The organism is Pseudomonas sp. GM30, assembly GCF_000282275.2.
Taxonomy (GTDB): domain Bacteria; phylum Pseudomonadota; class Gammaproteobacteria; order Pseudomonadales; family Pseudomonadaceae; genus Aquipseudomonas.
Genome location: NZ_AKJP02000007.1, coordinates 1 through 54,133, shown reverse-complemented (window position 1 = coordinate 54,133; position 54,133 = coordinate 1). Strand labels below are relative to the sequence as shown.

60 protein-coding genes and 2 tRNA genes (1 of these 62 cut by a window edge) are annotated in these 54,133 nt (G+C 60.4%); 26 read left to right on the top strand and 36 right to left on the bottom strand.

The annotated features are described in order from the left end of the window. The 3 genes in view from PMI25_RS05705 to PMI25_RS05695 are tightly spaced (at most 16 nt apart) and all read right to left on the bottom strand, a layout consistent with a single transcriptional unit that may run on beyond the window. Window positions 1-508: the 5' portion of a DUF2937 family protein gene (locus PMI25_RS05705; protein ID WP_007969600.1), read on the bottom strand. The gene continues 35 nt to the left of window position 1, outside the view; only the first 508 of its 543 coding nucleotides appear in the window; the start codon lies at window positions 506-508; its stop codon lies beyond the left edge, outside the window. 14 nt (window positions 509-522) lie between these two features. Further along, complete coding sequence (locus PMI25_RS05700) at window positions 523-1,299, bottom strand: class II glutamine amidotransferase (RefSeq protein ID WP_007969599.1); 777 nt, start codon at window positions 1,297-1,299, stop codon at window positions 523-525. A 16-nt stretch (window positions 1,300-1,315) separates the two neighbouring features. Continuing rightward, complete coding sequence (locus PMI25_RS05695) at window positions 1,316-1,813, bottom strand: hypothetical protein (RefSeq protein ID WP_007969598.1); 498 nt, start codon at window positions 1,811-1,813, stop codon at window positions 1,316-1,318. A gap of 236 nt (window positions 1,814-2,049) precedes the next feature. On the opposite strand from PMI25_RS05695, the gene PMI25_RS05690 reads away from it, so the two are divergent. After that, on the top strand, window positions 2,050-4,104 hold the full coding sequence (locus tag PMI25_RS05690; RefSeq protein ID WP_007969597.1) for a S9 family peptidase: 2,055 nt from the start codon (window positions 2,050-2,052) through the stop codon (window positions 4,102-4,104). Between the two features lie 275 nt (window positions 4,105-4,379). Next, on the top strand, window positions 4,380-4,853 hold the full coding sequence (locus PMI25_RS05685; RefSeq protein ID WP_007969596.1) for a cyclic nucleotide-binding domain-containing protein: 474 nt from the start codon (window positions 4,380-4,382) through the stop codon (window positions 4,851-4,853). On the opposite strand, the gene PMI25_RS05680 is transcribed toward PMI25_RS05685, so the two are convergent. Then, window positions 4,850-5,134 carry a hypothetical protein gene (locus PMI25_RS05680; protein ID WP_024164429.1) on the bottom strand — a complete coding sequence of 95 codons (285 nt, stop codon included), beginning with the start codon at window positions 5,132-5,134 and terminating at the stop codon, window positions 4,850-4,852. The genes PMI25_RS05685 and PMI25_RS05680 overlap by 4 nt on opposite strands. Before the next feature lie 80 nt (window positions 5,135-5,214). On the opposite strand from PMI25_RS05680, the gene PMI25_RS05675 reads away from it, so the two are divergent. From PMI25_RS05675 to PMI25_RS05660, 4 genes are all read left to right on the top strand, one after another. Then, window positions 5,215-5,901 (top strand): spermidine synthase, encoded by a 687-nt coding sequence (locus PMI25_RS05675; RefSeq protein WP_007963319.1) that lies wholly within the window; start codon window positions 5,215-5,217, stop codon window positions 5,899-5,901. A gap of 48 nt (window positions 5,902-5,949) precedes the next feature. Next, complete coding sequence (locus PMI25_RS05670) at window positions 5,950-6,321, top strand: YajD family HNH nuclease (protein ID WP_003222612.1); 372 nt, start codon at window positions 5,950-5,952, stop codon at window positions 6,319-6,321. 192 nt (window positions 6,322-6,513) lie between these two features. After that, window positions 6,514-6,984, top strand: a complete 471-nt coding sequence (locus PMI25_RS05665) for an RNA methyltransferase (RefSeq protein ID WP_007911337.1) — start codon at window positions 6,514-6,516, stop codon at window positions 6,982-6,984. An 82-nt stretch (window positions 6,985-7,066) separates the two neighbouring features. Next, window positions 7,067-7,444, top strand: a complete 378-nt coding sequence (locus PMI25_RS05660) for a YgaP family membrane protein (protein ID WP_007963314.1) — start codon at window positions 7,067-7,069, stop codon at window positions 7,442-7,444. A gap of 77 nt (window positions 7,445-7,521) precedes the next feature. On the opposite strand, the gene PMI25_RS05655 is transcribed toward PMI25_RS05660, so the two are convergent. Next, window positions 7,522-8,751 carry a hypothetical protein gene (locus tag PMI25_RS05655; RefSeq protein WP_007963312.1) on the bottom strand — a complete coding sequence of 410 codons (1,230 nt, stop codon included), beginning with the start codon at window positions 8,749-8,751 and terminating at the stop codon, window positions 7,522-7,524. Between the two features lie 36 nt (window positions 8,752-8,787). Continuing rightward, window positions 8,788-9,237 carry a YcgN family cysteine cluster protein gene (locus PMI25_RS05650; RefSeq protein WP_007963311.1) on the bottom strand — a complete coding sequence of 150 codons (450 nt, stop codon included), beginning with the start codon at window positions 9,235-9,237 and terminating at the stop codon, window positions 8,788-8,790. A 165-nt stretch (window positions 9,238-9,402) separates the two neighbouring features. Here PMI25_RS05650 and PMI25_RS05645 point away from each other — a divergent pair, with 165 nt between their 5' ends. After that, a complete protein-coding gene (locus PMI25_RS05645) occupies window positions 9,403-9,996 on the top strand; it encodes a nitroreductase family protein (protein ID WP_007963310.1) in 594 nt (197 codons plus the stop codon). Window positions 9,997-10,077: 81 nt separating this feature from the next. On the opposite strand, the gene PMI25_RS05640 is transcribed toward PMI25_RS05645, so the two are convergent. From PMI25_RS05640 to rnd, 3 genes are all read right to left on the bottom strand, one after another. Continuing rightward, complete coding sequence (locus PMI25_RS05640; RefSeq protein ID WP_007963309.1) at window positions 10,078-11,010, bottom strand: D-2-hydroxyacid dehydrogenase; 933 nt, start codon at window positions 11,008-11,010, stop codon at window positions 10,078-10,080. 118 nt (window positions 11,011-11,128) lie between these two features. Then, window positions 11,129-11,422, bottom strand: coding sequence for a YcgL domain-containing protein (locus PMI25_RS05635; protein WP_007963308.1), 294 nt, complete (start codon window positions 11,420-11,422; stop codon window positions 11,129-11,131). After that, the gene (rnd, locus tag PMI25_RS05630; RefSeq protein ID WP_007963307.1) at window positions 11,419-12,552 is read right to left on the bottom strand and encodes a ribonuclease D; all 1,134 of its coding nucleotides are present in this window, start codon (window positions 12,550-12,552) and stop codon (window positions 11,419-11,421) included. The genes PMI25_RS05635 and rnd overlap by 4 nt, the downstream gene beginning before the upstream one ends. Window positions 12,553-12,892: 340 nt before the next feature. Between rnd and PMI25_RS05625 the strand changes: the two genes are divergently transcribed. Both PMI25_RS05625 and PMI25_RS05620 read left to right on the top strand, forming a co-directional pair. After that, a complete protein-coding gene (locus PMI25_RS05625; RefSeq protein ID WP_007963306.1) occupies window positions 12,893-14,074 on the top strand; it encodes a cyanate transporter in 1,182 nt (393 codons plus the stop codon). 200 nt (window positions 14,075-14,274) lie between these two features. After that, complete coding sequence (locus PMI25_RS05620; RefSeq protein ID WP_007963305.1) at window positions 14,275-15,210, top strand: LysR family transcriptional regulator; 936 nt, start codon at window positions 14,275-14,277, stop codon at window positions 15,208-15,210. Between the two features lie 3 nt (window positions 15,211-15,213). Here the strand turns inward: PMI25_RS05620 and PMI25_RS05615 are convergent, their stop codons facing one another. The 7 genes from PMI25_RS05615 to PMI25_RS05585 form a co-directional block, all read right to left on the bottom strand. After that, complete coding sequence (locus tag PMI25_RS05615; RefSeq protein WP_007963304.1) at window positions 15,214-15,579, bottom strand: 5-carboxymethyl-2-hydroxymuconate Delta-isomerase; 366 nt, start codon at window positions 15,577-15,579, stop codon at window positions 15,214-15,216. Between the two features lie 52 nt (window positions 15,580-15,631). Next, a complete protein-coding gene (locus tag PMI25_RS05610) occupies window positions 15,632-16,840 on the bottom strand; it encodes a low temperature requirement protein A (protein WP_007963303.1) in 1,209 nt (402 codons plus the stop codon). A gap of 174 nt (window positions 16,841-17,014) precedes the next feature. Then, window positions 17,015-17,935, bottom strand: coding sequence for a LysR substrate-binding domain-containing protein (locus tag PMI25_RS05605; protein ID WP_007963299.1), 921 nt, complete (start codon window positions 17,933-17,935; stop codon window positions 17,015-17,017). An 88-nt stretch (window positions 17,936-18,023) separates the two neighbouring features. Then, the gene (locus tag PMI25_RS05600) at window positions 18,024-20,108 is read right to left on the bottom strand and encodes a DUF6311 domain-containing protein (RefSeq protein ID WP_007963295.1); all 2,085 of its coding nucleotides are present in this window, start codon (window positions 20,106-20,108) and stop codon (window positions 18,024-18,026) included. Beyond that, complete coding sequence (locus PMI25_RS05595) at window positions 20,105-20,491, bottom strand: GtrA family protein (protein ID WP_007963294.1); 387 nt, start codon at window positions 20,489-20,491, stop codon at window positions 20,105-20,107. Before PMI25_RS05595 ends, PMI25_RS05600 begins: the two co-directional genes overlap by 4 nt. Further along, on the bottom strand, window positions 20,488-21,198 hold the full coding sequence (locus PMI25_RS05590; RefSeq protein WP_007963293.1) for a class I SAM-dependent methyltransferase: 711 nt from the start codon (window positions 21,196-21,198) through the stop codon (window positions 20,488-20,490). The genes PMI25_RS05595 and PMI25_RS05590 overlap by 4 nt, the downstream gene beginning before the upstream one ends. A gap of 3 nt (window positions 21,199-21,201) precedes the next feature. Continuing rightward, a complete protein-coding gene (locus tag PMI25_RS05585; protein ID WP_007963292.1) occupies window positions 21,202-22,167 on the bottom strand; it encodes a glycosyltransferase family 2 protein in 966 nt (321 codons plus the stop codon). Between the two features lie 276 nt (window positions 22,168-22,443). Between PMI25_RS05585 and PMI25_RS05580 the strand changes: the two genes are divergently transcribed. Then, entirely contained in the window at window positions 22,444-22,635 is a 192-nt protein-coding gene (locus PMI25_RS05580) for a YegP family protein (RefSeq protein ID WP_007963291.1), read from the top strand. 133 nt (window positions 22,636-22,768) lie between these two features. Here PMI25_RS05580 and PMI25_RS05575 read toward each other — a convergent pair whose 3' ends face one another. The 7 genes from PMI25_RS05575 to dapA all read right to left on the bottom strand — a co-directional run bounded on the left by PMI25_RS05575 (window position 22,769) and on the right by dapA (window position 27,576). Next, window positions 22,769-22,951 (bottom strand): hypothetical protein, encoded by a 183-nt coding sequence (locus tag PMI25_RS05575; RefSeq protein ID WP_007963290.1) that lies wholly within the window; start codon window positions 22,949-22,951, stop codon window positions 22,769-22,771. Next, entirely contained in the window at window positions 22,948-23,679 is a 732-nt protein-coding gene (locus PMI25_RS05570; RefSeq protein ID WP_007963289.1) for a zeta toxin family protein, read from the bottom strand. Before PMI25_RS05570 ends, PMI25_RS05575 begins: the two co-directional genes overlap by 4 nt. A 203-nt stretch (window positions 23,680-23,882) precedes the next feature. Continuing rightward, window positions 23,883-23,972 (bottom strand) — tRNA-Ser (locus PMI25_RS05565). A gap of 84 nt (window positions 23,973-24,056) precedes the next feature. Then, window positions 24,057-24,770, bottom strand: a complete 714-nt coding sequence (gene purC / locus PMI25_RS05560; protein ID WP_007963288.1) for a phosphoribosylaminoimidazolesuccinocarboxamide synthase — start codon at window positions 24,768-24,770, stop codon at window positions 24,057-24,059. A gap of 28 nt (window positions 24,771-24,798) precedes the next feature. Next, the gene (locus PMI25_RS05555; protein WP_007963287.1) at window positions 24,799-25,560 is read right to left on the bottom strand and encodes an MBL fold metallo-hydrolase; all 762 of its coding nucleotides are present in this window, start codon (window positions 25,558-25,560) and stop codon (window positions 24,799-24,801) included. A 4-nt stretch (window positions 25,561-25,564) separates the two neighbouring features. Further along, window positions 25,565-26,680, bottom strand: coding sequence for an outer membrane protein assembly factor BamC (gene bamC, locus PMI25_RS05550; protein WP_007963286.1), 1,116 nt, complete (start codon window positions 26,678-26,680; stop codon window positions 25,565-25,567). Window positions 26,681-26,697: 17 nt separating this feature from the next. Next, on the bottom strand, window positions 26,698-27,576 hold the full coding sequence (gene dapA, locus PMI25_RS05545) for a 4-hydroxy-tetrahydrodipicolinate synthase (protein WP_007963285.1): 879 nt from the start codon (window positions 27,574-27,576) through the stop codon (window positions 26,698-26,700). Between the two features lie 324 nt (window positions 27,577-27,900). Here dapA and PMI25_RS05540 point away from each other — a divergent pair, with 324 nt between their 5' ends. Next, entirely contained in the window at window positions 27,901-28,461 is a 561-nt protein-coding gene (locus PMI25_RS05540; protein WP_007963284.1) for a glycine cleavage system protein R, read from the top strand. Between the two features lie 10 nt (window positions 28,462-28,471). After that, a complete protein-coding gene (locus PMI25_RS05535; RefSeq protein WP_007963283.1) occupies window positions 28,472-28,945 on the top strand; it encodes a peroxiredoxin in 474 nt (157 codons plus the stop codon). 124 nt (window positions 28,946-29,069) lie between these two features. On the opposite strand, the gene PMI25_RS05530 is transcribed toward PMI25_RS05535, so the two are convergent. Next, window positions 29,070-30,140 carry an AI-2E family transporter gene (locus PMI25_RS05530; protein WP_007963281.1) on the bottom strand — a complete coding sequence of 357 codons (1,071 nt, stop codon included), beginning with the start codon at window positions 30,138-30,140 and terminating at the stop codon, window positions 29,070-29,072. Between the two features lie 32 nt (window positions 30,141-30,172). After that, window positions 30,173-30,412 carry a sulfurtransferase TusA family protein gene (locus PMI25_RS05525; RefSeq protein WP_007963279.1) on the bottom strand — a complete coding sequence of 80 codons (240 nt, stop codon included), beginning with the start codon at window positions 30,410-30,412 and terminating at the stop codon, window positions 30,173-30,175. Between the two features lie 98 nt (window positions 30,413-30,510). Here PMI25_RS05525 and PMI25_RS05520 point away from each other — a divergent pair, with 98 nt between their 5' ends. After that, window positions 30,511-31,944 carry a M48 family metalloprotease gene (locus PMI25_RS05520; RefSeq protein ID WP_007963277.1) on the top strand — a complete coding sequence of 478 codons (1,434 nt, stop codon included), beginning with the start codon at window positions 30,511-30,513 and terminating at the stop codon, window positions 31,942-31,944. 75 nt (window positions 31,945-32,019) lie between these two features. Here the strand turns inward: PMI25_RS05520 and PMI25_RS05515 are convergent, their stop codons facing one another. The 4 genes from PMI25_RS05515 to rpoE form a co-directional block, all read right to left on the bottom strand. After that, a complete protein-coding gene (locus tag PMI25_RS05515) occupies window positions 32,020-33,450 on the bottom strand; it encodes a DegQ family serine endoprotease (protein WP_007963275.1) in 1,431 nt (476 codons plus the stop codon). Window positions 33,451-33,660: 210 nt separating this feature from the next. Further along, window positions 33,661-34,623: a MucB/RseB C-terminal domain-containing protein gene (locus PMI25_RS05510; RefSeq protein ID WP_007963271.1), complete on the bottom strand. Its 963-nt coding sequence runs from the start codon at window positions 34,621-34,623 to the stop codon at window positions 33,661-33,663. An 8-nt stretch (window positions 34,624-34,631) separates the two neighbouring features. Next, window positions 34,632-35,219: a sigma-E factor negative regulatory protein gene (locus tag PMI25_RS05505; RefSeq protein ID WP_007963269.1), complete on the bottom strand. Its 588-nt coding sequence runs from the start codon at window positions 35,217-35,219 to the stop codon at window positions 34,632-34,634. Between the two features lie 30 nt (window positions 35,220-35,249). Beyond that, entirely contained in the window at window positions 35,250-35,831 is a 582-nt protein-coding gene (gene rpoE, locus PMI25_RS05500; RefSeq protein ID WP_003172477.1) for an RNA polymerase sigma factor RpoE, read from the bottom strand. Between the two features lie 558 nt (window positions 35,832-36,389). Here rpoE and nadB point away from each other — a divergent pair. Further along, complete coding sequence (gene nadB / locus PMI25_RS05495) at window positions 36,390-38,006, top strand: L-aspartate oxidase (RefSeq protein WP_007963268.1); 1,617 nt, start codon at window positions 36,390-36,392, stop codon at window positions 38,004-38,006. On the opposite strand, the gene PMI25_RS05490 is transcribed toward nadB, so the two are convergent. Continuing rightward, the gene (locus tag PMI25_RS05490; protein ID WP_007963267.1) at window positions 37,975-38,427 is read right to left on the bottom strand and encodes a protein YgfX; all 453 of its coding nucleotides are present in this window, start codon (window positions 38,425-38,427) and stop codon (window positions 37,975-37,977) included. The two genes, nadB and PMI25_RS05490, sit on opposite strands and share 32 nt — an antisense overlap. Continuing rightward, complete coding sequence (locus PMI25_RS05485) at window positions 38,411-38,665, bottom strand: FAD assembly factor SdhE (RefSeq protein ID WP_007963266.1); 255 nt, start codon at window positions 38,663-38,665, stop codon at window positions 38,411-38,413. Before PMI25_RS05485 ends, PMI25_RS05490 begins: the two co-directional genes overlap by 17 nt. A gap of 149 nt (window positions 38,666-38,814) precedes the next feature. Here PMI25_RS05485 and ygfZ point away from each other — a divergent pair, with 149 nt between their 5' ends. Together ygfZ and PMI25_RS05475 are read left to right on the top strand one after the other, a co-directional pair. After that, a complete protein-coding gene (gene ygfZ / locus PMI25_RS05480) occupies window positions 38,815-39,756 on the top strand; it encodes a CAF17-like 4Fe-4S cluster assembly/insertion protein YgfZ (protein ID WP_007963265.1) in 942 nt (313 codons plus the stop codon). A gap of 35 nt (window positions 39,757-39,791) precedes the next feature. Continuing rightward, a complete protein-coding gene (locus tag PMI25_RS05475) occupies window positions 39,792-40,613 on the top strand; it encodes an HDOD domain-containing protein (protein WP_007963264.1) in 822 nt (273 codons plus the stop codon). 152 nt (window positions 40,614-40,765) lie between these two features. Here PMI25_RS05475 and PMI25_RS05470 read toward each other — a convergent pair whose 3' ends face one another. Together PMI25_RS05470 and PMI25_RS05465 are read right to left on the bottom strand one after the other, a co-directional pair. Beyond that, complete coding sequence (locus PMI25_RS05470) at window positions 40,766-42,151, bottom strand: sensor histidine kinase (protein ID WP_007963263.1); 1,386 nt, start codon at window positions 42,149-42,151, stop codon at window positions 40,766-40,768. Then, entirely contained in the window at window positions 42,144-42,815 is a 672-nt protein-coding gene (locus PMI25_RS05465) for a response regulator (RefSeq protein WP_003222545.1), read from the bottom strand. Before PMI25_RS05465 ends, PMI25_RS05470 begins: the two co-directional genes overlap by 8 nt. Window positions 42,816-43,051: 236 nt before the next feature. Between PMI25_RS05465 and PMI25_RS05460 the strand changes: the two genes are divergently transcribed. Genes PMI25_RS05460 through PMI25_RS05440 form a run of 5 tightly spaced genes read left to right on the top strand, consistent with a single transcriptional unit; the run spans window position 43,052 to window position 48,421 of the window. Then, window positions 43,052-44,344, top strand: coding sequence for an OprD family porin (locus PMI25_RS05460; RefSeq protein WP_007963262.1), 1,293 nt, complete (start codon window positions 43,052-43,054; stop codon window positions 44,342-44,344). Between the two features lie 39 nt (window positions 44,345-44,383). Continuing rightward, window positions 44,384-45,361 carry a Bug family tripartite tricarboxylate transporter substrate binding protein gene (locus PMI25_RS05455; protein ID WP_007963261.1) on the top strand — a complete coding sequence of 326 codons (978 nt, stop codon included), beginning with the start codon at window positions 44,384-44,386 and terminating at the stop codon, window positions 45,359-45,361. A 58-nt stretch (window positions 45,362-45,419) separates the two neighbouring features. After that, entirely contained in the window at window positions 45,420-45,878 is a 459-nt protein-coding gene (locus tag PMI25_RS05450; RefSeq protein ID WP_007963260.1) for a tripartite tricarboxylate transporter TctB family protein, read from the top strand. A gap of 1 nt (window position 45,879) precedes the next feature. Further along, complete coding sequence (locus tag PMI25_RS05445) at window positions 45,880-47,394, top strand: tripartite tricarboxylate transporter permease (protein ID WP_007963259.1); 1,515 nt, start codon at window positions 45,880-45,882, stop codon at window positions 47,392-47,394. Beyond that, window positions 47,387-48,421 carry an AbrB family transcriptional regulator gene (locus tag PMI25_RS05440; protein ID WP_007963258.1) on the top strand — a complete coding sequence of 345 codons (1,035 nt, stop codon included), beginning with the start codon at window positions 47,387-47,389 and terminating at the stop codon, window positions 48,419-48,421. Before PMI25_RS05445 ends, PMI25_RS05440 begins: the two co-directional genes overlap by 8 nt. A 159-nt stretch (window positions 48,422-48,580) precedes the next feature. On the opposite strand, the gene ung is transcribed toward PMI25_RS05440, so the two are convergent. Continuing rightward, window positions 48,581-49,273: a uracil-DNA glycosylase gene (gene ung, locus PMI25_RS05435; protein WP_007963257.1), complete on the bottom strand. Its 693-nt coding sequence runs from the start codon at window positions 49,271-49,273 to the stop codon at window positions 48,581-48,583. A 132-nt stretch (window positions 49,274-49,405) separates the two neighbouring features. Here ung and PMI25_RS05430 point away from each other — a divergent pair, with 132 nt between their 5' ends. Beyond that, window positions 49,406-50,518, top strand: a complete 1,113-nt coding sequence (locus PMI25_RS05430; protein WP_007963256.1) for an enoyl-CoA hydratase/isomerase family protein — start codon at window positions 49,406-49,408, stop codon at window positions 50,516-50,518. 66 nt (window positions 50,519-50,584) lie between these two features. Here PMI25_RS05430 and PMI25_RS05425 read toward each other — a convergent pair whose 3' ends face one another. Both PMI25_RS05425 and PMI25_RS05420 read right to left on the bottom strand, forming a co-directional pair. Beyond that, window positions 50,585-50,983, bottom strand: a complete 399-nt coding sequence (locus PMI25_RS05425; protein WP_007963255.1) for a hypothetical protein — start codon at window positions 50,981-50,983, stop codon at window positions 50,585-50,587. Between the two features lie 179 nt (window positions 50,984-51,162). Then, on the bottom strand, window positions 51,163-51,426 hold the full coding sequence (locus PMI25_RS05420) for a hypothetical protein (protein ID WP_007963254.1): 264 nt from the start codon (window positions 51,424-51,426) through the stop codon (window positions 51,163-51,165). A 264-nt stretch (window positions 51,427-51,690) separates the two neighbouring features. On the opposite strand from PMI25_RS05420, the gene PMI25_RS05415 reads away from it, so the two are divergent. The 4 genes from PMI25_RS05415 to PMI25_RS05400 all read left to right on the top strand — a co-directional run bounded on the left by PMI25_RS05415 (window position 51,691) and on the right by PMI25_RS05400 (window position 54,080). After that, window positions 51,691-51,921, top strand: coding sequence for a cysteine-rich CWC family protein (locus tag PMI25_RS05415; RefSeq protein ID WP_045121993.1), 231 nt, complete (start codon window positions 51,691-51,693; stop codon window positions 51,919-51,921). Between the two features lie 33 nt (window positions 51,922-51,954). Then, window positions 51,955-52,647, top strand: coding sequence for a pseudouridine synthase (locus tag PMI25_RS05410; RefSeq protein WP_007963253.1), 693 nt, complete (start codon window positions 51,955-51,957; stop codon window positions 52,645-52,647). Between the two features lie 315 nt (window positions 52,648-52,962). Further along, entirely contained in the window at window positions 52,963-53,847 is an 885-nt protein-coding gene (locus PMI25_RS05405) for an alpha/beta fold hydrolase (RefSeq protein WP_007963252.1), read from the top strand. A 159-nt stretch (window positions 53,848-54,006) separates the two neighbouring features. Further along, a tRNA-Gly gene (locus PMI25_RS05400) sits at window positions 54,007-54,080 on the top strand. Window positions 54,081-54,133 lie beyond the last annotated feature (53 nt).

The following is a 54,133-nucleotide window of genomic DNA, read 5'->3' as shown; positions in this document are numbered from 1 at the left end:
GGCTCTGGCGCAACCGCCGGCCGCCCAGCACTACCCAGTCGATCAGACGAATCAGGCACTCGATGCCGAACGACAGCAGCAACGCGCCGCTCATGCCCCAGATCATCGCTTCCGGGGTCAGCAGGATCTGGTAGCTGTAGCCGTTCCAGGTTTCTTTGCGGATGTCCGGGTCGGCGGCCAGCACCACTTGCAGGAAACGGATGTACCACGGGCCCTGCATCGCCTGGAACTGTTTATCCAGCGCTGTCTGGCGGTTGAGCAAGGTGCTCAGGCTGTCGGCATCGCTGCGAAATACCGGATCGTCACTGGCGCGGTAATGCGCGACCAGCGCCTGCAAATCGCCCTTGAAGAACTGCTCGGCAGTACCCTGAAAACCACGCAGACCGGTCTGCGCTTCGATCAGATGGGCTTCGACGCGTTTGGCGTAATCGTTGATGAAACCCGGCACCTGGACACCGATCAACAGGCCCGCCGCAAACAACACCAGCCGTAGATAACTGAGCAACATCGAGGAGAGATCCTTTATTCGGTCGTGCCCTGGCTGACGCATTCGCCGCGTCGCCACAGGCTCCATTGGCCCGGTTGGTAACGGGTCCAGGTTTCATTTTCGGTCAAAGGCTCGGTGGCGATCACCGTGACCACGTCGTTGGGCGTGGTTTCCGCCTGGAAATCGACGATCACATCGACATCCTTGAGCCGCGCCGGGCCGAACGGTGCGCGCCGGGTGATCTGTGCCAGTTTGGTCGAGCAATAGCAGAACAGCCAGTCGCCGTCGCTGAGCAGGCAGTTGAACACACCTTTGCTGCGATATTCGGCGCAGGCAGCGACCAGATCCGGCAGCAGCACTTCTATATCGACCGGTTCGGGGAAGGCTGCACGCACCCGATTGAGCAGATCGCAGAACGCTGCTTCGCTGTCGGTGTCGCCCACCGGGCGGTAGAAACTCTTGATCGGGGTGAAGTCGGCGAGCTGGCCGTTGTGCGCGAAACACCAGTTGCGCCCCCACAGTTCGCGGACGAACGGGTGGGTGTTGGACAGGCAGACCTTGCCGACGTTGGCCTGACGGATGTGGCCGATGACCACTTCGCTCTTGATCGGATAGCGCTGGACCAGGTTGGCGACTTCCGATTCGCTGCTCGCGGCCGGGTCCTGAAACAGACGCAAGCCGCGACCTTCATAGAAGGCGATACCCCAGCCGTCGCGGTGCGGGCCGGTACGCCCGCCGCGCTGCATCAGGCCGGTGAAGCTGAACACGATATCGGTCGGCACGTTGGCACTCATGCCCAGTAGTTCACACATGTGCGGACTCTCGTGGTTACAGACGCGGCTCGACGCGCATGCGCTGCGGATTGTTCGGCAAGGGCGGGCGACCGTAACGGTCATCACCGGCACCGCCAAACGGCTGATCGTCGTCGCGATCATCGGCACGCGCCGCAGCCTTGGCGGCTTCGGCCTGCTCGCGACGGGCGCGGGAGGCGCGTTCGATCGGGAAGCGGATCAAGACGAAAATCAGGTAGATGCCGAACGCAATCATGCCGTACATGAACAGATCGGAAATCGCCCGCCAGGCGTTATTGCCGACCTTGAAGGCCAAGTCCAGCGCGGTGATGGCGATCGACGGCGCAACCTTGGCTTTCACCGGGTCAATGATGGTCGGGCTGAACAGCAACACTGCCATCAGCACCCGCAGCGGCTCGCGCAGCCAGCGCCACATCCAGCGGGTCAGGCGCATCCATACCAACAGGCAGCCCACAGCAGCAAAGGCGTAGAGGCCCCAGGCGATCAGATAGTCGTTCTCGGTCATGGTGTCCATGGCAAGGCAGGCAAAGAGGCGCTTATAGTAACGACTTTTCGCCTGTCAGGCTTGTCCCAATGCCAGACGGCCAACAGCAAACCCTGTGGGAGCGAGCCTGCTCGCGAAAGCGTCGGGTCAGTGAAACAAATGTCATCTGACAGGACGCCTTCGCGAGCAAGCTCGCTCCCACAGGGAAGTACGATGGTTTAAAGCGCTGCGAAACCCCTATTCCGTATTTTGTCCGAGAGCCTTCCATGCCCGAATCCGCCCACGTCATCCGCGCCCCGATCGCCCGCAAGGCTGCCGGTGCCGACCCGTATGCCTGGCTGCAGGAACGCGACACCGACGCGGTGCTCGACTACCTCAAGGCTGAAAACGCCTATCAGGAAGCACAGACCGCCGATCAGGCCGGCCTGCGCGAAAGCCTGTTCGAGGAGATCAAGGGCCGGATCCTCGAAACCGACCTGTCCCTGCCCTCGCCCTGGGGCCCTTATCTGTATTACACCCGCACCACCGCTGGCGACGAATACGCTCGGCATTACCGCTGCCCGCGCCCGGCCGACGACAGCCTGACCCTCGACGAAAGCCGCGAGCAATTGCTGCTCGATCCCAACGTGCTGGCCAATGGCGGCTTCTTCTCGCTCGGCGCGTTCAGCATCAGCCCCGACCACCAGCGTTTGGCCTACAGCGTCGATGCCTCGGGCGACGAGATTTACACGCTGTTCGTCAAGGAACTGGCCAATGACAAGGTCAGCGAACTGGAGTTTCAGGACTGCGACGGCAGCATGACCTGGGCCAACGACAGCCTGACGCTGTTCTTTGGCGTGCTCGACGACACCCATCGCCCGCACAAACTGTATCGCTATCGCCTCGACGGCACCGCCGCCGAAGAGGTGTTCCACGAGCCGGACGGACGTTTCTTCCTGCATTGCTACCGTTCCAGTTCCGAGCAGCAATTGCTGCTGACCCTGGGCAGCAAGACCACCAGTGAAGTCTGGGCGCTGGACGCGCATCAGCCGCACCTGCCCTTCACTTGCATGGCGCCACGGGTCGAGGATCACGAATACGATGTCGATCACGGTGCGCTGGATGGCGTGTGGACCTGGTTCATCCGCACCAATCGCGACGGCATCAACTTCGCCCTGTATCAGGCGCAGGACACCGGTGTCGTGCCGAGCGAGGCCGACTGGCAGAACCTGATCCCGCACAGCGATACGGTGATGCTCGACGGCGTGACGCTGAACACCGCGGCCATGACCCTGAGCCTGCGCGAAGGCGGCTTGCCGGTCATCGAAGTTCACCCGCAAGGCCAGACGCCGTATCGCGTGCAACTGCCGGACGCGGCCTACAGCCTCTATGTGCAAAACAGCCTGGAGTTCGAGAGCGACCGCATCCGTCTGCGTTACGAGGCGCTGAATCGTCCGGCACAGGTGCGCCAATTGCTGCTGGCCAGCGGCGAACAAACCGTGCTGAAAGAAACTCCGGTGCTCGGCCCGTTCGACGCCGACGCTTATGTCAGCCAACGCCTGTGGGCCACGGCGCCGGACGGTACGCAGGTGCCGATCAGCCTGGTGATCAAACGCGAAATGGTCGGCAAACCGGTGCCGCTGTATCTGTACGGTTATGGCGCCTACGGTTCCAGCCTCGATCCGTGGTTCTCCCACGCGCGCCTGAGCCTGCTGGATCGCGGCATGGCCTTCGCCATCGCCCATGTGCGTGGGGGCGGTGAGCTGGGCGAGGCGTGGTATCGCGCTGGAAAACAGGAACACAAACACAACACCTTCAGCGACTTCATTGCCTGCGCCGAATTCCTGATCCTCAACGGCATCACCACCGCCGAGAAACTGGCGATCAGCGGCGGCAGTGCTGGCGGCTTGTTAATTGGTGCGGTGCTGAACCAGCGTCCGGATCTGTTCGGCGTGGCGATTGCCGAAGTACCGTTCGTCGACGTGCTCAACACCATGCTCGACCCGGACTTGCCGCTGACCGTCACCGAATACGACGAGTGGGGTAACCCTGAAGAGCCGGAGGTCTACGAGCGGATCAAGGCGTACGCGCCGTACGAAAACGTCACCGCGCAGAATTATCCGGCAACCCTGGTCATCGCCGGCTACAACGACAGTCGCGTGCAGTACTGGGAAGCGGCCAAGTGGGTGGCGAAACTGCGCGCGACCAAGACCGACGACAACCTGCTGCTGCTCAAGACCGAACTCGGTGCCGGACATGGCGGCATGAGCGGGCGTTATCAGGGATTACGTGACGTAGCACTCGAATATGCATTTGTGTTCAAGGTTTTGGGCCTGGCCTGAGGAACTCCGTCGGTCACTTGGGTCTTAACTCCAGACCCAAGAGGCCGATACACCACAGATCCCTGTAGGAGTGAGCCTGTGTGGTGAGGGGATTTATCCCCGATGGGTGGCAAAGCCGCCCCAGATCTGCAATGCGATTCTTTCAGGCAGACCGCATTGGCTGATTTGCGACTGCTGCACAGCCGATCGGGGATAAATCCCCTCACCACAGGCTCACTCCTATAAGGATCCGTGTAGTGCCTTGAAAATGTGAAAACAATAAAGACCGCAACGACATGTCAGAACCGACCTTACTGAACAACGAAATTCGCGACTGGCTGATGGACTGTGGCCTGTTCGATCAATTGCAACTGGCGGACTTCGCCGCGGCCTCGGGCTACTTCAGCATCAGCACCGTGGCTGAGGGCGAAGCGATCTTCCGTGAGGGTGATGCCGGCAGTTTCATGTGCATTCTCCACACCGGCCAGGTCGCGGTGCAGAAAACTGGCCCCGACGGCCAGGTCATCACCATGGCCACCCTGCGCAGCGGTCGGGCGTTCGGGGAAATGGCGGTGCTCGATGGTGAGCGCCGTTCGGCCACCTGCATCGCCGCGAGCAACTGCCAACTGCTGAACCTGGGCAAGGACTCGCTGGAAAAAATGCTCAACGACGCGCCGAAGATCGCCGCCAAGATCATCCGCGCCCTCGCCGTGTCCCTCTCCAAACGTCTGCGCATGGCCGACGGCCAACTGGCGGCGCAACAGGTTTAACCGCCGGGAGATTTGGTCTTGGTGCTGCCCGGTTCGATGCCCGGCACTGGTTGATCCTTGCTCGGCGGGCTGGGCATTTCGATCGGCACCAGCGGCGGGCTGCCACTGCCGGCACCGGCCTTCGGTGCGCTGATCGGGGTGATTTGCGGATACGGGGTCGGCGTGGCGGTTCCCGGCGAGCCGGGTTGCGGCGTCGGGCTGACCGGAATGGTCTGCTGCGCCTGCACTGCAGTAATCGAGAGCGCGGCCAGGGCAATGACCGTTAGAATGGTGCGCTTCATCAAGGGCTCCGTTTGGCCTTTAGTCTGCGCTCAGGCTACTCCCAACGGGCCTGCTTGCCTTCCCCCTTGTAGAGATTTCCATGAAACGTTTCGTTCTGCTCGACACCACGCCGATCCCTGACAACGGTGGCGCCCTGTGCCTGTTCGAGTATGGCGAGGATTTCGTCATCAAGATCCAGGGCGGCGAGGGCGGGCAATTGATGAACACGCGCATGCACGGTTCCGAAGATGCGCTGGCCGAAATCCCTTGCCGCAAGGTCGCCGGCCGGCCGAATTCACGGGTGCTGATCGGCGGTCTGGGCATGGGTTTCACCCTCGCCTCGGCGCTCAAGCATCTGGGCAAGAGCGCCGAAGTGGTGGTCGCCGAACTGGTGCCCGGCGTGGTCGAGTGGAATCGCGGGCCGCTCGGTGAAAAGTCCGGACGACCATTGCTCGACCCGCGCACAGTGATCCGTCAGGACGACGTGGCCAAGGTCCTGCAAAGCGAGCCGAACGGCTTCGACGCGATCATGCTCGACGTCGACAACGGCCCCGAAGGCCTGACCCAGAAAGCCAACAGCTGGCTGTACTCCGCCGCTGGCCTCAACGCCTGCGCCAAGGCCCTGCGGCCCAAAGGTGTGCTGGCGGTGTGGTCGGCCAGTGCTGACCGGCAGTTTTCCGACAAATTGAAGAAGGCCGGGTTCAAGGCCGAAGAAGTCCAGGTCTTCGCCCACGGCAACAAGGGCACCCGTCACACGATCTGGATTGCCGAGAAGCTCAAGGGCTGAGCTAAACTCTGCACATAACCGTCATTAGTCTTTTACAAAGGTGAACCCATGAGTTCGTCCACCCCGACCAACACGTCGAAGCTCGATCGCATCCTTGCCGACAACCAGCGCGACAAGGAAATGGGCTACCGCGACAAGGCCCTGAAAATGTACCCGCACGTCTGCGGCCGCTGCGCCCGTGAGTTTTCCGGCAAGCGCCTGAGCGAACTGACCGTGCACCACCGCGACCACAACCACGACAACAACCCGCAGGACGGCTCGAACTGGGAGCTGTTGTGCCTGTACTGCCACGACAACGAACACTCGCGCTACACCGACCAGCAATACTTCGGCGACGGTTCGCTGAGCACGCCGAAAATCGCCAAGGCCACGCATAACCCGTTTGCTGCCCTCGCCGGGTTGATGAAAAAAGAAGATTAAAGTTCTTCATTGGCCCGACTGGCCCCTTCGCGAGCAAGCTCGCTCCCACACTGGATCGGTGTCATACACAAAACCACTGTGGGAGCGAGCTTGCTCGCGAAGGCGGCCGTTCGGGCACCGCCAATCCTTGATCTGACCACAACCGCCCAATCCCCGTATAATCGCCCTCTTTTTCCCGAAGGCACCCCGCTCGTGGCAGACAAACGTTACAGCTGCATTGGTTTGTACAACCCCAAATCACCGGAGAACGTCGGTTCGGTGATGCGCGCCGCAGGCTGTTACGGCGTGGCGTCGGTGTTCTACACCGGCAAGCGCTATGAGCGCGCCGCCGATTTCGTCACCGACACCAAGCGTGTGCACTACGACATTCCGCTGATCGGCATCGACGACCTGAAGAAGATCCTCCCGCTCAACTGCGTACCGGTCGCCGTGGAACTGGTCGAGGGCGCCCGCCCGCTGCCGGAATACACCCACCCGGACCGTGCGCTATACATCTTCGGCCCGGAAGACGGTTCGCTGGATAAAGAGATCCGCGACTGGTGCGAAGACGTGGTGTACATCCCGACCACCGGCTGCATGAACCTCGCCGCCACGGTCAACGTCGTGCTCTACGACCGCATGGCCAAGGGCCTGAATACCCGCTCCGGGCCGAAATTCCGCTGAAACGTCGCACATCCGATGGAACGAGCCGGCCGCTGCGGCAGTCAGCTTATCTATCTATTGCACATTGCCTGGGAGACAGATCATGACCGAACTCAAACGTGTCCAACGTATCGAATCCACCCCGTTCCAGAGCCGCTCCGAGCAGAACGTCGAAGGCTGGGAGCGCATCGGTTCCCTGGCCGGTGGCGTGATCATGGTCGGCAAGGGCCTGCGCCGTGGCGGCGTGTTCGGTCTGATTCAGGTGGCAATTGGCGGCGTGGCGATGGCTCGGGGCATCACCGGGCATAGCTCGGTGAAAAGCTTGCTGGAAAAAAGCCGTCAAGACATCAACAACGTGCGGGCGAAGATCGAGCGTGCGGGGGAAGAACTGAGCCAGCTCAAGGCCAATGCCGAGGCGGCGACCAGCACCGCGACGGTGACCGGCAACGATTCGGTGAAATCGCCGAAAGCCGGGGTTTAAAAGCAAAAGATCGCAGCCTGCGGCAGTTCCTGCAGAGATTGGTGCAGGAGCTGCCGCAGGCTGCGATCTTTTGATCTTTACTGCAACAACGCGGTATCGAGGACTTTGGAAGACTCGCCCAGAACACTCTCGGCCAGTTGCACAAATTCCTTGGTACTCACCGTCCCCAGATGCATCGCCCCGCGCAACACATCATCCAGCGAACGTTTGTTGCGCGTCTTCAGACGAATCTCGCGATCCAGTTCCTGCAAGACAATTACCGCTTTCGCAAGCTGCGCAGAGCTGATCTGTTCGCCGCGCAAGGTCGTGACTTTCTGACTGTCCCGGGTCAATTTCACCTGCAACGCCTGATAGCGCTCATCGCTCATGCCCCCGGCACGCCGCAGCAGTTCGATCGCGTAATACTCGGCAAAGCCTTCGCTGATCCAGTCGCTGCGCTGCTCGTCGTTGATTCGCCCGAATACCTGCGCCAACTCACGCACCAGCGCACTGCTGCCGCTCTCGCTGACCAGCGGCAAACGCGTGTTCAGGTACATGGACTCATGCGCACCGAGGCTGCCGCGCCACATCGGGTCGTTGGCGCCGACGATCAGCAGTTTTTTCGGATGCCGGGGATAGACCGCTTGCACCTGCGGCCAGACGAATGTCAGCAATGTCAGCACATCCATGCGCCGCATGCCCTGCCCTTGCGGCGAAGCCACGGTGACTTCGGTTTCGCCCAGACGCGTGCGACGGCTGCCAAGGTGACCGGCGAGCATCCAGCCGGTCGGGCGGTCGAACAGGCGTGACGGGTTGTCGATGCGGAATTTGTTCTTGCCGATGCGCGGCCAGGCAGTTTCGACGCTTTGCCAGCCGTTTGGCAGTTCGAATTGCAGACGTGACACCAGTTCGACGCCATCCTGTTGATCGAGCCTGGCCGGCGGCACCAGATCATCACCACGCAGCAGCGCCCAGCTCGGGGTCATGCGTGTGTCGAAGCTGCCGCTCTTGCGGCCGTGGCTGATGGTGACGCGGTAGGTCAGGCTGGCCTTGTCACTGATTGGGCGCCAGACGCCCCGTGCGTTTTTGCCCGGGGTCAGCAGCCATTGGCCGTCGGCCTTGAAGTCGCTGTAGTGGCTGCCGTCGCCGAGGTCGAAATCGAGACTTCGCACCGCCTCGCCTTTGGCCAGGGTCAGGCGCACTTCGGCCTGATCACTTTGCGGCAACAGGCGCACGTGGTAATCCAGATCGACTTTCTTCGCCGCCCACACCGGTGCGCTTAGCGCCAGCAGGCCGATCAGCGATGCCCGCAGCAATCCCCCAGCCATACACACTCCTTGTTGAATCCTGGAAACCCTCGGTGTTTAACCGGCGCGAAAAATCAGGTGATCTTCCCAGTCATCCTCCGGCACGCTGCCTTCGGCGAGCATGCGCCCGGACTGGGAAATCCGTTCGTGGTGCACGGCGTCACGATCGCCGCACACCAGGTGGTGCCACAGCGGCAGATCCTTGCCTTCACTGACCAGACGATAACCGCAAGTCGGCGGCAGCCATTTGAATGCTTCGGCCTGGCCAGGAGTGAGCTGGATGCAGTCCGGGACAAACTTGATGCGGTTCGGGTAATCGCTGCACTGGCAGGTTTTCAGGTCCAACAGTTTGCAGGCGATGCGCGTGTAATAGACGCTGTTGTCTTCTTCATCTTCGAGTTTCTGCAGGCAGCACAGACCGCAGCCGTCGCACAGCGATTCCCATTCCTCGTGATCCAGTTGCTCGAGGGTTTTACGTTTCCAGAACGGTTCGACTTTGGCGGCCATGGCTCAAGCATCAACATCAGGTGGTGAAAAGGCCGCCAGTCTAGTGCCCAAGGCCTTGCGGGCCAAGCGCTGGCGACTGTCGGTAAATCGCGCTTGTCAGCCGAATCGCCGCCCAGTAGGGTTTTGCCACGAATTCATGACGCAAACACAGCAAGGAATCTTTCGATGAGTGCCAACCCTCGCGTTGCCGATTACGCCATTCACCCGCAGTTCACCGATCGCTGGTCGCCCCGCGCCTTCACCGACGAAGCGATCCCGGAAGAAACCCTGCTGAGTTTTTTCGAAGCCGCACGCTGGGCGCCTTCGGCCTACAACTCGCAGCCGTGGCGTTTTCTCTATGCGCGTCGCGATACGCCGAACTGGCAGCGCTTCCTGGGTCTACTGAACGAGTTCAACCGCAGCTGGGCGCAACACGCGTCGGCGCTGGTGATCGTGATGTCGAAAACCACCTTCACCGCCCCCGGTGCCAGCGAAGAGTCCCCGGCGTTGTGGCACACCTTCGACACCGGTTCGGCCTGGGGCCACCTGGCGCTGCAAGCGAGCATCAGCGGCTGGCACACCCACGGCATGGCCGGTTTCGATCAGGAGCTGACCCGCAAGGAGCTGAACATTCCTGAAGGTTATGCGCTGCATGCGGCGGTCGCTGTTGGCAAGCTGGGTGACAAGGCGACCCTGGCCGAGTACCTGCAGGCCCGTGAAGAACCGAGCCCGCGTCGTCCGCTGAGCGAGCTGGCGGCTGAAGGCAGCTTCACCCTTTAAACGCAAAAGATCGCAGCCTTCGGCAGCTCCTACATTGATCCCTGTAGGAGCTGCCGAAGGCTGCGATCTTTTAATTACACCTCAGTAACCGCGGTTGAAATCCACTTCCCCGCGCAACGCCTCTCCCGCCTGATACGCCTTCAGGTTGTCGACAAACAACTGCACCATCAGCGCCGGCGACGTCGGTGCCGAGCTGTGCCCGGTCAGCAACAAGCCCCAGGCAGTCCAAAACGGATGGCGTTGCGGCAACGGCTCCTGACGGCAAACGTCGATCACCGCACCGGCCAGATGCCCTTCCTTCAAGGCTTCGACCAGATCCGCATCAACCACCGCCACGCCGCGCCCAACGTTGATGAACAAACCGGTCGGTTTGAATTGCTTGAACAGCGCCGCGTCGTAAATGTCGTGGGTGTGTTCGGTATTCGGCAGCAGATTGACCACGTAATCGACCTCCCCCACCAGTCGCGGCAGATCGGCCATCGAGCCGACTTCGACGAACGGCGCCTGCTCGCGCGCGCTGCTGGCGATGCCGTACAACTCGACGCCGAACGGCAACAGGAACTGCGCCACGCTCTGGCCGATATCGCCGGTGCCGACGATCAGCACCTTGCGCCCGACCAGACTCTGGCCGGTGCGGTTGTCCCATTTGCGCTCGACCTGGCTGACCAGCCGCGCCAGCACTTCCCGCTCGTGACCGAGCATGTAGGTCAGCACGTATTCGGCCATCACCTGACCGAAGATCCCCACCGCGCGGGTCAGGCGGTAATCGCGGCGCAAGCCGTCGGCGAGCAGCGGCGTGATGCCGGCCCAGGTCGATTGCAACCATTGCGGCTGATGGCCCTGACGCAGCAGGGTCGCCAGCAGATCCGGCTGCCCCAGCCACACCGGGCAATCGGCCGCCTGACGGGCCAGCTCGGCAGAGTCGCCACTGGTCAGTACTTCAAGTTCGGGGGCCGCCTGACGCAGCAGCCGGGCGTACACCGCGTGGTCGTGTTCAGCAATCAGAACGCGCATCTTCAAACCTTTCGCAAACCGTGCAGGCAACCGCCGAAAGAGCCGTGCTCCTTCGTGGCGGTCGTCGCCGTAAAATCAGTTCCAGGGTGGCAAGAGGCCCAGAACAGGGCCTCGCAGATCAGACCGGGTCGTTGCGTCGCAGCAATTCTTCGGGCAGGTGTTCGATGTACTCGTCCTCGGCCGGTGGCATCTGCAGGTGGTAGCCCTGCTTGTCGAGGTTTTCCAGGACCACGACGATGTCCTCGCTGGCCAGCTTGCGCTCAGGCGACAGCACCAGATCGAACGAATGTTTCGGCTTGCCGAAAGCAGCCATCAGTGCCTCGGGTACGCGCTCAAGCGCATCGCTCTTGAGCACATAAAGGTACATTCCGCTTCGCTTGGAGCTTTGGTAAATGGAGCAAATACGTTTCAAGGCTGTTCTCCGGCGGTGGCCAGGCTGTCGAGCAGCTTCTGGCCCATGAGTTCGCGGCGCCAGCCACGCAGCGACTCAGGCAATTGATATGGGCCCTCGGGGAAGCCGCTTTTGACCAGCGCTTCGAGGGTTTTCTTGCGCAGCATCAGTTCCGGTGCGATACCCAGACGCTCGGCTTCGACTTGGCCGAGGGCGCGCAGTTGCTTGATCAGCGCCGCCGCTTCGACCGGCAATGGTTCCGGCACCGCCGGCGGCCATTGATCAGGCCCCACACTGCCAGAGCGCTTGATCAGATCAAGCAGAAATTGGCCGTCCTGACGCACGGTACGCGGGTGCATGTCTTCGATCTTGCCCAGCGCGGCGAGGTTGTCCGGTTGCGTGCGGGCCAGCGGCCACAGCGAGTGTTCACGGACGATGCGGTTGCGCGGCAGATCACGGGCACGCGCTTCTTTTTCACGCCAGGCGCACAGCTCACGCAGCACCGCCAGTTGCGCGCGGGACAGTTTCCACGCCAGTTTGGCTTCGCGATAGACCTCGTACGGGTCGGTCTCGCGGCGCAGGTTGGCCACCAGTTCGGCGCCGTCCTCAAGCACCCAGGCGAATTTGTCGTCAGACAGTTTCGGCCCCAGCTGTACGAAAACTTCCGCCAGATGCACCGCGTCTTCGGCGGCGTAGCTGATTTGTGTGTCGGAAAGTGGACGCTGCAACCAGTCGGAACGGGTTTCGCCCTTCGGCAGCTCGATACCGAGTACTTCCTGCACCAGTCGCGAATAGCCCATCGAGAACCCGAGGTTCAGGTAGGCCGCTGCCAATTGTGTGTCGAACAGTGGCGCCGGCAGGCTGCCGGTCAGACGCAGCAACACTTCGAGGTCTTCGCTGCAGGCATGCAGGACTTTGAGCACCGCCGGGTTTTCCAGCAACGCCGCCAGCGGTTGCCAGGCGTCGATGGTCAGCGGATCGATCAGGTAGGCGCGTTTGCCGTCACCGACCTGCAGCAAACCGGCAATCGGGTAGAAGGTGTCGACCCGCATGAATTCGGTGTCGAGGGCAACGAACGGCAGTTGCTGCCACTCGGCGCAAAACTGCGCGAGGCTTTCGTTGTCGCGAATCCAGTGAATATCGATGGCCACACGGCTCTCCCTTGAAGAATGGCGCGCAGTATATATCGCCGCCGGCGTTTTACGCGCCTGCGCTGGGCCAGAGCTGTAACGAAATGTCCTGCCAGAGAGAAAGAATAGTCTTACAGCGTGATTGGCAAGATAAATCCGTCCCGTGTAGGAGCTGCCGCAGGCTGCGATCTTTTGATCTTGATCTTGGTCTTGAAAAACAAGATCAAAAGATCGCAGCCTGCGGCAGCTCCTACAGTGGGGAGAGTCATATTTAGTTTTTAAATAATGCTCGGGAAATCTGATTTGCCGATACGTGCGCTGCGCCGCCTAATCGTCAGCCTCCGCAATCCAGAGTCTGCCGATGGAAAATGTCCGCGCCACCACCCGCCCCGCTGTCTGGCTGATGTTCGGGATCATCCTCGTCGCGCTCAACCTGCGTCCCTCCATGGCCGCCGTCGGGCCGTTGTTGTCGGCGATTCGTGGCGATATCCCGCTGAGTTTCAGTGTGGCTTCGCTGCTGACCATGCTGCCGGTGATGGCGATGGGGCTGGCGATGTTTTTCGGTATCGGCATCAGCCGGCGCCTGGGCGAGCAACGCACGGTGATCCTGTCGTTGTTGATCATCGGCCTGGCGACGCTGTCGCGGCTGGTGCTCGATTCGGCAACGCAGTTGATTGGCAGCGCGGTGCTGGCCGGGATGGGTATCGCCCTGATTCAGGCGCTGATGCCGGTGCTGATCAAGTCACGCTTCCCCGACCATGTGGCGCTGTGCATGGGCCTGTATGTCACGTCGATCATGGGCGGCGCCGCGCTCGCCGCCTCATTCTCGCCGCTGGTGCTGCTGCAGACCGGCAGCTGGCGGATCGGGCTGGCGATCTGGGCGGCACTGGCCTTGCTCGCGTTGCTGGCCTGGTGGACACAGTCGATTCCGCCATCCATCCAGAACACGCCTGTAGGAAAAGAGTCCTTCATGCGTAATTCCCGTGCCTGGCTGCTGGCCCTCTTCTTCGGCCTCGGCACGGCATCCTACACCTGCGTACTCGCCTGGCTGGCGCCGTACTACGTGGAACAAGGCTGGAGCGAACAGCACGCCGGGCTGCTGCTGGGTTTTCTGACCGCCATGGAGGTGATTTCCGGGCTGCTGACGCCGGCCATCGCCAACCGCAGCCGTGATCGCCGTGCCGTCCTCGCAGCGTTGCTGCTGCTGATCATCGGCGGCTTCTGCGGACTGATCCTCAGCCCGCAACACCTCAGCTTGCTGTGGCCCTGTCTGTTAGGGCTGGGGATTGGCGGCTTGTTTCCGATGAGCCTGATCGTCTCGCTCGATCACCTCGACAACCCGCAGCGCGCCGGCAGCCTGACCGCGTTCGTGCAAGGCATCGGCTACTTGATCGCCGGACTTTCGCCGCTGCTCGCCGGAATCATCCGCGACCGCCTCGGCAGCTTTGAATGGGCTTGGTGGTCGCTGACCGCAGTGATGGTGGTGATGCTGCTGATAGTGCTGCGCTTTGACCCTCGGCAGTACGCCCGATACATCCGTTGAAGCCGAATGCCGCCGCCGGGCTAGAGGCCTGTTGCCATCTTTTTGCGCTTTATTTGCCGACGTCGTGTTACTAAAACTTTCTGTCCCACTGGCGACATCGAAACGTCCTACAGGGCTTTGTCCTGGCACCATCGTTCCGCTACGATCATGCGCACACGTTTGCGCGGATTCAGCGCAAGGAGCACAGCGGGACGGAACGGATGCTGAACAGTAACTTGCTTCGAAAGCTCGACATGCAGGACCTCATGGTGTTTATCGCCGTGTATGAGCAAAGCAGCGTCACGGATGTCTCGGAGACGCTGTGCGTCAGCCAGTCCACTGTCAGCTACTGCCTGAAAAAATTGCGCACCAGTTTCGAAGACGAGTTGTTCATCAACACCCGCACGGGCATGCGTCCCACCTACAAGGCCGGCACCATGTACGGTCATGTGCAGAAGATCCTCGAAAGCATCAACCTGTGCCACGCCGGCGCCCCGGCCTTCGATCCGACCCGGCAAGCGGTGACCTTCAATATCTGTGCCCCGGAATACTTTGAGCAACTGGTGTTGCCGCGCCTGTTGAAGCGTTTCGACTTCGATGATTTGCCGGTAGTGGTCAACATGCACAAGTTCGAGACCGATGTGCCCGCCGACGAACTGCGCGACGGCAGTCTCGACCTGGTGATCTGTTTCGGCCCCAACTTCCACCGCAGCCACACCGACCTTAAATCGCGGATGCTGCTGGAGGACGATCTGGTCTGTGTCTTCGACAAACGCGCCACGCCGCTGGAGCCGCGCCTGAGCCTGCAGGCCTTCACCGAGCGGCGCCATGTGTTCCCGACGCCGTGGACTTCCACCACCAACATGGTCGATGGCTGGCTGGCGCGTCAGGCGCAGAAACGGCAGATCGTCGCGCGCTCCAACAGCTACAGCGCGGCATTGAAAATGATCACCGGCACCGACTTCATCCTCACCTTGCCCCGACGCATCCAGCGCCTGCTGACCAAAGAGACGGTATTCAATCACTGCGAGGCGCCGAACGGTTTGCCGGGGTTCACGCTCGACATGCAGTGGAGCCAGAGCGCCGATCAGGACAGCGCCAACGTCTGGCTGCGGGAGCAGGTGATCAAGGTCTGCAGTGAGCTGGAAGCGGCCTGAGTCCTACACGCCGATGGCGGTCTTGGTGTAGGAATCGCGGTCGATATCGAGCAATTCCACACACAACTGCACTTCGACTCCGGCCGGCCATTCGCACAAATCCTGCAACACCGCCAGCAGGCTATCCGAGAGCTGCTTCTTGATCTGCGGCGAGCGACCACTGAGCAGCGCCAGTTTCACATGGACGAAAGCGCGCTCGCCGATGCCGGTACCGACCTTGAAGGTCTCGACCTTCACCGCCCGGCTTTTGATATCGAACTCCGCAGCGAACTGACCGGAACCCACCAGCGTGTTGTTGAGCCGGATCAACGCCACATCAGCGTTCAACTGCGGCAGGTTGGCGGTGTATTCCATGTGCAGGTGTGGCATGGGGTGCTCCAGTCGGTCGGCAGAAAAGTCGTACATATACCACAGCGCTGGCCTACTCTCCTGCGGCTTTTTCCGAGGTTATCGAGGCCGACGCCTGACGCAATGCCAGGCTTTCCCACAGCGCTACCAGCACCACGATCGCCGTGGTCAGCGCCCCGAGCATCAGCGCCGAAAACCAGTGATTCAACGCCAGCGGCAGCGCCAGCATGAGCAACACCAGCCCCGCCACATGCGACAAGGGTGGCAGCGGCCGGTCGGACATGACCCACTTGAACAGAGCATTGCCCAACAGAAACAGCCAAGGCCCGCCCACGATCACCAGGATCCCGGCGTCACTGGCATGATCCGGATGCACCAGCACCAGTTCGTCGGCCACCGCACTGACGATCACTCCGGCAACGATCAGCACGTGCAGGTAGGTGTAGGCGATGCGCGCCTGACGACCGGGATCGCTCGAATGCGCGATGCGGTGATGCGCGCGCTCGGCGCCGCTGTCGAAGTACACCCACCACATGCCGATGCTGCCGAGCACCGCCACCAGAAACGCCATGACCCCGGTGGTACTCAGCGTCAGCTCGGCGAACGTCGCGCCGGTCACCAGCAACGATTCACCAAGAGCGATAATCACGAACAGCGCACAGCGCTCGGCCATGTGATTGCCTTCGACGTTCCAGTCACTCAACGACGAACGCCCCAGCCCCGGCACCCAGAAATACAACGAAGGTGAAATCAGTTCGATCGCCAGCGCCAGCGCCCAACACAACAAACGTTGCTGCCCGTCAAGAAATGCCCCGGCGATCCAGAACACGCCGGAGCACACCAACCACGCCAGAATCCGCTGGAAATTGCGGGTCATGCTCAGCGACTCGCCACGCACCGCCCAGATCGCGAACAGCGTACGCCCGATCTGCATGAACACGAACGCCGAGGCAAACATCAGCCCGCGCTCGGTGAAAGCCTTGGGGATCGAAGACGACAGCAGCAGACCGGCGATCATCAGCCCGAACAGGCCGAGGCGGATCGGCAGTTTTTCCGGGTCGAGCCAATTGGTGATCCACGAAGTGAAAATCCACACCCACCACACCGCGACCATCAACAGCGCCACCTGCACCGCGCCCAGAATCGACAACTGCGCAAGCAGCGAATGCGAGAGCTGAGTCACGGCAAACACGAACACCAGATCGAAAAACAGCTCGACCATGCCAACCTTGCCGCTGTCGAGACTGCCGCGCCCACGCAGCAACGAACGGGAAATGCTCATGGGGGCCGGCCTCCGCCAAGGTTATTGCCATTGAGCAAAGCAGGCAGACCAGACGAACGCAAACCCTTGTAGGAGTGAGCCTGCTCGCGAAAGCGCTGTGTCGGACAACATTGTGGAATGACACACCCTCATCGCGAGCAGGCTCACTCCTACAGGGGAGATTTGTGGTGGGATTCAGGGCGCGGTCAGTGGCCGTTCACTCATGAACGCCTCAAGCCGCGAACGCAGCCAGCGCTCGGCCGGATCACTGTCGACGTGGCTGAGCCAGACCATCGACAGATCCAGCATCGGCGTCTTGAACGGGAACGGTTCCTTGAACAGCCTCCCGGAGGCAGCCATGGCTTCAGCGGTGTAGTCCGGCAGGCTGGCGATCAGGTCGGTGCCGGCCAGCAACGCTGGCAGCGCACTGTATTGCGGCACCGACAACACCACATGCCGGGTGCGGCCGATTTCCGCCAGCCACTCATCGGCATAGCCGCTGATGTTGGCCGTGTGCGACACCAACACATGCGGGCGCGAACAGTATTCATCGAGGGTCAGCGGCGAATCCGAGGCATCGGCGCGCAGGATGCTCGGCTGGATATGCCGCAGCAATTTGCGCTTGGCATTCGCGGGCAGGCCTCGGGTCTGGCTGATGCCGACGGTGATGTCGCCGGCGGCCAGCAGATCGGGGATGCGCCAGTAATCGACGTGTTGCACCACGAACACCACGCTCGGTGCCTCTTGGCGCAGCGCCCGCAGCAACGGTGGCAGCAGGCCGAACTCGACGTCATCGGACAGGCCGATGCGGAACGTCATGTTGCTCACGGCCGGGTCGAAATCGTGGGTCAGGCTCAGCGCCACCGACAGCGAATCGAGCGCTGGCGACAGGTACTTGAACAGTTCCTCGGCCCGGGCCGTCGGCTCCATGCGATGGCCGACGCGAATGAACAGCGGATCATTGAACATCGCACGCAAGCGATTGAGCGCCGAACTGATGGTCGGCTGGCCGAGAAACAGCTTCTCCGCCGCCCGGGTCACGTTGCGTTCGAGCATCAAGGTCTCGAACACCACCATCAGGTTGATGTCGGCCTTGCGTAATTCATTTCGATTCATCCATTGCCCCCGCTCCCCAGACTGCCGGCAGTGTATGAAGTCCTTGGGATCGCCGTCTATCAGACGATTGGCGGTTTGTTCGACAATTTCACTGAACCGTCAGGGTTTTCAAGCCCAACCCCATGACTCGCGCATCGTCATTGAAGCCGAGTTTTTGCGGGCTGACTGCATCGGGCAGATGCAATCGGACATTCAGATATTCCTCGGCTGCCTGCGCCGCGCTGAGCGGTATTTCCAGCCGATTGCCCTGCACCTGAGTCAGCCGCGTCGACAACGCCTCTACACCATTGATGCTGACGATCACTCGCTGACTGAGGTTCGGCGGCATGGCAAAGGCCAGGGCATCAATCACCAGCGCATGCGATCCGGGAGCGACGCGCAGTCGCAGTTCCGCATCCTGTCCATCACTCCAGGTGCCCCACGCTTCCGGTGTGGACCAGCCTTTGACCAGTTGCCGGGTGCTGCGGTTGAACGTCTGCACCAGTCCCGGCTGGCTCAACGGGATCGACGACAGCGCTCGCCCCTGATCGACCATCGCCAGACAGTCATTACAGTGTTTCCAGCCCGGGGCCAGCACGACAAAGTCGTCGACGCGGGTCAACAGATCGGTGTCGCTGTGAATGCTCTGTACCGCCAACTCCAGCGCGTCGTCATCAAGGATGTACAGCGAATCGCTGTCGTACTGGCCGCTGGCGAGATGGCTTTGCGTCGTGCGCAACAGCTTGTCCAGCGCCTTGGGGCTCGTACGCCCCAGGTAAGCCGCGTCGGTTTTCAACCCATGGGTGCCGGCAAAATCGGCAATCGCCTGCCACTGGTCCGGCAGATTTTTCGGTGTCACGGCACGGACGCTCTTGTAGTGCGCCGCCGCACTGGCCCAGAACGGATCATGCATCGGGCTGGCCCAGGCTGAGGCTTCGGGCAGCATTTTCGCTGCTCGCAAACCTGCCCAGGCAATCCGGGTGTCGGCGACTTGCGCCACCAATGCCAGCGCCAGCAGCCCCATGGCGATACGCGGTCGATAACCACGCACCACCAGGTAGGTGAGCAATATCACGATGGCGTAGAACACCGGCCAGAACATCCGGCCCGAAGCGCGAAAAATACTCGCTACACGCAGCACGAATTTCGGCAGCGGATAGCCGAACGCCTGCAGGCCGATCCCGATCTGATTCGACAGGGCGAACAGCGTCAACCCGATGAACGCCAACAACAGGAACGGGCGACTGCACAACAAAGCCTTCAACGAGATACCACTTCTGTACCAGGCGATTGCCGCTCCTGGCACCAGCAACAGGACGCCCAGCCCCAGGTAGTTGAAACCTTCGTAATCGCCTGCGCCATTGGGAATGTTTGGCAAGACAAACGACCAGCCGTCGGCATCCACCAGCGACAGCAGGTTCATTCGGTAAAAGCCGAAACCGCCGCTCGCCGCGCCATCGGTAATACTGAAATAACCCGCCTGCCAGCAGCACACGCTCACCAGCGCGAACAAGCCGCCCAGCTCGATAAGGACCTGACGGCGCGTCAGCTTGCCGACCCACAACTTGCCAACCAGATCCGCGACCCAGATCAGCGCCACCATGCCCAACAGGTACGCATGAACCAATGCCGTCACGGCGAGCAATGCCCCCCACGCCAACCGTCGGCGCTCAAGTGCCGGTTGGAGCGCCAGATACAGCGCCGCGAGAATCAGGAAGTGCCCGGCCAGCGAAAGATGTCCACCGGTACGCAGAAACATCGGCGGCGAAAACACCAGGAACCCGGCGCCGAGCAAGCGCAATAGGGGGTTGTCGGTGATCAAGCCGAGCAGCTTCCAGGCAAACCAGGCTTGCAGAATGAAACACGCCAGCAGCCATAAACCGAAATACTGGAACGTCTCCGGCAACCAGCCATTGAACGGTTTGAACAGCAGCGCCAGCAGCGGATTGGAGTCGGAAAAAATGATCGCGCTGCCCAGTTCCATCCCATAGGACGGGTTCAGCCCGAGGGGAAAGGTCCAGGGTGAATGGCGAAAGAATACCCAACCCAGGTAATGCGTCGCCGGATCACCGTCCTTGAGCCAGGCAATGTTTTGCGGGTCCAGAGCCCGCGGGCCGATCACCAGAAAAAACGCCAGCGCGCCCAACAGCAGCGGCAACAGCGCGAGGGCCGGATGTTTATTCAGTTCCCTCATCGATACGTCCAGAAGTTATGCAGCACAAAGGTGAACGCCGGAATGATCAGCGCTACGGCGCCGATGCCCAGCAAGTAATGAAGCCCGGCGATCTGCGCCGCCCACGCGACGAACATGGCAAGGCAGAATCCACCACAGGAAACCAGCATGAAGCGCAGCAGGGTTTTGCCATGCAAACGGGCCGAAAAACTCCAGGTGGTGTTGATCACATAGGACACCACCGTCGCCACGGCAAATGCCACGCCGTTGGCGAGTGGCGGTTGCGCTGCAACGAAATTGATGAACAGTACCGCCACCAGTGCATGCAGGGCGGTGACGAACAGACCGGTCACGGCAAAGCGCAAGCCGCGCTGAATCAACGCCGATCTGTCGGCTGAGGTCACGGTTTACGCGCCAGCACAAACACGCTCAGACCAGCCAGACGATTGCTGCCCATCAGCGGCAGTTCAAGGCTGCACAGGGTTTTGAGCACGCCGTTGACCAGCGGATGATGGCGCTTGAGCTGCGACTGCGGTGCCGCGGCCTGCGGTCCTTTGGGCAGCAAACGCAACGCTGCCGCGATCGGAAACACCGCACCGAAATAGTAGGCACCGCGCTGCACGGTCAAACCGGCGTCACGGGCCAGGGTTTCAAACTGCGGCAGCGTGTAGCGGCGCTTGTGTTCAAGGAAGTCGTCGTGACCACTCCAGAGAAACTGAAAGGCCGGCACGGTCATCAGGAAACGGCTGCCGGACGGTACCTTGTCAACGTAAGCCTTGAGTAGACCGAGGTCATCGTCGACATGCTCCAGTACGTCCATGAGCAGCACCAGATCGGCGTCGATGGCGCCGATATCGCGGCGGTAATGCACCGGTTTGCCGGCAGTGGTCGCATCGGAATCGGCGGGGTAACTGATGTCGACGCACCACGCTTCCTGCGCCGAGGTTCGGGTCAGCAGATGGTGCGAGAAAAATCCCGACCCGGCGCCGACGTCGAGAATCCGCGTAACTGGCGCATCACCGAGCAGACGACGGGTCGCCGCCGCTTTGGAGCAATAATACCAATGCTTACCGATGCTGTCACCGAGGATGTCGGTTTCCTTGAGATCCATGTTTCAGTCCTTGGGGTCGTAGACGCGACGCACCAGAAAAACCGGCCGGCGTTTGGATTCGATATAAGTGCGCCCGAGGTACTCGCCGAGTACGCCGATACCAATCAATTGCAGGCCACCGAGGAACGTCACGGCCACCATCAGCGAGGCATAACCGGGCATGTCGACGCCGTGGATCAGCGTGCGCAGCACAATAAAAATGGCAAAGGCAAAAGATACCAGCGAGACCACCGCGCCGATGTAAGTCCATATCCGCAGCGGTTCGGTACTGAAACTGGTGATGCCTTCCAGGGCAAAGTTCCACAGCCGCCAGCCGTTGAACTTGCTCTGCCCTGCCACGCGCTCTGGCCGCTCGTAATCAACATGAGTGGTGCGAAACCCGACCCAGGCGAACAAGCCCTTCATGAAGCGCCGGGACTCGGGCAAGGTCAGCAAGGCATCGACCACGCACCGGTCCATCAGGCGGAAGTCACCGACGTTTTCCGGCAGCGGTTGCTCGGCGATCTTGTTGTGCAGGCGGTAGAACCAGTGCGCCGACGTCTGCTTGGCCCAGGTGTCGCTGCGGCGGCTGATGCGGTGACCGAGCACCACTTCATACCCTTCGCGCCAACGCTCGATCATTTGCAGAATGACTTCGGGCGGGTCCTGCAGATCGGCATCGATAGGCACCACAATCTGCCCGATGGCGATCTGCAAGCCGGCGGATAACGCCGCCTCTTTGCCGAAGTTGCGGCTCAGATCGACGATGCGCAGCCGCGAGTCGTGCCGCTGACGATCCAGCAGCCGCTCAAGTGTGGCATCCGTACTGCCGTCATTGATGAACACCAGCTCCAGAGCAATCGACGCCTGGTGCTGGAAGACTTCATCGATGCGCTGAATGAACGCGTCGAGACTGTCCTCCTCGTTAAAAACCGGGACAACCAGCGATAACGTGACCCGTGTGGCCTGTGCCGTTCCATGCTCAGTCAAGGGAATGCTCTTTTTATAATGTTTGTCGGTCGTCGAAACATTTTCAACGCCATGAGCCGTCCCGTATTAAGCAGTAGCGTCGATAGCCTTGCAAGGTGCAAATGACGCCATTTTGGCCAATCCAGACGCCGATGCGTGCGCTCTAGCCCGCGCTCTTCAGAAACATCTGCCAACGATTGGAAACAAATGCCCGATAGCGAAAAAACCTCGCTCCGCTAGGCTTGCGACGATGCACCACACAGGTTGGCGCAAACACCATCGCAAGGAGCGAACTGAATGTATTTCGAGATCTACAGGCAATCCCGAGGCACCCCGAGCACCGGCAAAGGCCAATGGCGCTGGAGACTGCGGGCGGGGAACCACGAGACGATTGCCAGTGGCGAATCCTATGTAAACAAGGCCGACTGTTTACATGTGATCGAGTTGATCAAGGGTGTGCAGGGGGAGACGCCGGTGAAGGAAATTTAAGCGGTGCGGTCCGTTCTCTCGAGCGGGCCGGCTTCAGAACCACGCAAATCAGAGGCCGATCAGGTATTTTTTTTCCTGAAAATGAAAAAGCCCAGCAATAACGCTGGGCTTTTAGCCCGGAAGTCTTACGACTTTACTTGGAAGACTCTAATTTAATTTTTTTGGCAGTCCGAATTATCGCTTTTTGCATCTCAATCGCTTCATTTGCTGCAACAAGATACGCTTCACGTCTTTCTTCTATGGACCCAGTATGGAAAAAAGCCGACATCGGGGTCGATAATGCTTTTTCCTTGATTTCGTCGCTTTCGCCTTTCATAAGGCTACTCCGTTCAAAATACATTCCAGTTCGTTCTGATCATAGGGCTGGTTAACGAACCGGTCAATTTCATCAGCTGAAAGGTTGATACCAATGTCAGCATTCCCGCCATCCGTGTTTTTAAGGATCACATCCACCTGCAACGAATCGCCCAATTCTCGCTTCAACTCACAGACAGATGCTTTTGCAGCATAAAACTGCCTCACAAATTCGCGGCATGGAATGTTTCGCCCCTCCGTTTCCTCACGCGCAAGGACAAATTCCCACGCTAACTCGGGCCGTTGATAAACGTAAATGATCTGTACAGACCTATTTTTTCTATCAATAGAGCGCAGAATATTTCTTCTCGCGACCTCTGGATTAGCTAGCGTCCCATCCAGCAAAAATGACTGGTCTTGCTGATAGACCAAATCAAGAGTCCGCTCGACTATGGCTGTTACCGCTCGCTGAAAAAGGCTGGAGTTATTTCCACTGTATTCAGCAAAGAATCCCCTGAAGTCATCCGGGTCGATCCTCAGTGCACGTGAGCCGCCAGCCCCGATCACATTGATAAACGCTTTGGATACTTCCGTTTTCCCCGCTCCCGGAGAACCAGCCATGAAAACTGACACAGGGTGATCCTCTCGTGGATGCCTGGTCAAACACGCAACTTCACGCGCGATGCGGGTGCGATTGGCTTTGGCAAAGGCTAATGCGCGTTCAGATATGCCCTGCTCCAGTGATGTCATCGGTTTCTCCCTAAAGTGAACTGAATCTACCACCCCTCATGAGCACGAACACATCCAGCATAAAAACAAAAAAGTATCCTTCCGTGACAACAATTGACTCAGTCACCAGAGGGCACGCACAACTCATCGCCCTGCTATCGCATTTTTTCAACAGAAACAAAAAAGCCCCGTAGCTCTTCAGCTACGGGGCTTTTTCTATGTAATGGCGGAGAGATAGGGATTCGAACCCTAGGTACCGGTGAAGGTACAACGGATTTCGAATCCGTCCCATTCGGCCACTCTGGCATCTCTCCAACGGCGCGCATCATAACAACACTTCTGCCGAAAGCAAACCCTCTTTCGAAAATTTTCTTCGTGCTATCAGATGCTTGCGTCGATTAAAGCGGTACACCCAGACGATTGGCGACTTCTTCGTAGGCTTCGATGACGTCACCGAGGCCCTGGCGGAAGCGGTCTTTGTCCATCTTCTTCTTGGTGTCCTTGTCCCACAGACGGCAGCCGTCCGGGCTGAACTCGTCGCCGAGGACGATCGAGCCGTCGCTGAACACGCCGAATTCAAGCTTGAAGTCCACCAGCAGCAGGCCTGCGTCGTCGAACAGTTTGCTCAGGACTTCGTTGACCTTGAGCGACAGTTCTTTCATGCGCGCCAGTTGCTCGGCGGTGCCCCAACCGAATGCCACGACGTGGGATTCGTTGATGAACGGATCGCCCTTGGCGTCGTCCTTGAGGAACAGTTCGAAGGTGTACGGGTTGAGCTTCATGCCCTCTTCGACGCCCAGACGTTTTACCAGGCTGCCGGCGGCGTAGTTACGCACGACGCACTCGACCGGTATCATGTCCAGCTTCTTCACCAGGCACTCGTTGTCGCCCAGCAGTTTGTCGAATTGGGTCGGAATGCCGGCCGCTTCGAGTTTCTGCATGATGAAGGCGTTGAACTTGTTGTTCACCATGCCTTTGCGGTCGAGCTGCTCGATGCGCTTGCCGTCGAACGCCGAGGTGTCGTTGCGAAACAGCAGGATCAAGCGGTCAGCGTCGTCGGTCTTGTAAACCGATTTGGCTTTGCCGCGGTAGAGTTCTTCACGTTTTTCCATGATGGGCTCCGCTTGCTAAGTAGATGGGCTAGGCGATATCGCGCCAGTCGAGCCCTGGATCTTGATCGGCCAGTTGCAGCCAGTCCGGGTCGCACCCGAGGGTGTCGACGAAACATTGCCGGGCCAGCTGCGGCAGGTTGTTCTTGCTGCTCAGGTGGGCGAGAACCAGATGCTGCAAGCCCTGCCACCCCAACTCGGCCACCAGGAATGCCGCCTGATGGTTGTTCAAATGTCCCAGCTCGCCGCCCACCCGTTGCTTGAGAAAGTACGGATAGTGACCACGGGCCAGCATGTCGCGGCAATGGTTGGACTCGATCATCAACGCATCGAGATCCCGATAGCCGTCCAGCACCCGCTCGCAGTAGGAACCCAGGTCGGTCAGCAGGCCGAAGCGCCGCTGCTCGTTGTCACTGAATACGTACTGGGTCGGCTCCTGCGCATCATGGGCCACGGCAATGACCCCGATGTTCAGTGCGCCGATCTGCAGCTGCTCGCCGCCGGCCAGAAAGCCTGCGGGTTCGATCGGTTTGCGCATCCCGCGCAGTGTGCCGCGACTGAGGTAGACCGGTAGATTGTAGCGCCGAGACAGCAAACCCACGCCATGCACGTGGTCGGCATGTTCGTGGGTTACGAGTATCGCGCTCAGTTGCGCCGGGTGAACCCCCAGACGCAACAGGCGTTTTTCGGTTTCCCGCAGGGAAAAACCACAATCCACCAGCACATACGTATCAGCGCTGGCGATCAGCGTGCCGTTCCCTTGGCTACCGCTGCCGAGAACGGCAAAGCGCATGTGATCAGCCCAGGTTGTCCTGAATCACGCTCAACACTTTGCGCGCCACATCGGCTGGCGCGACGGTGTTGATATTCTTCTCGACGGTGACCTGAACGTTCTCGCCGACCTTGCTCAGGCGCACCTGATAACGCTCGGCGCGGGCTTCAACTTCTTCCTTGGTCGGCGCACTGCCGAACAGGCTGCTGAAGAAACCAGGCTTGTCGTCCTTCTTCTCGGCTTTTTCGGCCAGGTTGATGTAGTACAGGCCCAGGCTGCGGTTGATGTCTTCAACGCGCCACTGACCTTGCTCCAGCGCACGACCGACGCTCGACCAGGCACGATCCAGATCCGGACCGACGTTCAGTACCGGGTTGCCGCTGCCGTCTTCGCTGAGGCTGACACGGCTTGGGGTATCGAAATCACGCGAAGCCAGCATCGACACCGAACCGCCCTTCTCGGAGATCCGGCTCATGCTCGCGAGCATGTCGTCGACCAGCGCTGCATCCAGGCCAGTGTTGACCGAGCGGTTGGTGAAATCGACGTCGGCGGTGCTGCCGGCAGGACGCTCGGCGCTGACCACGTAGATTTCACTGGTGTTGCGCTGCACGCCTGGCTCGATACGCACCCGCACGCGGGTTTCGCTGTCGGAACCGACACCGGCGGCGCTCAGGCGCTTGGCCACAGCGGCGGACAGTTCGTCGGAATGCTGCCAGGTGGTGGTGAATTCACCGGTTTGCGGACGCTGCTCATCCAGACGGAAACCGTTGTCCTGGAAGAACTGCACCGCCACTGGCCACACTTCAGCCGGTGGGTGCTGGGCCACGACCCAACGCGAGTCACCGCTCTTCTGCAGCGAGTAGTCGGTCGCCTCGGCAACCGCCGTCAGCGGTTGCGGGCGCGGCACCACGTATTCGCCCTTGGCGGTGTCATCAGCCACGTTGCGCGGGATCGGCAACAGCGGATCCAGACGCTTGGAGGTGCTGACATTCGGTGGCAGTTGCATCGGTGCAGTCTGTTGCGCTTCCAGGTAATCGCTACCACGGTCACGGAAATAACCTTCCGGGCCCCAGACCCATCCGCAGCCACTGGTGCTGGAGATAATCAAGGCAAGTGCGGAAAGTCCGGCCATTCGCTTCATGCGTTGTACTTCCTCAATTAAACCAGGACGCTGCACTGGCGCAGGGCCGTGCGAAGCGTTTCATGACAAGGAGCGCTCAGCCAGGTCAACGGCAGGCGGATGCCTTCGTGCATCAGGCCCATTTCAACCAAAGCCCACTTCACCGGAATCGGGTTGGCTTCGATGAACAGGTCCTTGTGCAGCGGCATCAATTTTTCGTTGATCGCCCGTGCGGTCTCGGCGTCGCCGTTCAGCGCAGCCTCGCACAGGTCAGCCATTTCGCGCGGGGCGACGTTGGCCGTTACGGAGATGTTGCCTTTGCCACCCAGCAGGATCAGCTCGACCGCAGTCGGATCATCGCCGGACAGCACGATGAAGTCCTTGCTCACGCCGTCGATGATGGCTTTGGCGCGTTTCAGGTCGCCAGTGGCTTCCTTGATGCCGATGATGTTCGGCACGGTGGACAGGCGAATCACGGTCTCGGCCTGCATGTCGCAGGAGGTGCGGCCGGGAACGTTGTACAGAATCTGTGGAATGTCGACCGCTTCGGCAATGTGCTTGAAGTGCTGGTACAGGCCTTCCTGAGTCGGCTTGTTGTAGTACGGCACCACCAGCAGGCAGGCGTCGGCACCGGCTTCCTTGGCGTTGCGGGTCAGCTCGACGGCTTCGCGGGTCGAGTTGGCGCCGGTACCGGCGATCACCGGGATGCGGCCTGCGACCTGCTTGACCACGGCTTTGATGACGGCGATGTGCTCTTCTACATCAAGGGTCGCCGATTCGCCGGTAGTGCCGACCGCGACAATGGCGTGGGTACCGTTTTCAAGGTGGAAGTCCACGAGTTTTCGGAGGCTGTCCCAGTCAAGACGCCCTTGTGCATCCATGGGTGTGACCAGTGCCACCATACTGCCCCGAATCATGAAAACGCTCCTGCCGGAAAAAGAGAGCGGTAATGGTACTGGCGCCAAGATGCTTGCACAAGCGAAGTACTGCGCCGCCATTCCCCTTGGCGTCGGTTTTCGCTACCCTTCAGACTTTGATCGGTACAGATCAGCTTGTACGCCGGGTTCCAGCCTCCCTTTTCGGCCTCCCAGGTCCCGTTCCAGCGTCGCTGCAGCACGCTCCACCATTATTGGAGCGAATTGCGAGCCGTGGCCCGGGGCTTTCTGAATCGGCACGCGCAGAAACTCCCGACGGCCAACGCCCATCGACCTACCGACCGCTCATCGCTTTAGGAATGCTGCATGTCCACCCCCACAGTTCGCGAACAATTCCTTGTCATCAGTGCCCTTGGCGCCAACCCCATGGAGCTGACTAACGTCCTGTGCCGCGCCAGCCATGAAAATCGCTGCGCCGTGGTCACCTCCCGCCTGACTCGCCATGGCGAATGCAGCGCCCTGGTGCTGGAAATCTCCGGCAGCTGGGACGCTCTGGCCCGCCTCGAAGGCAGCCTGCCGACCCTGGCCAAGCGCCACGCCTTCACCGTCAACGTGGTGCGCAGCGCGGCACTGGAAAATCGTCCGCAGGCCCTGCCCTATGTGGCTTATGTCAGCTCGGCATATCGCCCGGACATCATCAATGAGCTGTGCCAGTTCTTCATGGATCACAACGTCGAGCTGGAAAACCTGACCTGCGATACCTATCAGGCGCCGCAGACCGGCGGCACCATGCTCAATGCCACGTTCACAGTGACCCTGCCGGCCGGCACCCAGATCAGCTGGCTGCGCGACCAGTTTCTGGACTTCGCCGACGCAATGAACCTGGACGCGCTGATCGAACCTTGGCGCCCACAAAACCCAATGTAAGGAAGCTTTCATGCCCGTTGTCATCGACCAACCGGTTGCGGATTTCGAAGCACCTGCCACCAGCGGGCAGACCGTCAGCCTGTCTGCCCTGAAGGGCAAGCAAGTGGTGATCTACTTCTATCCGAAGGACAGCACTCCGGGCTGCACCACCGAAGGCCAGGGTTTTCGTGACCAGTACGCGGCGTTTCAGGCTGCCAACACGGAAATCTTCGGCATTTCCCGCGACAGCCTGAAGTCCCACGAGAACTTCAAGTGCAAGCAGGAGTTTCCGTTCGAGCTGATCAGCGACAAGGACGAAGCCGTCTGCCAGCTGTTCGACGTGATCAAGCTGAAAAAGCTGTATGGCAAGGAATACCTGGGCGTTGATCGCAGCACGTTCCTGATCGACAGGAACGGTGTACTGCGTCAGGAATGGCGCGGCGTGAAAGTGCCGGGGCATGTGGATGCGGTGCTGGCTGCGGCTCAGGCGCTGAACAAGGCCTGATATTTCTGCGTCGTTTTCACTGACGCCTTCGCGAGCAAGCTCGCTCCCACATTTGGAATGCATTTCAAATGTGGGAGCGAGCTTGCTCGCGAAGGGGCAATAAGCCTCAGCGAATAGCTCGGCTCTAAAGCAATGGAGCCACCACAGGCTCCTTGCGCGGCCAGGCATCCAGCACGGCCTTGAACAGCGTCGCCAGCGGAATCGCAAAGAACACACCCCAAAATCCCCAAAGCCCGCCAAACAGCAGCACCGCGCAGATGATTGCCACCGGGTGCAGATTGACCGCTTCGGAAAACAGCAACGGCACCAGTACGTTGCCATCCAGGGTCTGAATGATCCCGTAGACCGCCATCAGATAGATGAACTGATCGCTCCAGCCCCACTGGAACAACGCAATCAGCAACACCGGCACAGTCACCACCACCGCGCCGACGTACGGCACCACCACCGACACCCCGACCAGCAATGCCAGCAGCGCTGCATAGTTGAGGCCAAGCGCGACGAACGCGATGTAAGTCACGCCGCCACAGATCACGATCTCGATGACCTTGCCACGAATGTAGTTGGCGATCTGCCGGTTCATTTCCTGCGCCACGCGGGTGATCAGCGCTCGCTCACGGGGCAGATAGCCACGCACCCACTCGCCGATCATGGCCCGATCCTTGAGGAAGAAAAACACCAGAATCGGTACCAGCACCAGATAGATCATGATGTTGACCAGCAGCGGCAGGCTCGACAGCGAGAAGGTCAGCGCCCACTGTCCGAACTTGCCGATTTCGCCACGCGCTGCTTCGATGGCCTGCAGCACCTGCTCGTCAGAGACCAGATGCGGATAGCGCTCGGGCAGCAACAGCAGCAGCGACTGCCATTTGGCGAGCATCCCCGGCAACTCGTTGAACAGCGTGATCAACTGATGCCACAGCAGCGGCAACACCACCACGATGAACACCAGCAACACGCCCATGAACAGTGCAAAAACCAGCCCCACCGCCGCCGCGCCAGGCACGCGCACACGCTCCAGTGCGAGTACCAGCCCCTGCATCAGATACGCCAGCACCATGCCGGCCAATACCGGCGCGAGCATGCCACCGAGTGTGAGCACCGCGGTAAAGGCGAGAAACAGCAGCACCGCCAGCACCACCGCTTCTTCGTCGGAAAAGTAGCGCTGAATCCAGTCGCGTAACACTTTGAACATCAATAATCCTTAGGTCTTTTACGCTGTCGGTTTCAGGCTTTTTTCAACCAGTAACGGTAGACGCCTGCTTCGTCTTCTTCGCGCAGCAGCGTATGACCGGCCAGACGGGCAAAGGTGCGGAAGTCGCGCTGCGAACCTGCATCCGTGGCGATCACCTTGAGCACCGCGCCGCTGGGCAACTTGTTGAGCTCCATCTTGGCCTTGAGCAACGGCAACGGGCAATTCAGGCCACTGGCGTCCAATTCACAGTCATGGGCTACAGCGTCAGTCATTGCGTCACTCCGGTTCAGGTGGTTGAGGCGCCTAGAATATCTGGTCGCAAGCCCGGTGTCCGGCTACAGTAAGGTCTTTGTCTTCTAAGGCTTTGTGCATGACATTTCTGCGCCCTACCCTGCTGACGCTCGCTTGCCTGCTCGCCTCACCGGGCTTTGCCGACGATCTGCCGTCACTTGGCGACGCCAGTTCTGCCATCGTCTCTCCGCAACAGGAATATCAGTTGGGCCGCGCCTGGCTGGCGATGTTGCGCAGTCAGGTTGCACAGCTCAACGATCCGCAGCTCAAAGACTACGTCGAATCCAGCGTCTACAAGCTGGTGGAAACCAGCCAGGTCACCGATCGGCGCCTGGAATTCATTCTGATCAACAGCCCGCAACTCAACGCTTTCGCGGCACCGGGTGGCGTGGTCGGGGTTAACGGCGGCCTGTTTCTCAACGCACAGACCGAAGGTGAATACGCCTCGGTACTGGCCCACGAACTGGCTCACTTGTCACAACGCCACTTCGCGCGCGGTGTAGAAGCTTCGCAGCGAATGCAGGTGCCGATGATGGCGGCGCTGCTGGCCGGCATCGTGATTGCCGCCGCCGGTGGCGGTGATGCCGGGATCGCGACCATCGCCGGTACTCAGGCCGCAGCCATTCAGTCGCAACGCACCTTCTCGCGCCAGAACGAGCAGGAAGCCGACCGCATCGGCATCCTCAACCTGGAAAAGGCCGGATACGACCCGCGCTCGATGCCGACCATGTTCGAACGCCTGATGCGCCAGTATCGCTTCGACGCCAAGCCGCCAGAATTTCTGCTGACTCACCCGGTGACCGAATCGCGTATCGCCGACACCCGTAACCGCGCAGAACAAGCACCGGCGGGCGGCATCGAAGACAGCATGCGCTATCAACTGATTCGCGCCCGCGTTCAGCTGATCTATGAAGAAACCCCGGGACTGGGCGCCAAGCGCTTCCGTGCACAACTGGATGAAAATCCGAAAAACGACGTGGCGCGCTACGGCCTGGCGATCGCTCAGATCAAGGGCGGCCAGCTCAACGAAGCCCGGGAAAACCTCAAACAGCTGCTGGCCAAGTCGCCCAACGAGATCATCTACAACCTCGCGCAGATCGACCTGGACATTACCAATAACCGTCTGCCGGATGCGCAAACGCGGGTGGACCGAATGCTCACCCAGTATCCGGGCAACTATCCACTGAATCAGGTTCGGGTCGACCTGTTGCTGAAACAGAATCGCACCGCCGACGCGGAGAAAGCCCTCGACAGCCTGCTCAAATCCCGTCCGAATGATCCTGACGTGTGGTATCAGGTCGCGGAAACCCGTGGTCTCTCTGGCAATATCATCGGTCTGCACCAGGCTCGCGCCGAGTACTTCGCGCTGGTCGGCGATTATCGTCAGGCGATCCAGCAGCTCGACTTTGCCAAGCGCAAGGCGGGCAGCAACTTCCCGCTGTCCTCGCGGATCGATGCACGCCAGCGCGAGCTGATGGAGCAGGAGCGCATGATCAAGGATATGATGGGCTGAGTTTTCCTCGACAAATGTTTCAGGCATAAAAAAACCGCCTCTTTCGAGGCGGTTTTCTATTTCACCGCTAGCGGATTATTCAGCCAGTTTGAAGGTGATGAAGCTCGCGCGACCTTCACGCAGAACGCGCATCGACACCGAACGATTCTTCGGCAGCGCCTTGGCGATCTCGGCGAACTCCTTGGTGGAGCCGATGGCCTGGTTGTTCAGGTGAGTGATCACGTCACCCGGCTGCAGACCGATCAGTGCCGCAGGACCATCCTGAACATCCTTGATCACCACACCACCCTTGAGGTCGTAGGTTTTCTTCTGCTCGGCGGTCAGCTCGATCACCGAAACACCGAGGCGGTTGCTGCTGCTTTCCGCGCCGGACTTTGGCAGTGCTGCCAGCTCTTTGTCCTCGTCCGGAATTGCGCCGACGGTCAGCTCGACATTCTTGCGTTTGCCGTCACGGATCACTTCGAGGTTGGCCTTGGCGCCTGCTTTCAGCGCGCCGACCAGGTGTGGCAGGTCGGCGGACATGACGATCGGCTGACCGTTCATGCTCAGGATCACGTCGCCCACTTGCAGGCCACCCTTGGCTGCCGGACCGTCATCCTGAATCTGTGCGACCAGCGCACCGGCCGGTTTATCAAGACCGAACGACTCGGCCAGATCCTTGTTCACTTCCTGGATGACCACGCCCAGCCAGCCGCGGCTGACCTTGCCACCGCTTTTCAGTTGATTGGAAACGTCCATCGCCACGTCGATCGGAATGGCGAACGACACACCCATGAAGCCACCGGAACGGGTGTAGATCTGCGAGTTGATCCCGACCACTTCACCGTTCAGGTTGAACAGCGGGCCACCGGAGTTACCCGGGTTGATCGGCACGTCGGTCTGGATGAACGGCACGTAGTTTTCGTTCGGCAGGCTACGGCCGACGGCGCTGACAATACCTTGGGTCACGGTGTGGTCAAAGCCGAACGGCGACCCGATCGCCACGACCCACTGACCCGCCTTCAGGTCCTGGGACTTGCCGAGCTTGAGCACCGGCAGATCCTTGCCATCGATTTTCAGCAGGGCCACGTCGGAGCGTGGATCGGTGCCGATCAGCTTGGCTTTCATTTCACTGCGATCTGCCAGACGCACGAGGATTTCGTCGGCATCGGCAATCACATGGTTATTGGTCAGGATGTAGCCATCCGAGGAAATGATGAAGCCCGAACCCAGCGATTGCGCTTCACGCTGACGATCGCCGCGCGGCGAACGCTGCTGAGGCGGCATGCCGCGCTCGAAGAACTCGCGCAACATCGGCGGCAAGCCTTCCAGGTCAGGCATCTGCTGGTTCACCTTGCGATCCGGCAGCTTCTGCGTGGTACTGATGTTCACCACTGCAGGCGAGGCCTGTTCAACCAATTGGGTGAAATCCGGCAGGTCGGCCGCCTGGACAGCGGGGACAGCCTGACCCAGCACCAGCACGGTGGCGAAAATGGACAGATAAGACTTCAAGCTAAGTATCGACATACAGCTCCCGTTACGACGAGCAGGGTTAAGCGATATGGAGCAAGGAACACCGGGAACCGCGGGCCGGTATTTTTGTTCCGGGAACGACAGACAAGGCCAGAGCCGTGAGGCTCTGACCTATAAAAAACTTTCGGTTGATTTGCAAATGAAAATGCTGAGCAAACATTTCATCTACGTCTCGAAGAAGAAGTGGAAATGACTGAAATCAGCTCACTGCTTGCTGGTTGCAGCACCATCGTTGCGCATTGAAAGGGCAATCCTTTCGGCCGTGCCGATTGGAATTTCGCCGACCACCGTCACCATCATCTCACCCTCAGGCGTAGTGAGGCGGCGGGAAACAGCGACAGTCGGCCCCAACTGCGTGCGGGTGTCGGTCACTGTTGCACCGTTCAACGGCTCAAGAAATACCGAAAAACGCGCAAGCCCGTCGTCATACATCAGGCTGCTGACCTGAGTCTTGGTTTGCGGATCTTTGTGCGAGGTGCTGCTGGTCAGTACGAAGCCTGGGGGCAGCCAATCAGAATGCCAGACCTGAGTCGCCTTCACGGCAGAAGCCTTGTCACTATCAATAGTAACGGCCTTGCACTCGGTGCCAGCCTGCAGGTCTTTGTCCGACGGGGCTTCAGCGGTATCGAGGCTGGTGAACTGGAAACGCTCGAGTAGCTGTCCCTTGTCGTTGAGCAACAATGACTTCAGTGGCAAGCCGGTCTGTTTATCCAGATGAAGTTCGAAACCATAGCGATGCTGGTCGCGAGGCGTGAGCGATACGATAACCGCATCACGCCCGGCCACGCGCGACTTGCCGATGACGGCAAGCTCATACCAGTTTTTCAGCTTTTGGGGATCAAGCGAACGAGCGGTCGAGTTGGGAGAGTCTCCCAACCCCGCAATCAGGGTGCCGCTGACGCATTGAGTATGCCCATCAACACGTACGACTTCCTGAGCCGAGCCGTCGAGCTGTAGCAAGCGCTCGCGGACCTGACCGTTCTGGACACGATGCCAGATATTGTGGGTAGAAAAACTACCGTTACGCTCGTATACGAAAGTGCCTTGGAAGCTTTGCTGCTGCTCGGCCTGACCCAGGCGGATCAGCCAGTCCTGGGCCTCGTCGGCATGGGCTGGAACAATGAACCAGCCGCTAAGCAGAAGCGAAAGTAGAGGTATGGCGCGCATGATCCTCCTTAACGGTTTTCCATGCTTGCTGCACGCGCATAAGGCAGAGCGCTTTCAGTACCTTTCAATGCAGCCTGCTGGGCATGCTGACGCAGATAGCCTGGCAGACGCTGATCGTGCCAGCCTGGCTGACCTTGCAGGACGCCATTGGCCATCGGGCCAGTGGATTCCGAGCTTTCCTTGTAACCAGCCAGGACAGCCGGGCCCTTGACCTGCGGTGCAACCAGCGAAGGCTGATTGGACTGCTGGGCCAGCTCGACGCCAGCGATTTCGTCCTGGTTATACAGGCGCACGCCGGCCAGTACTGCAACGGTCACCGAAGCTGCAACGGCCAGACGACCCAGGTTGCGCCAAGGGCCGCGGGATACTTTGGCTGGAGCCGTTTCGTCTTCCAGCGCAGCAGAAACTGCCGCAGCAATGTCCAGACGCGGAAGCAGCAGATCCTTGTGCATGGCTGCCCGAGCGATCTGATAACGAGCCCAGGTCTCACGGGTTTCAACATCGTCCAGTGCATTGATCACTCGACGCAATTCCAGTTCGTCCGCTTCGTTATCCATCACTGCGGACAGCGATTCCTGCAGGGCTTCACGACTCATGGCGTTCCTCTCTTGGCTGTCGCCGCTGTCTCAGTTTTCCTGCAACAACGGCTGCAGGGCTTTATCGATGGCCTCCCGGGCGCGGAAAATCCGGGAGCGCACGGTACCCACCGGACACTGCATGACGCTCGCAATGTCCTCGTAACTCAGACCATCGAATTCACGTAAAGTTAAAGCCGTACGTAAATCCTCTGGCAGTTGCTGAATGGTTCGATGGACGGTGCCTTCGATCTCATCCCGCAGCAATGCGCGTTCCGGTGATTCGAGATCCTTGAGGCCATGATCGCCGTCGTAGAACTCTGCATCTTCAGAACTTACATCGCTATCCGGCGGCCGGCGGCCGCGTGATACCAGATAGTTCTTTGCCGTGTTGATGGCAATGCGGTAAAGCCACGTATAGAACGCGCTGTCTCCGCGAAAGTTTCCTAGTGCCCGGTAGGCCTTGATAAAGGCTTCCTGAGCCACATCCTGGGCTTCATGGGTGTCGTGCACGAAACGCACGATCAACCCGAGAATTTTGTGCTGATATTTCAGCACCAGCAGATCGAAAGCTCGCTTGTCGCCACGCTGAACGCGCTCGACCAGCTGCTGATCCTCTTCCTGGGTTAGCATGAACACTCCTCGATAAGCATGGAGGAGGCTTGCATAACTAAACGACCAGACTTGCAAACATAGACTCGGGCTTTTCGCAAAAGTTCTCCCCCTCCAGGCAAGTTTCCTGCGGGCTCTGATTTGGCACGCACGAAAAACGCAGCGCGGGATAAACCGGCTGCGCGAATAATCTTGTCATCGGTTCGCCGGCAAAAACCCAATCGCAGGTTCTGCATTGAAGCCGACACTGTCCCGTGCTTCTGGCAACTGACTATTGATCTTGGGCCTCTGGCAAAAGTTCCAATTATTTATAGCCGCGCTGAAGCGACATCGAGCAACCGTGTGCTGAAAAAGCCTGTTTCATCCTCGATACAGTCGCCTTTTTCCAAAACGACAGAAAAAAACGTCCGACGAAACGTCAAGCTTTTGTCGTCACAGTAGTTTCACAATGCCATACGAGCCCGGCTATTGTGCCGCTCCACCCCTCTATATACTAGTGGGCTGTGTGGCTGTCTTGACTCGCCGATCCAGCTGTCTTGCGCCAACCCCGATCCGGGTCGCTTTGAGCGGAATCCTGAAATGAGCCAACAGTTTCAACACGATGTTCTGGTGATTGGCAGCGGCGCTGCCGGTTTGAGTCTCGCGCTGACCCTGCCGGGTCATTTGCGCATTGCCGTATTGAGCAAGGGCGATCTGGCCAACGGCTCGACTTTTTGGGCCCAGGGCGGCGTCGCTGCCGTGCTGGACGATACCGATACTGTCGAATCCCACGTCGACGACACTCTGAACGCCGGCGGCGGTCTGTGCCATGAAGACGCGGTGCGCTTCACCGTCGAGCACAGCCGCGAAGCCATCCAGTGGCTGATCGACCAGGGCGTGCCGTTCACCCGCGACGAACAGTCCGGCACCGAAGACGGCGGTTTCGAATTCCACCTGACCCGCGAAGGCGGCCACAGCCATCGGCGCATCATCCATGCCGCCGACGCAACCGGCGCAGCGATTTTCACCACCCTCCTCGCCCAGGCCAAAGAACGCAGCAACATCGAACTGCTGGAGCAGCGAGTTGCCGTTGATCTGATCACCGAACGCCGTCTGGGCATGAGTGGCGAGCGCTGCCTCGGCGCCTATGTGCTGAATCGCGCGACCGGCGAAGTCGACACCTACGGCGCACGCTTCGTGATCCTCGCGTCCGGCGGCGCCGCCAAGGTCTACCTCTATACCAGTAATCCCGACGGTGCCTGCGGTGACGGCATCGCCATGGCCTGGCGCTCGGGCTGCCGAGTGGCGAATCTGGAATTCAACCAGTTCCACCCCACTTGCCTGTACCACCCACAGGCCAAAAGTTTCCTGATCACAGAAGCCTTGCGTGGCGAAGGCGCGCACCTGAAGCTGCCCAACGGTGAACGATTCATGCCGCGCTTCGACAAACGTGCCGAGCTGGCGCCACGCGACATCGTCGCCCGCGCCATCGACCATGAAATGAAGCGCCTGGGCGTCGACTGCGTGTATCTCGACATCAGCCACAAGCCTGAAGCCTTCATCAAAAGCCACTTCCCGACCGTCTACGAACGTTGCCTGGGTTTCGGCATCGACATCACCAAACAGCCGATCCCGGTCGTGCCGGCGGCGCACTACACCTGTGGTGGGGTAATGGTCGATCAGCATGGTCGTACCGACGTGCCGGGGCTGTACGCCATCGGCGAAACCAGCTTCACCGGCCTGCACGGGGCCAACCGCATGGCCAGCAACTCGCTGCTCGAATGCTTCGTCTATGCCCGCTCGGCGGCAGCGGACATTCTTGCGCAACTGGATGACGTCACCGCGCCAACCGCCCTGCCCGAGTGGGACGCCAGCCAGGTAACCGATTCCGATGAGGACGTGATCATCGCCCACAACTGGGATGAGCTGCGCCGCTTCATGTGGGACTACGTCGGCATCGTGCGCACCAACAAGCGCCTGCAACGGGCGCAGCACCGCGTGCGTCTGTTGCTGGACGAGATCGACGAGTTCTACAGCAACTATAAAGTCAGCCGCGACCTGATCGAGCTGCGTAATCTGGCGCAAGTCGCCGAACTGATGATCTGCTCGGCCATGGAGCGCAAGGAGAGTCGCGGCCTGCATTACACCCTCGACTACCCGAACCTGCTGCCCGAGGCGCTCGACACTATTCTGGTGCCGCCCACCTACGCCGGCTGAACTTGAGCCGCACTCGCAGGCGTCGGTGCACATCCGCAGCCTGCGAGTCTCGCGGTACACAGATCGAGCGCACCCGCCGCTCGCCGCGCAAACGAAAGCGCAACACCACGATCAACGGCAACGCCAGGCTGTCAGGGCGCAGCTGCACCGCTTGCCAGCCGCCCGCCTGGTTCCACAACTGCCAGCCATCGGCGTCGCGGCGCAATCGGCAAAAAGCCTGCGGATGCTTCAGCAGAATCTGCCGTGGCAACACCCACGCGGCGTGCAGCAGACAGGCGAAGGCCCCAAGCAGACAGGCCCAGAGTGGAATCGTCAAAAGAAACAACACACCCAGAGCGAACGACTGGGCCAACAGATACGCCGCCAGCAACTGCCGTGAGGCATGCCAGCGGCATTCGAACGTGTTACTTGGGCTGAACACGGTCCAGAATCATCCGGACCATGCGCTGCAGCTCCGGGTCTTCGGATTCGCTGCGCTCCATGAACCAGCCGAACATGTCCTGATCCTCGCAGGTCAGCAGACGCACATACAAGTCGCGATCGACCTGATTGAGGTGCGGATAGACCTCTTGCACGAACGGCACCAGCAGCACGTCAAGTTCCAGCATGCCGCGACGGCTGTGCCAGAAGAGGCGATTGAGTTCAACTTGTTCGACCATGGAGCCCTCCTCAAATAGGCGCGCAGTATACAGCCCCGGCGCGGGTCGCACAGTCGGCTTTGGTCGGGCACCACCGATCCTTTATCAACTACCCATTTCAACAACGCGCCCTTATGATGTGCCCCAGACTTTTTACCCTGCGATGACCCATGGCCGATTCTGCTTTTTTCTGCACCCTGTCTCATGAAGGCGTACTCGCGGTTCGCGGCGTGGATGCCGGCAAATTCCTGCAAGGCCAATTGACCTGCAACATCAATTACCTCAGCGACAGCCGGGCCAGCCTGGGCGCGCGCTGCACGCAAAAAGGCCGGATGCAGTCGAGCTTCCGCATTCTGCTCGAAGGTGACGGCGTGCTGCTGGCAATGGCCAGCGAACTGCTGGAGCCACAACTGGCGGACCTGAAAAAGTACGCGGTGTTCTCCAAATCCAAACTGACCGACGAAAGCGCCGCCTGGGTGCGTTTTGGTCTGGAGCACGGCGACGCCGCGTTGATCAACCTGGGGCTGAACCTGCCAGGCGAAACCGACAGCGTAGTGCGCAATGCAGGCCTGATCGCGATTCGCGTCTCGCCGGATCGCGCCGAACTCTGGGTACCGGCCGATCAAGTCGATGCCATCAAGGCCAAACTGGCCGCCGCCCTGCCTGAAGGCGAATTGAACCAATGGCTGCTGGGGCAGATTCGCGCCGGTATCGGTCAGGTCATGCCCACCACCCGCGAGCTGTTCATCCCGCAGATGCTCAACTTGCAGGCCGTCGGTGGCGTAAGTTTCAAGAAAGGTTGCTACACCGGCCAGGAAATCGTCGCGCGCATGCAGTACCTGGGCAAGCTCAAGCGTCGCCTCTATCGCGTAGAACTTGATGCGACCGAACTGCCAGAGCCGGGCACCCCGCTGTTCGCCCCAAGCCACAGCAGCGCCATCGGCGAAGTGGTGATTGCCGCCCGCGCCGCAGAAAAGATTGAACTGCTGGCGGTGTTGCAGGCCGAAGCTGCCGAAGCGGGTGATCTGCACCTGGGCGCCCTTGAGGGGCCAGCCCTGCATTTGCTCGACCTGCCCTACGAACTGGATCGCGACCGCGAAATCCAGCGCTGATCGCAGCTTTTGTTGCAACACCCTAGAGAATCTACATGAGCGAGCTGGCGGATAAGGTCCAACAGGATTTGGTTGAGGCCATCGATAACGATGACCTGGTTCTGCCAACGTTACCGGAAGTGGCCCTGCAAATTCGCAAGGCCGCCGAAGACCCGGAGATCAGTGTCAGCGACCTGAGCAAAGTGATTGGCCGCGACACGGCGCTGTCGGCGCGCCTGATCAAAGTGGTCAACAGTCCGTTGCTGCGCGCGACCCAGGAAGTCACCGACCTGCACACCGCAATCACCCGACTGGGGGTGAACTACAGCAGCAACCTGGCGATCGGGCTGGTGATGGAACAGATCTTCCACGCCCGCTCCGAGGTGGTCGAACAGAAGATGCGCGAAGTCTGGCGCAAGAGTCTGGAAATCGCCGGCGTCAGCTACGCCCTGTGCCGCCGTCACACCCAACTCAAACCTGATCAGGCGGCGCTGGGCGGACTGGTGCATCAGATCGGCGTTCTGCCGATCCTGACCTACGCCGAAGATCACTACGAACTGCTGTCGGACCCGGTCAGCCTCAACCATGTGATCGACCATATTCACCCGTTGCTGGGCGACAAGCTGTTGCGGGTCTGGGAATTTCCCGAGCAACTGGTGGCGTTGCCCGGGCTGTATCTGGATTTCAAACGCGAATCGGCGCACCTCGATTACGTCGATCTGGTGCAGGTGGCGAGCCTGTATTGCCACAAGGACAGCGATCATCCGATTGCGCGGATTGACCCGCTCAGCGTGCCGGCGTTCAGGAAGCTTGGGATCGATCCGGAGAACAAGCCATTGTGCGCGGATCTGGAAGAATCGCGGACGATGTTTTACTGACCGGTGGCGAGGGAGCTTGCTCCCGCTGGACTGCGAAGCGGCCCCAAAACCAGGCGATCTCTCTTCATCAGGCAAACCGTGCACTCAGGGATCATGACTGCTGCGCAGCCGAGCGGGAGCAAGCTCCCTCGCCACAACAGCCATCTCGGCTGCTATCCGGCAATAAAACTCACCCGAACCTTCAAACCGGCCTGCTCACCATCGTGCAAGCTGATCTGCGCCAGATGCGCCCGGCAGATCTCTCCGACAATCGCCAGCCCCAACCCTGAGCCCGCGACCTGCTGATTGCGCCGATAAAAGCGTTCAAACACTCGATCACGCTCCTCCAGCGGAATCCCCGGCCCGTCATCTTCAACTTCAAGCACCGCCGGCGCCGCGACCCGCAGAATCACGTTGCCGCCCGGTGGGGTATGCGCCAGTGCGTTGTCCACCAGATTGCTCAGCAGTTCATTGAGCAACGTCGGCTCACCGCGCAGCCACACCGGTTCATCCGCCTCCAGTGCCAGCGCGACCCCGCGCGCATGAGCCAACGGCGCCATAGCCATGCCCAGCTCGCGAGCCAATTGACTCAGATCCAGCAGTTGCGCGCCGCCCTCGGCAATCGCCCGGGCACCGTTTTCCACCCGCGCCAGCGACAGCAGTTGATTGGCCAGATGGGTCAGGCGGTCGGTGCTTTGCGCAGAGGATTCCAGGGTTGTGCGCCAGGTTTCCGGTTCACTGGAACGCAGCCCCAACTCCAGCCGCGCCTTCAACGCCGCCAGTGGCGTGCGCAGCTCGTGCGCGGCATCGGCAATGAACTGCGCCTGCCGCTCGAACTGCCCGCGCAAACGTTCGGTGAAGTGATTGAGCGCGCGCACCAGCGGCCACAATTCGCGCTGCACTTCCACCAGCGGCAGCGGCCGCAAATCATCGGGCTGACGCTCCTCCACCGCCGTGCGCAAACGCTCCAGCGGGCGCAGCGCGGCACTCACCGCAAACCACACCAGCAACAAGGCGCCGATGGCGAGCATGCCCAGACGCAGCAGTGTATCGGCCGCCAGACTGCGGGCCATGCTGACCCGCGCCTCGTCGGTTTCCGCGACACGGATTTCCGCCATGCCGTTCATGTTCGGTTCGGTGACCGCTTTGAGCAGGCTGACCACGCGCACGTTCTGCCCGCGATAGGTCGCGTTATAGAAGCGCGCGAGCGCTGGATAATCGTCGGTTCTCGGCGTACCGGGTGGTGGCCCGGGCAGGTTTTCATAGCCGGAAATCAGCTTCTGATGGATGTCGTTGACCTGGTAGTAAATCCGCCCGGCGCTGTCGTAAGCGAAGGTGTCCAGCGCCACGTAGGGCACGTCGGCGCTGAGCGTGCCGTCGCGCTGCGACAGGCCGGCGGCAATGGTTCGCGCCGAGGCCAACAGGGTTCGGTCGTAGGCTGTATCGGCAGCTTCGCGCCCGTTCCAGTACGCGCTCAAACCACTGGCGAGCATCAGCACCACCAGCAGCAATGCGAGGTTCCACAGCAACCGCCAGCGCAGGCTGCTGGGCTTATGCATCGCGGCTTTCCAGCAGGTAACCGAGGCCACGGAAAGTCACGATCGCCACCGGTTGGCCGTCGAGTTTCTTGCGCAGGCGATGCACGTAGATTTCGATGGCGTCGGGGCTGGCTTCTTCGTCGAGGCCGAATACCTGAGCGGCCAGTTGTTCCTTGCTCATCACCCGTCCCGGCCGGGCGATCAGGGCTTCGAGCACCGCTTGCTCGCGGGAGGTCAGGGTCAGCAGTTCTTCGCCGAGGCTGAAGCGCCGGGTGTCCAGATCGTAGGCCAGCACGCCGCAGCGCTGCTGACGCTCGCCACCGAGCACACTGCGCCGCAGCAGGGCTTTGACCCGGGCTTCGAGCTCGGTCAGTTCGAACGGTTTGGCCAGATAATCGTCGGCGCCGAGATTCAAGCCGTGAACTCGATCCTTCACGTCGCTGCGCGCGGTCAGCATCAATACCGGCAGGTTTTTACCGCGTGCGCGCAGGCGCGCCAACACTTCGAAACCGTCCATGCGCGGCAGGCCGACATCGAGGATCGCCATCGCGTATTCCTCGCTGCCCAGCGCCAGGTCGGCGGCCACGCCATCGTGCAGCACGTCCACGGTCAGACCGGTGCTCTTGAGCGCCTGGGCGACACTTTCGGCCAGTTGCAAATGGTCTTCGACGAGCAGAACACGCATGGATCTCTACCTCATTCAGGGATGGCCGACGCCACTCTTTGCCGCGGAGTTTACAGCCGCAACCGCCGCTGTGAAGCCCGAAACCCGCGAAATCCAGCTGAAAGGTTAGCGAAAGGTTGGGTCGTTAGAGTCCGGTCACGGACAGTTTCGACTGCCGTCGCTGCTGCCACACAGCGATACGAAAAACGCCTCGAAGCGTTTTCGACCAATAAGAACAATAAACGGAGTACACCCGCATGCCGTCCTTGCAGACCAAGGCTTCTACGCCTGTTCGTCCTTCTCGTTTGCGCCACGCCACCCTCGCCAGCACCGCTGCCCTCGCCGGGTTTTCGCCGCTGAGCTACGCCGACTTCATCAAAGACAGTTCCGCCACCTTCGAAACCCGCAACATGTACTTCAACCGCGACTTTCGCGACGGCACCAGTGCCCAGCAAAGCAAGCGTGATGAATGGGCGCAGGGTTTCATGCTCAACCTGCAATCGGGTTACACCGACGGCACCGTGGGGTTCGGTGTCGATGCGCTGGGGATGCTCGGGGTCAAGCTGGATTCGAGTCCCGACCGTACCGGCACCGGCCTGTTGCCGACCCACGATGACGGGCGCGCGGCGAACGAATATTCAAAAGTCGGCCTGACCGGCAAAGTGAAAATCTCCGCCACCGAACTGAAAATCGGCAGCCTGATTCCCGAACTGCCGATCCTCAAACCGAATGACGGGCGCATCCTGCCGCAGACGTTTGAAGGTGGTTTGCTGACCTCCAAAGAGATCAAGAACCTGACCTTCACTGGCGGCCGTCTGGAGAAAGCCAAGGATCGCGACAGCACCGACTTCGAGGACATCGCCCTCAACAACAAGAACAGCCGTTTTGCCGGCACCGCGGCCGGCAAGCATTTCGACTTTGCCGGCGCGGACTACAAGTTCACCGACAAGATCACCGGCAGCTACCACTTCGCCCAGCTCGACGAAGTCTATAACCAGCACTTCTTCGGTCTCGTTGCCTCGCGGCCGATGGGCCCGGGCACCTTCGCCACCGACCTGCGCTTTGCCGTCAGTGATGATCAAGGCGCGGCCCGGGGTGGCGAGATCGACAACCGCTCGCTCAACGGTCTGGTCAGCTATGCCCTGAGCGGCCACAAGTTCACCGCCGGTTATCAGCACATGTCCGGCGACAGCGCGTTCCCGTATGTCGATGGCAGCGACCCGTACCTGGTCAACTTCGTGCAGATCAACGACTTCGCCGGCGCCGAGGAACGCTCGTGGCAAGCGCGCTACGACTTCGACTTCGCCCGCCTCGGCATCCCCGGCCTGTCGTTCATGAGCCGTTACCTGAGCGGTGACAACATCAAGCTCAAGAACGGCGAAGAAGGCAAAGAGTGGGAGCGCAACACCGAGATCAAATATGTAGTACAAAGCGGCGCCCTGAAGGACGTTGCCGTACGCCTGCGTAATGCCACCTACCGTTCCAACTACTCCGCTCGCGATGCCGATGAAGTGCGTCTGCTGGTGAGCTATAGCGTTGCCCTTTGGTAATTCAGTACGTCCATAACAACAACTCCCAAGGAGACATAGATGAACTTATCACTGCGTAAAGTTGCTCTGGCCGCTGGCGTCATGCTGTTCGCCGGCCAATTGATGGCCGAACCGAAACGTCCGGAATGCATCGCCCCGGCCTCCCCCGGCGGTGGTTTCGACCTGACCTGCAAACTGGCGCAGAGCGCGCTGGTCAACGAAAAACTGCTGACCAAACCGATGCGCGTGACTTACATGCCCGGCGGTGTCGGCGCGGTGGCGTACAACGCGGTCGTCGCCCAGCGCCCGGCCGATGCCGGCACGCTGGTGGCGTGGTCCAGCGGTTCGTTGCTGAACCTGGCGCAAGGCAAGTTCGGCCGTTTCGATGAAACCAACGTGCGCTGGCTGGCCGCCGTCGGCACCAGCTATGGCGCCATCGCGGTGAAAAGCGATTCGCCGTACAAGACCCTCGACGATCTGGTCAAAGCCCTGAAGAAAGATCCGAGCTCCGTGGTCATCGGCTCCGGCGGCACCGTCGGCAGCCAGGACTGGATGCAGACCGCACTGATCGCCAAGGCTGCCGGGATCAACCCGCGTGACCTGCGTTACGTCGCCCTCGAAGGCGGCGGCGAAATCGCTACTGCACTGCTCGGCGGTCACATTCAGGTGGGTAGTACCGACATCTCCGACTCCATGCCGCATATCCAGAGCGGTGACATGCGGCTGCTCGCGGTGTTCGCCGACAAGCGCATCGACGAGCCGGAAATGAAGGACATCCCGACCGCGCGCGAGCAGGGCTACGACATCGTCTGGCCGGTGGTACGCGGTTTCTACCTCGGGCCAAAAGTCAGCGACGAAGACTACGCCTGGTGGAAAGACGCCTTCGACAAACTGCTGGCCTCGGACGACTTCGCCAAGCTGCGCGATCAACGTGAACTGTTTCCGTTCGCCATGACCGGCCCGGAACTGGACACCTACGTGAAGAAGCAGGTCGCGGACTACAAGGTGCTGGCCAAAGAGTTCGGCCTGATTCAGTGATCGTCTCTGTCTAGCGGCTGCGGCCTCGCGCATCGAGGCCTCGGCACAGGAGTTTCCCATGCTCTTACAACGCATTTTCGCCTCGGTGCTATTGCTGGCCTGCGTCGGCCTGGCGCTGATGGCGTGGCCGTATCAAGCGGCTTTTTCTTACGAACCGGTCGGCCCGCGCGCCTTTCCCCTGCTGATGCTTGGCCTGATGGGCGTGGCACTGCTGTACATGGTGTTCCGCCCGGCACCGATCAAACACAGCGAAGAAGAGCCGCCACTGGATCGCCAAACCCTGACCAAGATCGGCATCTGCGTGCTGTTGCTGCTGGTCTTCGCCGGTCTGTTCGAACCGCTGGGCTTCATCCTCAGCAGCATCCTGATCGGCATCCCGATGGCGCGCCTGTATGGCGGTCGCTGGCTGCCGAGCATTGTGGTGACAACGTTGATGGCCATCGGTCTGTACCTGCTGTTCGACCGTCTGATGGACGTTCCGCTGCCTCTGGGCCTGCTCGACGTTCTGGAGAACTGATATGGATACTCTTGGTTATTTGGGTCAGGGCTTCGGCGTCGCGCTGAGTCCGTACAACCTGGTCACGGCCCTGACCGGCACGCTGATCGGCACCGTGGTCGGGCTGTTGCCGGGCCTGGGCCCGATCAATGGCGTGGCCCTGCTGATCCCGATCGCCTTCGCCCTCGGCCTGCCGCCGGAGTCGGCGCTGATTCTGCTGGCGGCGGTGTATCTGGGCTGCGAATACGGCGGGCGGATCAGCTCGATCCTGCTGAACATTCCGGGCGAAGCCTCAACCGTGATGACCACCCTCGACGGTTATCCGATGGCGCGTCAGGGCCTGGCCGGTGTCGCCCTGTCGCTGTCGGCATGGAGTTCGTTCATCGGTGCGTTCATCGCCACCTGCGGCATGGTGCTGTTCGCCCCGCTGCTGGCGAAATGGGCGATTGCCTTTGGCCCGGCGGAATACTTCGTGCTGATGGTGTTCGCGATTGTCTGCCTCGGCGGCATGGCCGGCGATCGACCGCTGAAGACTTTTATTGCGGCGCTGATCGGGCTGTTTCTGTCGACCGTCGGCATCGACGCCAACAGCGGTGTTTATCGCTTCACCGGCGACAACATTCACCTGACCGACGGCATTCAGTTCGTGGTGTTGGTGCTGGGTCTGTTCTCGGTCAGTGAAATCCTCCTGCTGCTGGAAAAAACCCATCGCGGTCAGGAAGCGGTGAAGGCCACCGGGCGCATGATGTTCAACTTCAAGGAAGCGGCGTCGGTGTTCGTGGTGAACATTCGTTGCGGCCTGCTGGGTTTCATCATGGGCGTGTTGCCGGGTGCCGGCGCGACGCTGGCCAGTGCCGTGGCCTACATGACCGAAAAACGCATCGCCGGTACTGGCGGCAAATTTGGTCAGGGTGACGCCCGTGGCCTCGCCGCCCCGGAAACCGCGATCGGCGCTTCGGCCTGTGGCGCACTGGTGCCGATGCTGACCCTCGGCGTACCCGGTTCGGGCACCACAGCGGTGATGATCGGCGCCCTGTCGCTGTACAACATCACCCCGGGGCCGCTGTTGTTCCAACAGCAACCGGACATCGTCTGGGGCCTGATCGCCTCGCTGTTCATAGCCAACATCATGCTGGTGATCCTCAACATCCCGATGATCCGCATCTTCACCCGCATCCTCGCCGTGCCGAACTGGGCACTGGTGCCGGTGATCGCGATCATCACCGGGATCGGCGTGTATGCGGTGCATGCGACCACGTTCGACCTGTTCCTGATGGTCGGCATCGGTATCTTCGGCTACATCCTGCGCAAGCTGGATTTCCCGCTGTCGCCAGTACTGCTGGGGTTCATTCTCGGTGGGTTGATGGAGCAGAACCTGCGTCGTGCGCTGTCGATCTCCAACGGTGCGCTGGAAATCCTCTGGTCGAGCCCGATCACTTTCGGCGTGTGGATCCTGACCGCGATCATGTTGCTGCTGCCGCTGCTGCGCATCTGGCGCAAACGTTCGGCGGCGCAACGCGCCATCGCCGATGTCTGATCGCTCCTCCCTCAGAAGCTGGTGGGCGACCCCGCTGGTCGGTCTGCTTGGCGGTTTCATCGCCAGCCAGATCGGCTGGCCACTGCCGTGGATGGTCGGCTCGCTGCTGGCGATCATCCTCGTGCGCTGCCTGACCCCGTGGCAACTCACGGAAATCCCCGGCGGGCGCAAATGCGGCCAATGGATTGTCGGCATCGGCATCGGCCTGCACTTCACCCCGGTGGTGATGGAGCAGGTGCTGAGTCATTTCGGTCTGATCTTCTTCGGTGCGCTGGTCACCAGTCTGTCGGCGGTGGTCGGCGTATGGTTGATGCGCCGTACCGGCGAAGATCGCGCCACAGCGTTTTTCTCGAGCATGCCCGGCGGCTCCGGGGAGATGGTCAACCTCGGCGCGCGCAATGGCGCGCTGCTCAGCCATGTCGCCGCGGGGCAGAGTCTGCGGGTGCTGGTGGTGGTGCTGTGCGTGCCGGCCGCGTTCAAGTATCTGCTGGGCGACGGCACGCCGATTTCCCACGCCGGCAACGTCGATTGGCGCTGGCTGGCGATTCTGTTTCCTACGGGCGCCCTGCTCGCCTGGCTCTGGCAGCGTTTGCGTCAGCCCAATCCGTGGCTGTTCGGGCCGCTGCTGGTCAGTGCCACGGTGAGCATTGCCTGGGATTTGCACATCGGCCTGCCGGACGGCGGCAGCCAGATCGGTCAGTGGCTGATCGGCAGCGGGCTGGGCTGTCACTTCAATCGACAGTTCTTCCGTCGCGCACCGTCATTCATGGGCCGTACGCTGATCGGCACGGCGCTGACCATGTTGATCGCCACATTGGCCGCGCTGGGTTTGAGTGCGCTGACCCATCTGGATCTGCGTTCACTGACGTTGGGCATGATGCCCGGCGGCATCGCCGAGATGAGTCTGACGGCGGAGACCCTGCAACTGTCGGTGCCGCTGGTGACGGCGATGCAGGTGATGCGCTTGCTGTTCGTGCTGTTTCTGGCGGAACCGTTGTTCAAATACTGGAATCGTAATCCCGAGTAATACCGCGTCACTGTGGCGAGGGAGCTTGCTCCCGCTGGGCTGCCCAGCAGACCCGAGATCCTTGAACCGGGCGCTTCTGGCACACCGAAATCACAGGTTTTGCGGCGGCTGCGCAGCCGAGCGGGAGCAAGCTCCCTCGCCACAGATTTACTCAGCCGTTCAGACCGGCGGCAACCGCCACTCGATCGGCGCTTCACCATTCTGCTCAAGAAACTTGTTGGTCCGGCTGAAATGCCCGCACCCGAGGAATCCACGATAAGCCGACAACGGCGACGGATGCACCGAGGTCAGCACCAAATGCTTGGTCGCATCAATCAGCTTCTGTTTGCTCTGCGCATGCGCCCCCCACAGCATGAACACCAGATGCGGCTGCCGTTCGCTGACCAGTTCGATGATCCGGTCGGTGAAGAACTGCCAGCCCTTGTCCTTGTGCGCGTTGGCATTCGCGCGCTCGACGGTCATGGTGGTGTTGAGCATCAACACGCCCTGATCGGCCCAGCTCTGCAGGTAGCCGTGGTTGGGGATGTCGATGTTCAGGTCGCGTTTCAACTCTTTGTAGATGTTGACCAGCGACGGCGGCGCCGGCACGCCGGGTTGCACCGAAAAGCACAGGCCATGGGCCTGGCCCGGGCCGTGGTACGGGTCCTGGCCGAGGATCACCACTTTGACTTTATCCAGCGGCGTCGAATTCAGCGCGTTGAAAATCAGCGGACCCGGCGGATAAATCTCCTTGCCGGCCGCCCGCTCCTGCTGCAGAAAATTGCGCAACTCTGCCATATAAGGCTGGTCGAATTCAGCACGCAGTGCCTCCTTCCAGCTCGGTTCGAGTTTGATACGGTCGTCAGCAGTCATGGTCATACCCGGCAAAAACAATGGGGCGAACCCTAGGAAAGCCGACCACGCTTGTCAATTGATCTGACGCAGATCCGGCACTTTCCCGCACAGCGATCATACTGAACGCTCAATTTCCCGATCGAGGTCACGATGAATCTGCACTTCGAAGAACTCACCGGCACCGACGGCGCCCGTCTCGGGATCGCCAGCCTGGATGCTGAAAAGTCGCTCAACGCGCTGTCCTTGCCGATGATCAATGCGCTGAGCGACAAACTGAACGCCTGGGCCAAGGATCCACAAATCGTCTGCGTGCTGCTGCGCGGCAACGGCGCCAAGGCGTTCTGCGCCGGCGGCGAAGTGCGCAGCCTGGTGGAGGCCTGTCGCGCCCATCCCGGCGAAGTCCCGCCACTGGCGGCGCAGTTTTTCGCCGCCGAGTATCGCCTGGACTACAGCTTGCACACCTACCCCAAACCGCTGGTTTGCTGGGGCCACGGTTACGTGCTCGGCGGCGGCATGGGCCTGTTGCAAGGCGCGAGCACGCGGATCGTCACGCCGAGCAGTCGCCTGGCGATGCCGGAGATCACCATCGGTCTGTATCCGGACGTCGGGGCCAGTTGGTTTTTGTCACGGTTGCCGGGCAAGCTCGGTTTGTTCCTCGGTCTGACGGGTGCACACATGAATGGCCGCGATGCGATCGATCTGGATCTGGCCGACCGTTTCCTGCTTGAAGAGCAGCAACCGCAGCTGATCGAAGGCCTGCTGCAACTCAACTGGCAGGAACAGACCGACATGCAGCTCAACAGTCTGTTCAAGGCCCTGCAACAGGAAGCCGTCGGGCAGATGCCCGAGGCGCAATGGTTGCCGCGCCGCCAGCAGATCGATGAACTGCTCGACGTCAGCGACGTCACCTGTGCCTGGAAAGCCATCAGCCTGCAACGCGACAGCAGTGATCCGCTGATCGCCCGCGCCGCGAAAACCCTGAGCGAAGGCTCACCGCTGACCGCGCATCTGGTCTGGGAACAGATCCTCCGCGCCCGCTATCTGTCGCTGGCCGAAGTGTTTCAGATGGAATACACCCTGAGCCTCAACTGCTGCCGGCACCCGGAATTCAGCGAAGGGGTGCGGGCACGGCTGATCGACAAGGATCAGAAACCGCACTGGCATTGGCCGGACATCAATACCGTGCCGGACGCGGTGGTCGAGGCGCATTTTCACAAGGTCTGGGAAGGTCGGCATCCGTTGGCGGATTTGACGGTTTACTGAATGCCCGGCAAATCGCAGGCAGAAAAAAAGCGGCGCTCAATGCGCCGCTTTTTTGTTTGCGGATGCTTACCAGCGACCGCCTCGCCCGCCGTGGTCACCGCGGTTACCGTGATGGTCACGGCCACCACGGTCACGATCCCAACCTCCACCGCGGTGGCCGTCCCAACGGCCACGATCATTGTCGTGCCAGCGACGGCTCTCGTAGTAGCGCGGCGCTGGCTGGTAGTAACGTGGCGCCGAGTAATAACGCGGGGCCGGTTGGTAGTAACGCGGGGCCGCCTGGTAGTAGCGCGGGGCCGAGTAGTAGGTGCTGCCACCGCTGTAATAGGTACCGCCAGTGTTGTAGTACGCCGGAGCGGGTGAGGTGTAGACCTCTGAGCTGTAATAACTGTCTGCGTAGGAGTAGGGAGCGCAACCGGCAACGGAAAACATCATCGCAGCAAGTAGAAGAATTCGTCGATACATGGCGGCCTCCTGGACCGCGGGTAGCCGCACCAGCGACGCTGGCAGGCATCAGTCGTTTATTCGGTGACTGACGAAACATCTGACAGCGTTTTCCGAATCTGGTGCGCTTCCGTAACAAGTTGAAACATGTGATTGATGAAATCCTGTTCATTTGGAAAACACTGTCATTCAGCTACTGATCAATGGTGCCCACCGTGATAGCCGCCGCCGTGGTAACCACGTCCATAACCGCCGCGATAGCCGTGACCGCCGTAGTAATAGTGCCCGCCACCGTAATAGCGCGGGCCGTAATAACCGCCGTAGTAATAAGGTGAGTAATAGCCGGGATAGTAGTAAGTGGCAGGGTAAGCATCGTAAGGACCGGCGTAGTAATAACACCCGGACAGACCCAGGCCGAGCACCGCTCCCAGCAGCACCCGGCGCAACAGTTTTGAAATACCCATGACGGCCTCCTGAAAGACCCACGGCCGCAGCAGGACAGCACAGCCGACACAGTTTTTGACTGTCAGGTCCGGGGCAAGTGCCGGGCGCGGAAAGGCTTCAGATCAGCGGCGTCAGTCACACTGAAAATCCTCTGTGGTAGCAGGCTTGCTCCCACAGTTGGCCTGCGAGCTTGCACAGGCTACCGTTCCGGGCCGATCATGCGATGCAACGGGCCAAGCAAACCGGCCGTAACCGCACCTGCGTGGAAATGCCTCACCCGACTTATGCCTGATTCCGACACTAAACCCGACCTCTGCCCGGCCTGCGGCGCCCGCAACGACTGCAGCCTTGCCGACCCGCGCACCGCTGACCGAGCCTGCTGGTGCTACGGCGTCAGCATTGATCCGGCAGTCCTCGAGGCGCTGCCGGCGGCGCTGCGCGACAAATCCTGCCTATGCCCGCGCTGCGCTCAGGTCGAAGCGCAACTGCAAGCAGCGGCTCGGCCAATCCCGTAAGATGCGCGACCCTTTTTCCGCCGATTCCTGACCATGCGCGTCGACCGTTTCCTCAGCAACCTGCCCCGCTATAACCGTCAGCAGGTTCGCCTGTTGCTGGTGGAAAAGCGCGTGCGGATCGACGGAAAAGTCGTCAGCGACCCGCACAGCGAAGTGCTGGAGTTCAGCCGCGTCGAAGTCGACGAAGAAGTCCTGCAACTCGGCAAACCGGCACGTTATTTCATGCTGCACAAACCGCCCGGCTGCGTCAGCGCCACCCGCGATCCGCAACACCCGACCGTGCTTGATCTGATCGATGAACCGGACAAGGACGACCTGCACATCGCCGGGCGCCTCGACTTCAACACCACCGGGCTGATGCTGATCACCAACGATGGCAGCTGGTCGCGACGCCTGACCCAACCGCAGACCAAACTGCCGAAGGTCTATTACGTCGAGACCGAACAGGAGATCGGGCCGCAATACGCGCTCACGTTTGCCGAGGGCATCTACTTCGCTTTCGAAAACCTGACCACGCAACCGGCGCGACTCGAAGTGCTCGGCCCGCGAGTGGCGCGCCTGAGTATCATCGAGGGTCGCTACCATCAGGTGAAGCGCATGTTTGGTCACTTCAACAACAAAGTCTTGCGCCTGCACCGCGAATCCATGGGCCCGCTGTCGCTGGATAACGCGCTAAAACCGGGCGAGTACCGCGCTTTGCGCACCGAAGAGATCCATTTGTTCTAAGCCGGCGACCGCTCAGCAGAAGTTGTCGAACAATTTACCAACGGCACTTGCGCGATCCCGCTCCCACTGCTTGAATCAGGACGTCGGCCAAATTGTGACCGATTAGTCACAACATACTTCCAAGAAACTTTTTGCCGGTCGTCAGCCCTTGGGTTGCGCCTCAGCCGGCAGACTGCCCGCCAATAACAACACCCGTCGACCGCAGTCATGGATCGACATGGGCCAAGCAAATTCCAGGCGTATGCCTACCTGTCACAAAGCTCGTGCAATCTCTATTTGCGCGCATACCCGCTTGCTTGCCAGGAGTCTTATGACATGAGGCCAGAAATCGCTGTGCTGGATATACAGGGTCAGTATCGGGTTTACACGGAGTTCTATCGCGCAGACGCCGCAGAAAAGACCATCATCCTGGTCAACGGCTCGATGGCCACGACTGCGTCGTTTGCACAGACTGTGAAAAACCTGCACCCGCAATTCAACGTGGTTTGCTACGACCAACCCTACGCGGGCAAGTCGAAAATCCACAACCGTCACGAGAAACATCTGACCAAGGAAGTCGAAGGGCTGATCTTGCTGGAGCTGATCGACCATTTCGGCGCCGAACACGTGCTGTCGTTTTCCTGGGGGGGTGCGGCTACTCTGGTTGCCCTGTCCCACCAGCCGCGGCGTATCGAGAAAGCCGTGATCAGCTCGTTCTCGCCGGTGATCAACGCACACATGCTTGATTACCTTGAGCGCGGTGTCGATTACCTCGGCCAGCGCGACGGCGACCGCGTCGGGCATCTGGTCAACAGCACTATCGGCAAACACCTGCCGTCACTGTTCAAGCGCTTCAACTATCGCCACGTCAGCAGCCTGGCCGAACACGAATATGGGCAGATGCACTTCCACATCAGTGACGTACTGCACAGTGATCGCCAGTGCTATTTGAATGCGGCGAAGAAGATCAACGTGCCGGTGCTGTTTCTCAACGGCGAATGGGATGAGTACACCGCCGCTGAAGACGCTCGGATATTTGCCAACCACGTGGCGCACAGCACCTTCACCACGCTGCAGGCTACTGGGCACTTCCTCGACATGGAGCACAAGGCCGCTTGCCGCGATAGCCAGAACGCCCTGCTGGGTTTCCTGAAGCCCTCACCGCAGTCGAGCCGAACGCGTTACGCGTTCGTTCAGGATCACCATGCATTGGCCATTTGAAAAAGCGTCGTCGCGAGCGAGTCTGTGGGGCTGAAAGACCAGCATTGATTGTCCTGCAGATTTGCCCGCGAATGACCGTTTTCAATGCTGTAACGCGCTGCGGGCAAAAGAAAAACTTCAAATCTGCGCCCGACTCTGGTACAAAGTCAGCCGCTCTGAGCGGGTATAGTTTAGTGGCAAAACGAAAGCTTCCCAAGCTTTAGTTGAGGGTTCGATTCCCTCTACCCGCTCCACTCAATCAGGTCTCACGTCGTGGTTATGACGGGGGATGCAGACACAAAAAAAC

Bases quoted from the DNA above. Each gene is read 5' to 3' on its own strand.
- PMI25_RS05520 (WP_007963277.1), top strand. From the start codon at position 30,511: ATGACATTTCTGCGCCCTACCCTGCTGACGCTCGCTTGCCTGCTCGCC.
- PMI25_RS05415 (WP_045121993.1), top strand. From the start codon at position 51,691: ATGCCTGATTCCGACACTAAACCCGACCTCTGCCCGGCCTGCGGCGCC.
- PMI25_RS05620 (WP_007963305.1), top strand. From the start codon at position 14,275: ATGCTGAACAGTAACTTGCTTCGAAAGCTCGACATGCAGGACCTCATG.
- PMI25_RS05685 (WP_007969596.1), top strand. From the start codon at position 4,380: ATGTCAGAACCGACCTTACTGAACAACGAAATTCGCGACTGGCTGATG.
- PMI25_RS05660 (WP_007963314.1), top strand. From the start codon at position 7,067: ATGACCGAACTCAAACGTGTCCAACGTATCGAATCCACCCCGTTCCAG.
- PMI25_RS05465 (WP_003222545.1), bottom strand. From the start codon at position 42,815: ATGCGTGTTCTGCTCGTCGAAGACCATTTGCAACTGGCCGAAAGTGTC.
- ygfZ (WP_007963265.1), top strand. From the start codon at position 38,815: ATGGCCGATTCTGCTTTTTTCTGCACCCTGTCTCATGAAGGCGTACTC.
- PMI25_RS05590 (WP_007963293.1), bottom strand. From the start codon at position 21,198: ATGGATCTCAAGGAAACCGACATCCTCGGTGACAGCATCGGTAAGCAT.
- PMI25_RS05530 (WP_007963281.1), bottom strand. From the start codon at position 30,140: ATGTTCAAAGTGTTACGCGACTGGATTCAGCGCTACTTTTCCGACGAA.
- PMI25_RS05440 (WP_007963258.1), top strand. From the start codon at position 47,387: ATGTCTGATCGCTCCTCCCTCAGAAGCTGGTGGGCGACCCCGCTGGTC.
- PMI25_RS05570 (WP_007963289.1), bottom strand. From the start codon at position 23,679: ATGACATCACTGGAGCAGGGCATATCTGAACGCGCATTAGCCTTTGCC.
- nadB (WP_007963268.1), top strand. From the start codon at position 36,390: ATGAGCCAACAGTTTCAACACGATGTTCTGGTGATTGGCAGCGGCGCT.
- PMI25_RS05525 (WP_007963279.1), bottom strand. From the start codon at position 30,412: ATGACTGACGCTGTAGCCCATGACTGTGAATTGGACGCCAGTGGCCTG.
- PMI25_RS05555 (WP_007963287.1), bottom strand. From the start codon at position 25,560: ATGCGCTTTGCCGTTCTCGGCAGCGGTAGCCAAGGGAACGGCACGCTG.
- PMI25_RS05515 (WP_007963275.1), bottom strand. From the start codon at position 33,450: ATGTCGATACTTAGCTTGAAGTCTTATCTGTCCATTTTCGCCACCGTG.
- PMI25_RS05535 (WP_007963283.1), top strand. From the start codon at position 28,472: ATGCCCGTTGTCATCGACCAACCGGTTGCGGATTTCGAAGCACCTGCC.
- PMI25_RS05575 (WP_007963290.1), bottom strand. From the start codon at position 22,951: ATGAAAGGCGAAAGCGACGAAATCAAGGAAAAAGCATTATCGACCCCG.
- ung (WP_007963257.1), bottom strand. From the start codon at position 49,273: ATGACTGCTGACGACCGTATCAAACTCGAACCGAGCTGGAAGGAGGCA.
- PMI25_RS05410 (WP_007963253.1), top strand. From the start codon at position 51,955: ATGCGCGTCGACCGTTTCCTCAGCAACCTGCCCCGCTATAACCGTCAG.
- purC (WP_007963288.1), bottom strand. From the start codon at position 24,770: ATGGAAAAACGTGAAGAACTCTACCGCGGCAAAGCCAAATCGGTTTAC.
- dapA (WP_007963285.1), bottom strand. From the start codon at position 27,576: ATGATTCGGGGCAGTATGGTGGCACTGGTCACACCCATGGATGCACAA.
- PMI25_RS05405 (WP_007963252.1), top strand. From the start codon at position 52,963: ATGAGGCCAGAAATCGCTGTGCTGGATATACAGGGTCAGTATCGGGTT.
- PMI25_RS05670 (WP_003222612.1), top strand. From the start codon at position 5,950: ATGAGTTCGTCCACCCCGACCAACACGTCGAAGCTCGATCGCATCCTT.
- PMI25_RS05615 (WP_007963304.1), bottom strand. From the start codon at position 15,579: ATGCCACACCTGCACATGGAATACACCGCCAACCTGCCGCAGTTGAAC.
- PMI25_RS05610 (WP_007963303.1), bottom strand. From the start codon at position 16,840: ATGAGCATTTCCCGTTCGTTGCTGCGTGGGCGCGGCAGTCTCGACAGC.
- PMI25_RS05470 (WP_007963263.1), bottom strand. From the start codon at position 42,151: ATGCATAAGCCCAGCAGCCTGCGCTGGCGGTTGCTGTGGAACCTCGCA.
- PMI25_RS05625 (WP_007963306.1), top strand. From the start codon at position 12,893: ATGGAAAATGTCCGCGCCACCACCCGCCCCGCTGTCTGGCTGATGTTC.
- PMI25_RS05510 (WP_007963271.1), bottom strand. From the start codon at position 34,623: ATGCGCGCCATACCTCTACTTTCGCTTCTGCTTAGCGGCTGGTTCATT.
- PMI25_RS05425 (WP_007963255.1), bottom strand. From the start codon at position 50,983: ATGTATCGACGAATTCTTCTACTTGCTGCGATGATGTTTTCCGTTGCC.
- PMI25_RS05455 (WP_007963261.1), top strand. From the start codon at position 44,384: ATGAACTTATCACTGCGTAAAGTTGCTCTGGCCGCTGGCGTCATGCTG.
- PMI25_RS05450 (WP_007963260.1), top strand. From the start codon at position 45,420: ATGCTCTTACAACGCATTTTCGCCTCGGTGCTATTGCTGGCCTGCGTC.
- PMI25_RS05680 (WP_024164429.1), bottom strand. From the start codon at position 5,134: ATGAAGCGCACCATTCTAACGGTCATTGCCCTGGCCGCGCTCTCGATT.
- PMI25_RS05700 (WP_007969599.1), bottom strand. From the start codon at position 1,299: ATGTGTGAACTACTGGGCATGAGTGCCAACGTGCCGACCGATATCGTG.
- PMI25_RS05605 (WP_007963299.1), bottom strand. From the start codon at position 17,935: ATGAATCGAAATGAATTACGCAAGGCCGACATCAACCTGATGGTGGTG.
- PMI25_RS05695 (WP_007969598.1), bottom strand. From the start codon at position 1,813: ATGGACACCATGACCGAGAACGACTATCTGATCGCCTGGGGCCTCTAC.
- PMI25_RS05645 (WP_007963310.1), top strand. From the start codon at position 9,403: ATGAGTGCCAACCCTCGCGTTGCCGATTACGCCATTCACCCGCAGTTC.
- PMI25_RS05540 (WP_007963284.1), top strand. From the start codon at position 27,901: ATGTCCACCCCCACAGTTCGCGAACAATTCCTTGTCATCAGTGCCCTT.
- PMI25_RS05445 (WP_007963259.1), top strand. From the start codon at position 45,880: ATGGATACTCTTGGTTATTTGGGTCAGGGCTTCGGCGTCGCGCTGAGT.
- PMI25_RS05475 (WP_007963264.1), top strand. From the start codon at position 39,792: ATGAGCGAGCTGGCGGATAAGGTCCAACAGGATTTGGTTGAGGCCATC.
- PMI25_RS05485 (WP_007963266.1), bottom strand. From the start codon at position 38,665: ATGGTCGAACAAGTTGAACTCAATCGCCTCTTCTGGCACAGCCGTCGC.
- PMI25_RS05640 (WP_007963309.1), bottom strand. From the start codon at position 11,010: ATGCGCGTTCTGATTGCTGAACACGACCACGCGGTGTACGCCCGGCTG.
- PMI25_RS05460 (WP_007963262.1), top strand. From the start codon at position 43,052: ATGCCGTCCTTGCAGACCAAGGCTTCTACGCCTGTTCGTCCTTCTCGT.
- PMI25_RS05505 (WP_007963269.1), bottom strand. From the start codon at position 35,219: ATGAGTCGTGAAGCCCTGCAGGAATCGCTGTCCGCAGTGATGGATAAC.
- PMI25_RS05675 (WP_007963319.1), top strand. From the start codon at position 5,215: ATGAAACGTTTCGTTCTGCTCGACACCACGCCGATCCCTGACAACGGT.
- PMI25_RS05600 (WP_007963295.1), bottom strand. From the start codon at position 20,108: ATGAGGGAACTGAATAAACATCCGGCCCTCGCGCTGTTGCCGCTGCTG.
- PMI25_RS05430 (WP_007963256.1), top strand. From the start codon at position 49,406: ATGAATCTGCACTTCGAAGAACTCACCGGCACCGACGGCGCCCGTCTC.
- PMI25_RS05580 (WP_007963291.1), top strand. From the start codon at position 22,444: ATGTATTTCGAGATCTACAGGCAATCCCGAGGCACCCCGAGCACCGGC.
- rpoE (WP_003172477.1), bottom strand. From the start codon at position 35,831: ATGCTAACCCAGGAAGAGGATCAGCAGCTGGTCGAGCGCGTTCAGCGT.
- PMI25_RS05420 (WP_007963254.1), bottom strand. From the start codon at position 51,426: ATGGGTATTTCAAAACTGTTGCGCCGGGTGCTGCTGGGAGCGGTGCTC.
- bamC (WP_007963286.1), bottom strand. From the start codon at position 26,680: ATGAAGCGAATGGCCGGACTTTCCGCACTTGCCTTGATTATCTCCAGC.
- PMI25_RS05650 (WP_007963311.1), bottom strand. From the start codon at position 9,237: ATGGCCGCCAAAGTCGAACCGTTCTGGAAACGTAAAACCCTCGAGCAA.
- PMI25_RS05690 (WP_007969597.1), top strand. From the start codon at position 2,050: ATGCCCGAATCCGCCCACGTCATCCGCGCCCCGATCGCCCGCAAGGCT.
- PMI25_RS05655 (WP_007963312.1), bottom strand. From the start codon at position 8,751: ATGGCTGGGGGATTGCTGCGGGCATCGCTGATCGGCCTGCTGGCGCTA.